A 54068-nucleotide genomic window follows, 5' to 3' on the forward strand; every position below is an offset into this window, starting at 1 on the left:
GTCGCGACGGTAGGTCACGATGCCTTCGTCCTTCAGCTTCGCAAGATGCTGCGACATCGAAGTCTGGGCAATGCCCGTCTCCTCGATCAATCGGGTCACGGAGCGCTCGCCCCGCATCAGCGCGCACAGGATCAGCAGACGTTGCGGGTTGGCGAGCCCTTTCAGGAAACCTGCGACATCTTGCGCCACGCCCGGCATGTGATCGGCAATTGCCATCTCGTCCTCTTCTTGATTTACGTTTTTCTGATATCATCAAAATATGAATTGAAAAACCGCAAAACATCGAAAGGAACGGGCATGGCAAAGGATTTCAAACAGATCACCCGCGATATCAGCGCCTACACGGCGGAAATGCGCAAGCTGACGCCGGATGCGGTGAACGGCTTTTACGCGCTTGCCAAGGGTGCGACGGCAGATGGTGCGTTGTCGAAGAAAACGAAGGAGCTGCTTGCGCTTGCCATCGGCATTACCCAGCGCTGCGACGGCTGCATCGGCTTTCATGTGAAGGCCCTGAAGGATCTGGGCGCCACCCGCGAGGAGATTGCCGAGGTCGCCGCGCTCTCGACCTATATGGGCGGCGGCCCGGCCATGATGTATGCGGCCGATGCGCTGCGCGCCTGGGATCAGTTCAACGAGGCCTGAGCGGTTCCCCGCGCGGTGACTGACGGGTCAAAATCCCGCCAGCCGCACCATCAGATAGCCGAACCCGGAGATGAACAGCCAGCCGAAGGCACCGAGCGCCAGCGGGCGCAAACCTTCGGCAGCGAGCTGCTTCATGTGCGTTTGCAGGCCCATGGCGGCGAGACCGCAGGAAAGCAGGAAGGTGCCGAGCAGGCCGGCATCCTGAACGAGTGCCGGCGGCAGCGCGACGCTGCTGTTCAGCCCGACCATGGCGAGGAACCCGAGAACGAACCAGGGGAAGGGCGTGGCCCCGGTCTTTGCCGAACCCGTGCTGCGCGCGCGAAACAGTGTCAGTGCCAGCGTGAGCACCAGCGGCGCCAGGAGCATGACGCGGGCAAGCTTGGCAATCGTGCCATACTGGCCGGCCACATCGCCGGCCTGGAAGGTGGCGGCCACCACCTGCGCCACTTCGTGAATGGTGGCGCCCGACCACAGGCCATAGGCCACCGCATCGAGGTGCAGCGGCAGCATCAGCAGCGGGAAAAGCAGCATGGAGAACGAGCCGAAGATGGTGACGCAGGCGACCGCATAGGTCACGTCCTCGTCGCGGCCGCGCACCACCGCATTGGCGGCAATCACGGCGGAGGCGCCGCAGACGGAGGTTCCGGCGGCAATCAGCCCCGTCAGGCCGCGATCGACGCCGAGGAGGCGCCCGGCCAGCGTGACGGCTGCAAAAGTGACGGTGAGGGTGACGGTGACCACCGCGAGGCCTGGCAGGCCGAGCGAGACAAGCTGGGCGAGCGTGATCTGCAGCCCGAGCAGGATGATGCCGAGCCGCAGCAGGCGCTTCATGGAAAAGCCGATCCCGGGGCGACAGGCGACAGGCGGACGGTGCAGATTGCCGATCAGCATGCCGATGACGATGGAGAGAATGAGCGGCGACAGCGCCTGGATGCCGGTGAGCGTCCGGAACGCCATGGCGCTCGCGGCGATGCCGCCGGCAAGGGCCAGGCCGGGGAGAAGCGACAGGAGAGCGGTGACGGTAGACCCGGACGCGCCGGCGGCAGACTGGTTCTGCAAGGGTTTCGTGAGGTGCAACATGACGCGCGTCCTGACTGAAATGCGATGAAGGCACAGTGCACCGCTTCTTTTCATCGTTCCAACAAATCGATATGATCGTTCCAATCGAATAAGGCGATCAATTGCGATGACGCCGGAACAGTTGCGGATCTTTCTGGCGGTGGCGGCCAAAAGCCATGTGACGCGGGCGGCGCACGAGCTGCACCTGACGCAGTCCTCGGTCAGTGCCGCGATTGCGGCGCTTGAAGAGCGGCACGGGGTCAAACTGTTCAACCGGGTGGGCCGCGGCATCGAATTGACGGAAGCGGGGCGCCTGTTTCGCCCGCATGCGGAGGTCGTGCTGGAAAAGGCAGCGGCGGCCACGCGGCTGCTGAAGGATCTCTCCGGGGCGCCGGCGGGGCACCTCACCCTTCACGCCAGCCAGACGGTGGCGAGCTACTGGCTGCCGCAGCGGCTGATCGCCTATCGCGAGCGCCACCCCCAAGTCGATCTCACCATGCATGTGGGCAATACGCGGGCTGCCGCCGATGCGGTGCTGTCAGGCCAGGCGGATTTGGCCGTGGTGGAGGGGCGGGTCTCCGAGCCTTCGCTCTCCGTGTCGCGTGTCGGCGAGGACCGGCTGGTGCTGGTGGTCGGCCGCCGCCATCCCTGGCGTCCCGGCCAGGGCATTGCGCCCGCCGACCTGCTCGAGACCAACTGGATCCACCGCGAAGAAGGCTCCGGCACGCGGGCGGCGCTGGAAGAGGAGCTTCTTCGGCTCGGCATTTCACCCGCGGCACTTTCGGTGGTGCTGGAACTGCCCTCGAACGAGGCGGTGATCGCCGCCGTGGAGGCCGGCACCGGTGCCGCGGTGCTGTCGCTGCGCGCTGTGGAAGCGCATCTTTCGCAAGGGCGTCTGGTCATGCCGGATTTTCCCATGCCGACGCGACCCTTCTTTCTGCTGATGCACCGCGAACGGCATGTGACGCGGGCGATGAAGGCGATGGTGGAGGTTTTGGGGGAGGGATAGCGCTCTTAGCTCTCTCCGGGTCCGCATCCGCGCTCTGTCCGCAATCCGACGCCTCTTGCCCTCGGCGAACGGCGCTGGTGTCGAAGCTTTCAATTCGCGCGAAAGGTGCTATCTACCGGAGGATGAACATTCAGCTGAAACAGACGGGTGCCTGATGGCCTGGACAGCGGCCATCGCCTTCCTCGTAATAGGTCTGGTGTTCCTGATCAATCGCCGGATCGGATACGCAGTTGCCGCGCTTTGCGCCGTTGTGGCAGCCATCGTGCTTGTCCCCACCCTCTTCGACCGCGGCCAGAGGGGCAGCCGGACTGAGGCGATCTTTGCCAGTGCCACGCTCGACGCGCAGGCCTGCCCGGATCCAAGCAGGCCCATCCTCATCGAATTGAAGAATGGCGGTGAGCGCGGCGTGCGGCGCCTGTCGTTCACGCTTCTCGGCAGGGTCAAGGGGCAGGCGTCCGTCTCGTATCGGGCCTTCCTGCACGAGGATCGGCAGCTTCCCGCCGGCCAGACGGCGCGTATCTGCCACGGGCTTCTGCCACACGGCTTTGCGCCGCCGCGGCCGCAGACGATCATTCCGGGAAACTACGACTGGACCGTGGATCTCTCGCTGGTGGATTTCGCGGGCTTTTGAGGCCGGCGGTCGGGGAAGGGCCGCCGACGAGGATCGCCGCGCCTTTCTCCATCTACATCCGTCGGGCTTCCAGCCGCTTGCGGTCCCGCTCCAGATGCTGCACGCCAAGCTCCGTCAGGCGCATCTGGCGCTTCTGAAACTCGCCGCGCACCTGGATCAAACCCTGTTCCTCGGCTTCGCCCAGGGTTTTGAGACTGGTGCCCTTGGGTGGAGTTTGCCAGCCGGCGCCGACTGCGCTGTGCAGCAGGACCATGATTTTGATCATTGTTTCTCCGGGATGAACAAAGAAGACGGTGCGGCAGCGTGTCCGCTGCGGAATCCGCCGTTGTTAGCCGATCTTGCGCCGTCTGTAACGGGGCCATGCTTCTGCTTTCGCTGACTTGCGGCATTGATGTCGACGCTGGGTCGATAAAGTGTCGAGCAGCTCGTTACGGTTCCTGAGGCTGCCAAGCGCCAGTTCTCCGATGACGAACGGATGGCACAGCAGTTGATCCTCCTCGATGATCTGCCGCAACTCATCATCCGGCGATCGGAAGTGATCGATCCAGATCGAGGTATCGACCAAAATCATTTTGCGACGTCACTTCGGCGCCTCGGCGCAGCCTCCGCATCCGGCATGGAGCCACCCAGCGCAATAAACCGTCTTCCGGATTCGACACGAACCAATGTCTCAAGCGCCTGTCGCACCAGCGCTGCCGTCTCTTTCGTGCCGGTCAAGGCGCGGGCGCGTTCGAGAAGCTGGTCATCGAGGTTGATGGTGGATCGCACGAGCTTGCTCCGTTTCGGCTTGGAATTTTAGCACCAATTGGTGCCAAATGCTACGCCTGTGGAATGTGGCTGGGAGCAGAGCAAGGGCCGGCCTGACCGCGCCGCCGAACCATATATGAGGGTGATCGAGCGCAAGAGTGGCAGACGCCTGTCGGCCGATTGCGGTCATTGGCGGCATAGTCCGAGGACCAACTTTGCGCATCCGTTACAGACGCTCCATTACCGTTCTTTTCCATCTGTAAGCGGAGATTATTCCCGGGAGTACGGAAAATGTATTTAACGAAAATCTGCGTCAAGCAAACCTGACGTGGTGGTCACCCCCGCCCGCGCTCACGCTACGGGCTATACCATCTGGCCGCAGCCTCAAACGGAAGAGATGTGAGAAAGGGGCTGCTGGTAAGAGCACCTATGCTGTCATTGCTCTCCAGTTATCCTTTAATAGGTCGTCACACGTTGTGTTGTGGAGGTAGCTGTCAGTCACCCGCGATTTCCCGTGATGCCAAAGGGATTCCTTGATGTCCTTAAGAGCTACCGCCGCATTTTGCGGTGACATGCCGAGTGTGGTTCCATAGACCAGCTTTTCAGGGCCGTCGTCTTCGATCTTGAGCAGTTCCATATTCATGGCGCCGTAGGCAAAGCCTAGATAAACCACCTGTTCGGCTTCTGATATGATGTTCCGCATGCGTGCAAGCATGGCGCGGTCATCCGACCGCTCGGTAAAGGTACGGAGCTGGTTCGCGATGGCGGGCAGGTTGCTGCCGTCAGCATCGTCACCGAAGGCGACGCCGCCACTGGGGTTGCCTTGCCAGGGCAGGCGGCCGACCTGCCCGTAAGGATGGATTATCTTTAAGTCCTGCATAAGCAGCTGAATTTCTTGAAGAGGCATTCGCATATACGTCGAAAGCCAATTAGATATGTAGTGTTCGAGGCACCGATCATAGTTGAAGGTGATGAAGCTCACGTTGTCGAAAACATACTCGATATCTAACCTCTGAAGCTGCTCGGTGAGCATCTGACAAAAAGTGTTCTGCCAGACCGATGGCATGTCCTTGAAGTTGAGATTCTTGACGCTGCGAGGGTCGCCGTAGATTATGCTTTCCTGTTCCGCTGCAAGTATGCTTGAGGCAATGCCCAGCTTCCCAGCAAGTATAATGTGCGGGTCATCGGCGTGGGTATGCAGGTAATTATCGATTGAAATGGCTTGCGACATGGCTGTTGCAACTTCGCGTCCGGCTCTCGCCAGTACCGAAATATCGCTGTTGCCGTTCAAGTCCTGCGAAATCCGCGCCATTGCCTCGGCAATCCCAGAGTCGCCCGACACAAGCTGCTGTCCGTGCTTGAACGATAAGCTAAGCCGCTTCGCAATTTCATACTTTAATCCGTCACCCACCGGCAAACCAAGGTTATAGCTGCCGCCAGCTCCTACGATGAAAACCGTCTTCCGATTGAACATTCTTCGCTCCACAATCTGACGAATTCGTAGCATGGGCAAAGCGAGTCGCACAGCAAACTGAACAGAATCGACGACGTATTGAATGACTCGTGGCGGCCGATCCGGGCCATCCGGTATCAGTCGGGTTCCAGCCACGCATGCAATTTTGATAAATGTCTCCTTCTGGCGAAAAGCCGCCCCAGCCGACCACACGCGTTCAAACAGGCAGGGCGCCGCAGCGCCCCGCCCATTCCCATCATCGTCTCACTCCGCCGCCTGAACCGCCATCGGGTTGTTCGGGTGCGTGGTCCAGTTGGCATAGGTCGGCTCCACCACCTTGCCGGTGCGCTGGTCGAGCGTGCCCGGTTCCAGCCCCACCATGGTGATGCAGTGTTCGACCGGGCAGACGTTGACGCAGAGGTTGCAGCCGACGCATTCGTCTTCCATCACCTCGAAATGGCGAACCCCATTGACCGTGCTGGTGATCGCCTGGTGCGAGGTGTCCTCGCAGGCAATGTGGCAGCGGCCGCATTTGATGCAGGCGTCCTGGTCGATATGGGCTTTCGCCACATAATTGAGGTTCAGGTACTTCCAGTCGGTGACGTTCGGCACGGCGCGGCCGCAGATGTCGTCGAGCGAGCGGTGGCCTTTCTCGTCCATCCAGTCGGAGAGGCCGGAGATCATTTCCTGGACGATCTTGAAGCCGTAGGTCATGGCAGCGGTGCAGACCTGGACGTTTCCGGCGCCGAGTACCAGAAATTCGGCCGCATCGCGCCAGGTGGTCACACCGCCGATGCCGGAGATCGGCAGGCCTGAGGTTTCCGGATCGCGGGCGATTTCGGAGACCATGTTGAGGGCGATGGGTTTCACCGCCGGGCCGCAATAGCCGCCATGGCTGCCCTTGCCGCCGACGCTCGGGACCGGGGCAAAATTATCGAGATCGACCGAGGTGATGGAGTTGATCGTATTGATCAGCGAGACGGCATCGGTGCCGCCGCGTTTGGCGGCACGGGCGGGGTTGCGGATATCGGTGATGTTCGGCGTCAGTTTGGTGATCACCGGCATGCGGGTGTACTGCTTGCACCAGCGCACCACCATTTCGATATATTCCGGCACCTGGCCGACGGCTGAGCCCATGCCGCGCTCGCTCATGCCGTGCGGACAGCCGAAGTTGAGCTCGATGCCATCCGCCCCGGTTTCCTCCACCAGCGGCAGGATGGCCTTCCACTCTTCTTCCACGCAGGGCACCATGATCGAGGCGACCAGCGCGCGGTCCGGCCAGTTCATCTTCACCTGCTTCATTTCCTGCAGGTTCACCTGAAGCGGGCGGTCGGTGATGAGTTCGATATTGTTGAGGCCCAGCAGGCGGCGGTCGGCGCCCCAGATCGCGCCGTAGCGCGGACCGTTGACATTGACGACCGGCGGGCCTTCGGAACCCAGCGTCTTCCAAACGACGCCGCCCCAGCCGGCCTTGAAGGCTCGCTCGACATTGTAAGCCTTGTCGGTCGGCGGGGCAGAGGCCAGCCAGAACGGGTTGGGCGACTTGATGCCGACGAAATTGTTTCTGATATCAGCCATGGTTCATCCTCCCCTCGTTCAAGCGACAGCCACAGCCGGTTTTCCGGCGGAAGCAAAGGCGGAATGGATGGCGTCGGCGGCATCGCGGCCATGGGCGACGGCCTGCACGGTCAGGTCCTCGCCGCGGTTGGTGCAATCCCCCCCGGCATAGACGCCTGCGATGGAGGTCTGACAGTGCTCGTCGATGACGATGCGGCCGCGATCCATGGCAAGGCTGCCTAAGCCGCTGGCTTGGAAGGACTGGCCGATCGCCTTCATCACCTGGTCGCAGGCAATCGCGCCCGTCTCTCCGGTGCCGGTCAGGTGGCCGTCGCGCAGGGCGGTATATTCGAGTTCAATGCCGGCGACGGCTCCATCGCGGCCCAGAATGCGCTTCGGCGCCAGCCAGTGGCGGATCAATACGCCCTTGGAGGCGGCGAGATCCTGCTCGTAGTCCGAGGCGTTCATCTGGTCCTTGCCGCGGCGATAGCAGATGGTGACCTCTTCGGCGCCCAAAAGCTTGGCCTGCACCGCCGCGTCGATCGCGGTCATGCCGCCGCCGAGCACGACGACACGGCGGCCGATCGGCACATTCGCCTTGTCGTCCGCCTGACGCAGGGCGGCGATGAAATCGACCGCATCCTCGACGCCGGAGAGATCCTCGCCCTCGATGCCGAGACCGTTGACGCCGGCAAGCCCGATGCCGAGGAAGACCGCATCATATTGCGCCGTCAGGTCCGGGAGTGAAAAATCGCGACCGAGCGCCATGCCGTTGCGGATCTCGATGCCGCCGATGGCGAGCAGGTAGTCCACCTCCTTCTGGGCAAAGTTGTCGGTCGCCTTGTAGGTGGCGATGCCATATTCGTTAAGGCCGCCGGCCTTTTCGCGGGCATCGAAGATGACCACCGTGTGGCCGTTCATCGCGAGCCGATGGGCGCATGCGAGGCCCGCTGGACCGGCGCCCACCACGGCAATGACCTTGCCGGTCTCGGCTGCACGGTTAAAAAACTGGCGGCCCTGGTCCATGGCGATATCGGTCGCATACCGCTGCAGCCGGCCGATCTCCACCGGCTTGTCCTCCGCCGTGTTGCGCACGCAGGCTTCCTCGCACAGCGTTTCGGTGGGACAGACGCGGGCGCACATGCCGCCGAGCGCGTTCTGGGAAAAGATGGTGCGGGCCGCACCCAGCGGGTTGGCCGTCGAGATCTGCCGGATGAACAGCGGAATATCGATGGCGGTGGGACAGGCCGTCATGCACGGCGCGTCATGACAGAAATAACACCTGTCGGAGGCCACCAGCGCTTCATGCCTGTCGAAGCGCGGATGAAGGTCGGAAAAATTCGTCTCGTATTCCGCGGGTGCCAGACGGCCTCCCGCGATACCGCTTCCCAGTCTATCCATGTTGCATCCCTCTTTTATCATGGAATTCTTACGCAACTGAGGAAGCGTAACACGGGACAAATTTTTATCAATCGGTCAAATTTTGGAATTGCGCTTGGTCAATATGCCTTGCTTGCGCGGGGCTTGCAGCCCTGTCCGGCTGGAGAAATCACGGGTTGCGACGCAGCGCGGCGCTGGCTTATGCCTAACGGAACGTTAACGGCTTGTCGGAGCTTGGCTTTGACCGGAACACAGAAATCGCGGCACTACCTGGCGGAGCACTACCAGTCGCTTGGCCGGATCGATCTCAATTATCGCAACGCCAACCTTCTGGTCAGGGCAATCTATCCGACATCGGTAATGAAGAGTTTTGCCACGATGCAGGTCCGGATCGTCAAGATCTCGACGGAGGGCGCGCTGCTGCACGGTGACCTGCTGCATCACCTGCCGGAGCAGTTTTATCTGTGCCTGGGCGAGCAGGAGATCTTCATTACCTCGGCGAAACGCCATCTGGAGGATGATCGGATGGCGATCGTTTTTGCCCAGCCGGAAAGTCGGGCCTTCGTGCAGGCGCTGTCGCTCATCACCCAGCCGGTCGCCACGCTGCAGCGCTTGCGCGGGGCTGCTGGTCCGACCATCGAAGCGCGCATCACCGCCCGCCATCCCGCCTGAGGCCGTCTGCGCTCCGCCAGGGCGATTAAATATGATCGGAATCATCAAGTTTAATCTTTACTATGATTGTCATGTTATCTATGGTCCGGCTCGCACCGACCCGCAAGGGCAGACTCGCGAACGAGGGAAAACGAGCCGTGGCCAAGAAGGACAAGCGCAAGACATCCAGCAAGCCGGTACAGGCGGACAAGGTCGAGAGGGCCGAGGAGAGCAGGGGTGTCCGCAGCTTTCTCTATGTCGGCGGGCGTGATTGCCAGGTGGCGCACCTGCGCGAAATCGCCAGCAATTTCGGCGCGGAACTGATCCATCACGACGGTGGTTTGAGAGAGGCGGTCTCGCGCATCGATACGCTGCTGCCGTCGGTCGACTGTGTCTTCTGCCCCATCGACTGTATCAGCCACGATGCTTGTCTGAGGGTGAAGACCGGCTGCAAGAAGTTCTCCAAGGCCTTCATCCCCTTGCGCAACGGATCGAAATCCAGCCTGGAGCGGGCGCTCCAGACGATGCATGAACGGAACGCTGAACGATGAGCGATGACCGCCACGACGCGACCCTTTTGATCGGTCTGCACAAGCTTGCCCAGCAGAATGGCGAAGGACTTGTGCCGGAACTCTACGACCTCCTGACCCGCCGTCCCGATGAACTGCCGGAAGGAAACGGAATCGTGCGCTTTCCGATCGGCCGCACGCGCCTGCCGGCGGTGGCCGGTGTAGGAGCGGGGGAGGGTCCGCGGGCAGACGTGATCCCGCTTCGCCGGGCCTGAACGTCTCAGGCTGAGTGAGCCGTCTCATTTCGGAACATTCTGATAAACGAAGATAGGCTTCCACCGAGTCTCTTTGCCGCTCCTTAACCGAATGGTTAAACCGGAATTGAACGACGGTCTCCCTGGCCGCATAGTCATGTCCAGCGGAGACAAAATACATGCGGCGGACCTTTGCATTTCTCATCGCGGCAGCACTTGCCGGACCGGCTGGCGCGGTCGATGGCGGTCGAAAACCGCTCGTCGATTTCGCGGCCTATTCCCTTTTCATCGTGGCGAACGACAACTGCGGTGACCTGCATTTTGATGCGGAAAAACTGAGGCTCGGTATGGATCGCTTCGCCAGCACCATGAACTGGGGCGAAAAGAAGCGGCGTCTGCAGGCCCGCGCCATGGTGAGCGACAACCAGAAGAAATTCGAGGCGGACTCCAAGAGCTTCTGCTCTTCCGTCCAGAAGATCGTCGGCTCCTATGACAAGGACGGCATCCGCTACTGATGGATTGTCGGCAATCCGCCAGCGGGCAAGCGGCGTAAGGGGAGGGTAGCCTTCCTCCTCTGCCGCGAGTGACCCATGCCAACCTGCCGCCATCTCATCCTCCTTCTCGGCGACCAGCTGAGCCCGACGCTTTCGAGCCTGAGTGGTGCCGATCCGGCCCGTGACGTGATCCTGATGGCGGAGGTGATGGCGGAAGCGACCTATGTGCGCCATCACAAGCTGAAGATCGCCTTCATCTTCTCCGCCATGCGGCATTTTGCCGAAGAGCTGCGCGAACAAGGTTTTACCGTCCGCTATACGCGTCTCGACGAGGCCGGAAACACCGGCTCGCTCAGAGGCGAGTTGCGCCGGGCCGCCGAGGCGCTGCGGCCGGAAGCCGTCATCGTGACGGAGCCCGGCGAATGGCGGGTGCTGGACGACATGAAGGGGTGGCGGCAGCTTCTGGCCTGTCCGGTGGAGATCCGGCCGGATACGCGCTTTCTCTGTTCGCACCGGGAGTTTCGCGCCTGGGCGGAGGGGCGCAGGGACCTGACGATGGAGTTCTTCTATCGCGAGATGCGCCGCAAGACCGGTCTTCTGATGGAGGGCGACCAGCCGATGGGCGGCCGCTGGAATTTCGATACGGAGAACCGCAAGCCGGCTGCGCCGGATCTTTTGAGACCAAAGCGGAAAAACGTTACGCCGGATGCCATCACGCGCGAGGTGCTGGCGCTGGTGGAGGACCGGTTTTCCGATCATATCGGTCGGCTCGACCGCTTCGGTTTCGCGGTGACCCGCCGGCAGGCCGAAGAGCTGCAGGATGCTTTCATCGCCAACCACCTGGCGCAGTTCGGCGAGACGCAGGATGCGATGCTCTCTGGCGATCCCTTTCTCAACCACGCGCTGTTGTCCTTCTACATCAACATCGGCTTCCTGGATCCGCTCGCCGTCTGCCGGGCGGCGGAGCGCGCCTATCTGGAGGGCGAGGCGCCCATCAATGCCGTAGAAGGGTTCATCCGCCAGATCATCGGCTGGCGCGAATATGTGCGCGGCGTCTACTGGCTGAAAATGCCGGACTATGTGGCCAGCAATTTTTTCGACGCCCACCGTCCGTTGCCGGATTTCTTCTGGACGGGAGAGACCGACATGGCCTGCCTGTCCACCGTGATCGGCGAGACGATCGACCATGCCTATGCCCACCATATCCAGCGGTTGATGGTGACCGGCAATTTTGCGCTGATAGCCGGGCTGCATCCGCATCAGGTGCATGAATGGTACCTGGAGGTTTATGCGGATGCCTATGAATGGGTGGAGCTGCCGAATGTGATCGGCATGAGCCTGTTTGCCGATGGCGGCCTTCTGGGCACCAAACCCTATGCAGCGAGCGGCAACTACATCTCGAAGATGTCGGATTATTGCAGCGGGTGCCGTTACGACGTGAAGAAGAAGACGGGCGAGGGCGCCTGTCCCTTCAACGCGCTCTACTGGGATTTCCTCGATCGCAACGGTGACAAGCTGTCCGGCAATCGGCGGCTGGCGCAGCCCTATGCGACCTGGCGGCGGATGAGCGAGGCCCAGCGGCAGGATTACCGCGCCACGGCGGCCCGTTTTCTGGAAAAACTCGATGCCGGCGAGCGGGTGTGAGGAAAACCGGTCGCGGCATCCTTGCGTAAATCCTTGCAGAGCAACGGAGGAGCAGCCCATGAGCCTGATGACATCCCTGCCTGCGGGCTACCGCGCCCTGGTGATCGGTGCAAGCGGCGGCATCGGCGAGGCCATGGCCGCGGTGATCGCGGCTGACGACACGTGCGGCGAGCTTCTGCGCCTGTCGCGCAGTGCCGATGGTCTGGATGTGACCAATGAAGAGAGCGTTTCAGCCGCCGCCAGCGCCATCGCCGGCGAATTCCATCTGATCTTCTGTGCCACCGGCGGGCTGACCATCGACGGTATCGGCCCGGAAAAATCGCTGCGGCAGATTTCCGGCGAGGTGATGATGAAACAGTTCGCGCTGAATGCCGTCGGCACCGCACTGGTGACCAAGTATTTTGCCACCAAACTCGCAAAGCGCGAGCGAGCCCTGATGGCCTTCCTGTCGGCCCGCGTCGGCTCGATCGGCGACAATCACCTTGGCGGCTGGATCTCCTACCGCGCGTCGAAGGCGGCGCTGAACCAGATCGTCCGCACCGCCTCGATCGAACTTGCCCGCAGCCATCCGGAGAGCGTGCTTCTCTCGCTGCATCCGGGCACGGTCGCCACCACGCTTTCGGAGAAATATTCCGGCAATCACGAGCGCACCGAACCGGAGGTCAGCGCCCGCAACATGCTCTCCGTTCTCGACCGGGCGAGCCCCGCCGAGACCGGCCGCTTCTATGCCTATGACGGTCAGCCGATCGAGTGGTGAGTGTTAGACGAGGATGATCTTCGCCCCATAGGCGATGCAGACCAGCGCCGTCACCCGCGTGCGCAGCCGCCAGTACCAGGGCTTTTCGAGATGGGCGGTGGCGAGCCGGTAATCTGAGGCGAGGAGGGCGACGAAGATGGCGAGCTGGATGGCGAGCGCCCCGCGTCCCGGCTCGATCAGCAAAGTTCCCCAGGCGGCGAGCGCCAGCACGTTGCTGGCGATCAGGTGGCCGATTGCCGCGGTGTCGCGGCCCTGGACGATGCCCCACAACGTTCCCGCCATGAAGGCGGCGATCACGGCGCCGTAGGTGAGGAAGCCGTGCAGCGCATCGACGGGTGCCAGGACGGGCAAGGTCGGCGGCAGCAGCAGGAAGAACGGCAGTGCCCCGGCATAGGTCAGGGCTTGCGTCAGCGGGCGGAAGGACGGGGTCATGCGCGTGCCTCGGCAAGGTGTGTGTGCAGGGTATCCGCCAGGGCGATGCCGCTCAAGAATGCCGCTTCGACCCGGTTGCCGAGACACCAGTCGCCGCAGGCCGCGATCTGCCGTTCGCTGTCGAGGAGGAATGGCTGTCCCAGCGGCCGTGCCACATTGGCATACCGCCAGCGATGCAGATCGATCGACAGGGCATCCTGCCAGCCGATCATCGGGTAAAGGCTCTGGCAGGCCTCCAGCATCAGGTCGCGCACGGCTTCCGGCGGCGCGTCCAGATGGCGGTCGGACCAGCCGTTATCGGCATGCACCACCAGCGCCGGTGCCGGGTTGCGATCCGGCTTACTGTTGTTGGCGGCGATCCAACTGAGGACCGGGTGACGGATCCGGCTTGCCGCGAAGGGAAGAGCGGCTTCGTCCGGCAGGCGGATCATCAGCGTGAAACAGCTGTTCATGTCCACCCTGGCGAGGGCCTGGCGTACGCTTGGAGCAAACGGCAGGAGCTTTGCCGTCTGTGGTGCCGGGGCCGAGGAGACGATCCAGTCGAACGGGCCAAAGGGCCCCGTCTCGGTCATCAGATACCAGGCACCGGCCTCTCCCTCGACGGATTGCACCGGCATGCTGCACAAAACCGCAAGCCCATCGGCCTGCGCACGCACCGGCGCCGTCATGCCGGGAACGCCAACGAACCGCGGTGAGCGGTCGTCGAGGCTCTGGACGGTGCCGTCTGCCTCGGTCTGCATCAGGTCTGCATCCCAGGTCTCGATCACGCCCCGTTCGAGCGCCTCTTCCAGCGCTGCGTGGAACCGCGGATCGCGGATGGTGAAATACTGCGCGCCGTGATCGAAGTGTCCGTCTGGCCGCCTGCGGGTCGCCATGCGCCCGCCAAGACCGCGGCTCTTTTCGAAGATGGTCACATCGGCACGGTCGGCCAGGCTTCGTGCCAGGCTGACGCCTGCAATGCCGGCGCCAATGACGGCAATCTTCGGCTGTCCCATCAACGTCTCCCTTTCGATCTGCGGCAGCGCTCCGAACAATATTTGACCTGCTCCCAATCGCGCGCCCATTTTCTGCGCCAGCTGAACGGGCGGCCGCAGGCTGGGCAGGTCTTGGTCGGCAACTGGGTTTTGGGCGTCTGCCTGGGCATCTGACGCTCCTGACTTCACACGATTGCGATTTACGCACGGACGCAGCCGACAGATCAGCAATTTGATATGTGACAAGAAATCAGAACGAATTTTAACCAATGGTTAACCATGCTTCGTTCAGATGGGGCATCTCGATTTGCTTATGAAAAGCAGCAGCTTACCCTAAAATTTGGATTGTTATGACCAGCATTGTAACAAATGTCGGCGCACTTTCTGCGCTTGCGACCCTGCGGACGATTTCCGGTTCCATGCAGCAGGTTCAATCCGAGGTCGCGACGGGCGCCCGCATTTCCACCGCTGCGGACAATGCCGCCTACTGGTCAATTTCGACCACCATGACGTCGGACAAGAAAGCGATTTCCGCGGTAGCCGACGCGCTGAACCTCGCCGATGCGATGGTGAACGTAGCTTATGAAGGCTTGAACGCTGCGGTGGACGTTCTCGCAGAATTCAAGGCCAAACTTATTGCCGGCAGGGAGCCTGGGGTCGATACCGGCAAGGTCCAGAAGGAACTGGACCAGTTGCAGGACCAGATGATGTCGATTGCCACGTCTGCCAGTTTCAATGGCCAGAACTGGCTTAACACCAACGTCAACGACATCTTCGATCCTGCGCAAAACACTACGTCGATGGTTGCTTCCTTTTCCCGCGGCGCAAGCGGCGTTTCACTGGGAACCATGGAGCATAGACTGGCGGAAACTTCGCTCTTCAATTCGACCGGAGGGGGGCTGTTGCAGGCCGATCCGCGCGATCCGAAGACGTTGGGCGGCATTCGGTATGAATATTTGGACACGGACCGACATCTGGTGCGAAGCACAAGCAATTACTCGGGATCTGGCGCTCCATCCTTCGTCTTTAACTTTACAGGACCACTGCAGTTTGGCGCCGGCGATTCTATCACGTTTGATGTCACTGTGGACAAAGACAATCCGGCCGATGGCCTGCCCAACCCACAGGATCCCGGTCTGACGACATCTATTACCATCGACCGTTCGACAATCGATACAGTGCTCGGTGCCGGTGCTAACGGCCGAGTTTCAACCTACGTTGACTACGAGCGTGTGCTGTTTCATGCGCTGTCCGCGACCGGCAGTGGAGCTTATGCAACGACCTATACCGACTGGCGACACCAGCCGATCATTGACAGGATTGGAATCGGTTCAAACGAGACCTCCGGTCTCAACGGCTCCTATATTGGCATCTCGAACTTCACCAGCACGGTCGGTTCCGGCGGACTGAGCAATAAGGAGCAGTTTTCGTCCCGCGGTCAGGACCATACCCTCTATTTCAAACCGTTCAGAATTTTTGATGGCGTAGAGGTCAGCTTCGATTTCGATATCAACCGGGCTGCACCCCAAAGCTATAGCTTCGACCGCGACTACATCAACACGACCCTGGGTGAAACAGACGGCAGCGTGGATACTGCGGTCGAGATGCAAACGCTGCTTCAGTCCATGCTGTCGGCAGACTGGCCGGACCTCATCATCGACGTGCCCACGGCAGACACCATAACGCTGGAAACGGATGTCAATGCAGACCGGTTGGCGGGGGCCAAGACCTCGATCGGATTCACTGGAATTTCCGTTAATATCGAGCCGATCCCGACGCTCAACTTCATGGATATCGACATTGCCGTCAGACCGGATCTGATCGAGACCTATATCAACTATGTTGATGTTGTCTCCGAACGCGTGATCGACGGCGCGTCGACGCTCGGCGCGCTGCAAAACCGCATCGGCCTGCAAGGGGATTTTGCCGAGAGCCTGATGGACAGCATCGACACAGGTATCGGTAAACTGGTGGATGCCGACATGAACGAGGCTTCTACACGGTTGAAGGCGTTGCAGACGCAGGAACAGCTCGCGACCCAGGCGCTATCGATCGCCAATTCCGCCAACCAGAACATCCTGCAACTGCTGCAATAAGGCACAGGCGATCCGTGATCACGGGGCATCGCAGCCGGCCGCTGGTCAGCGCGATGCCACCGCATTCTGCGGCTTGGCGAAGATCCGCATGGTGCGACGCTTCATGCCGTTGACGTTGCGGCCCACCGCCGTCGCCGTTTCCAAGACGGGTGTCCCGCGCCGGGCAAGCTCTGCCCGGAAGGCGGCGCTGTCTTCATCCGCCACCACGGCGACGGCGCAGTCGGCTTCCTGGAAGAGCACGGCCGCCTGTTGCGCATCGACCAGCCGGGTGCGCGTTCCGAGCCAAAAGACGATGCTGGGTTCGCCATAGCCGGAGACGATCATTTGCGGGTTGCTGCAGGTTCGGGCCGAGGCGACCGCTTCGGCAATCCGGTCGGACAGCCAGAATTCGCGTGCCTGCGGCAGAAGGGCGGCATAGGCCATCGTATAGGCAAGGCCCGCGGTCACCGTCATGGCGGCAAGTCCCGGCATCAACCGGTCGGCGAGGAACAGCCGCCAGGCCGCGAGGCCGGCCACCGCGACGAGGAGGCCAAGCGCTACGCCCGCAACACTCACATGCCCTTGAAAATGATAGAGCGCGACATTGAGGCCGATGCCGAGGATGAGCCCGCCCGCCGCCATGCCAAAATAGGTGAAGCGGAACCACCCGGTGTCCCGGCGAAGCCCGCCTTGCGTCAACGCTACGGCGGTCAGCACCGCGAGCGCCGGCATCATCGGCAGCACGTAGTTCGGCAGCTTGGTCGCCGTCAGCTCAAAGACGAGCCAGGCGGGCACCGCCCAGAAGAACAGGAATTGCACGGCCTTGTCGCGCCGGTTCTTCCAGGCAAAGACGAAGGCGAGCGAGGCAAAGACCGAAAGCGGCCAGAAGGTGCCGAGCGCCACGGCGAGATAGGTGCCGGGCGGCGCGCCATGGCTTTCCTGCGCCGTGGCGATCTTGCCCAGCACATCGCGGCCGAGCGACTCGCGGAAGAAATCGCCGCCGGAAATCATGCCGATGGCGATCAGCCAGGGCAGAACCACCGCCGCCATGGCGATGATGCCCTTGACCGGCGACAGCGACCGTAACAGCGAGAAGGAGCGTTCGGTGAGCGTCAGCCCAAGCCCGGTCAGGCCGATGATCAGCGGCGCCATCGGCCCCTTGATCAGGATGCCGAGGCCAAGCGACAGCCAGAAGAGCGCATTGCGCCAGAAGACCTGGCGCCGTTCGGGGTCGAGACAGGCATGGAGGAGGGCGAACTGACAGGCGAGGATGGTGGCGCAGAGCATCGCATCGGTCTTGGCGATGCGCGCCTCCAGCGCCAGTTCCACGGTGGTGACCGCCAGCAGCCCGGCGATCAGCCCTGCCTTCGGTCCGGAGATGCGGTTCGCCATGCCGTAGGTGAAGAGGCCGACGAGGACGGCGCCGATCAGCGACGGCAGGCGGTAGACCCAGAGCGGACTCTTTTCGCCATAACCGCTCGCCAGTCCCGTCAGGCCCTGCAGCCAATAGATGCCGACCGGTTTTTTGTAGCGCGGATTGTCCTGAAAGCGGATATCGACCCAGTTGTGGCTCTCCAGCATCTGCCGGCTCGCCTGCACGTAGAGCGCCTCGTCGCGATCGGTCAGCGGCAGCAGGCCGAGGCCGGGAAGCAGCACGAAGAGCGACACGAGGACGAGGATGACAAGGTTCAGCCCATGCCGCCTTCTCCCTGCGACCGAAGGATATGCTCCACCCGGAGCCGCCGCGTTTACGTCTGCGGACTGTCTTTCGCCCATGCTGCTGCCCATCATCTGACCGTCCGGCAAGAGCGGCTCACAGACCTCTGCCGCGGCGCACAAAACGCCGAGGTGCGCGCGAAGTCAATGCGGCTTTGCGGGTTGGGACGCACGGTGTAAGTTGTGGGGGAAGACAATTGTTATTCATAGCATTACTAACGAATTTCTGTGTGTTGTCGGACATGAAATCCATTAAAAATTGTAATCTATTGACGTAGTTCAGTATTGCGTTGCTGTTGCTATGCTGTGTCATCGGCAAATATCTGGATTAATTGCTTTTTGTTCTTGTTTTAGGATTGAGGTAGTTATTGAAATTGCAATCATGCTGGTATGGGAAAACGCTGCGCAGAGTTCGTCATAAAGTTCTGCCGGTATGTGTGGGCTCTCTGGTCCAATAGCTAATTGGATAGAAAGAGAGCCGTCATCATTCACGACGCTTGTGGAGTGATTTAAAGCATGATGAATGTGCATTCCAGACAAGTGCACCATGCCCGAGGTGCGTTCATAAACCTTCTTGATCCAGTCATGCTCGACGTTCAAGGCGTTAAGTAGGACTGCATCCCGAAGTCTGTCGCCGCTTTTTGGGCGAATCCGATCGTACCTTTCTCCACCTAGAAGCTTCATGGCACCGTCATGAGGGTCAGCCATAAGGCGGAGACCGTAGACGCGCATTGATGTGTCGATCTGCATTCTAACAATAGCGCTGGCTACAGGATAATTGCGAGCGGTTATCATTGCCTGAAATCCAGCGGCGTTGGATTCAACGCGCTGGAGCGCAGCCAACAGGAACAGGGTCACCGAACTGAAGTTCTTATATCCCTGCAAAAGGTCCATCGTATATTTCTTGTTCTCATGGATAGCCGTTTGCAAATCATTCAAACTGTATGGGTAATCCAAGGTTCCACCCCTCTTGCTGACTGCAACAAAAAGAAAGTAAGCGCGCAGCTCGGCGCTGCTGCAGCCCGTCATTCATTTCTTCGAGCGGCTTCAATTTCGCTTGGCAATCAACGAAAGGCGCTTCAACTAATTTGCAGCATGTTACGGCGTGAAAAGTACTTGAAAAATGGCGCACCCGACAGGATTCGAACCTGTGACCTTTGGAATCGGAATCCAACACTCTATCCAGCTGAGCTACGGGTGCGTGCCTGTTTGGGAATCGGTGCGAAGCGCGCCGTTCCTGCCGGTGGAGGGTTCATAACAAAGGACGGCGCCGGCATCAATCGGGAAACGTCAGAAAATGCAAACGTGCTGCACGAGGCGGTGGAGCGGTGGTGGCGATCAGCGGAAGAACGTCAGCCGCTGGGCGCGGTCGACCAGCATGTTGGCGATCGTCATGCGGATCGTTGCCTCGCGGCGGAATTCGGGATGGACGCGGTCCGGATGGTTGAGCTTGGCAAAGCTGCGGCGCTTTTCCGCCAGCACCTCCGAGGTGTCGGTGATCAACAGCGCCAGATCCTCCTCGACCTCCGCCTCGCTGAGGCGCGACAGGTAGGCGGGTTTTTCGGGCGGGGCATCCGGCTTTGGCGCCGGCACGGTCTCGGCCGGGCGATCGGCCAGAAGAGCCAGATAGGCGTGGCTTGCGCGCGCCGGCGCTTCCGCCGTCTCGATGGGGGCGGCGAAGCTGGCGTTCAGGCCGGATATGCGAAAGACCGGCTCTTCGGCAACGGGTTGCTCCTCCGGTGCCTCGTGGTGGAGCCGGGTCAGGATGGATTGAAAGACCGATTTGCCAAACAGCATGGGTTCTCCCCTGGTGGCGGGGAGATAAGCACGCAAAGATGGCGCAAAGCTTGCGGTTACGTGAGGCCAGCCGCGAAAAGGGGAAGTCCTCCGATGGTCACCCCTGGCTCTGGCTTTGCCCGGTCTGATCCTGGCTCTGCCCTTCGGTCGAGACGCGGAGCGCCACCTTGAGGTTTTCGCCAGCAGAGCCGATGCGCATGCCGGAGACGGGGGCGGCATCTCGGTAGCAGAGGCCGGTTGCGATGCGCACATAACGCTCATCCGGGCAGATCTTGTTGGCGGCGTCGAAGCCGACCCAGCCAAGGCCCGGCACATGCACCTCTGCCCAGGCATGGGTTGCCACCTGTTCCACCTGGCCCTCCATCAGCAGATAGCCGGAGACATAACGGGCCGGCAGGCCGAGAAAACGGGCCGCAGAGACAAGGATATGGGCGTGGTCCTGGCAGACGCCGCTTCTGGCTTCGAGCGCCTGTTCCGCGGTGGTTTCTGAATCGGTGGTGCCGGGCAGATAGGCGACGGCTTCGTGGATCGCCTCCATCAGCGCATGCATCTGCGCCAGTTCGCTATCTCCCTTGACGCTGCGGGCCAGGTCCTTGATCAGTTTTCCGGCCTTGGTCAGCGGTGTGTCGCGCAGATAGAGCCAGAGCGGAACAAACCCCTGGTGCGGGCCCACCACGCCTGCCTTGTCCTGGGTCTCGACCTCGCCGGAGGCGGTGATGCGGATCAGGTGTTCGCCGCCTTCGACGGAAACGAGGTTGACCTGGTTGCCGAACTGGTCGGCATAGCCTGCCTCGATCGTGGCGCCATCGACCACAAGATCCCAATGGATCACGGTTTGGTTCGTGCCGCTCTGCGGCCGCAGCCTCAGGCGCTGCAGCGCATAGGCCACCGGCTCGTCGTAGAGATATTCGGTCGTATGAGAAATCTTCAATCGCATTGCGGCTGGTCCGTCCCCCGGTCCGCTTCAGTGGTAGAAGCGGTAGCCTTCTGAAATTTCGGCGCTGAGTTGGTTGTTGCGGCTGATGAAATCCTCCAGGAACTCATGCAGGCCCTGGTCCATCACATCGGTGATCGAACCGCGGGTCAGCATGGTCTTGATCGATGCCGCCGTCTCATGCGCCGTGTGGTGCTGGCCGTATTCCCGTTCCAGATAGCCCAGATTGCTGACGATCTTTTCGTAGCAATAGGCGAGCGAGCGCGGCATGCGCACGTTGAGGATCAGGAAGTCGGCGATGTTCGACGGCCGGTATTCGGCATCATAGACCCAGCCGTAGGAGCGATGGGCGGAGACCGAGCGCAGGATCGATTCCCACTGGAAATTGTCGAGCGAGGAGCCCACCTGGCTGACGGCCGGCAGCAGCACGTAATATTTCACGTCGAGAATGCGGCTGGTGTTGTCGGCCCGCTCGATGAAGGTGCCGATGCGCGAGAAATTATACTGGTCGTTGCGCAACATGGAGCCATGGAAGGCGCCGCGGATGAGCCCGGCGCGTCGCTTGATCGTATCGATCACCTGCGGCAGGTCGGCGGCCTTCACCTTGCGGCCGAGCAGCTGTTTGAGCTCGATCCAGCACTCGTTCGTCGCCTCCCAGGTCTCGCGCGTCAAGGCCGTGCGCACCATGCGGGCATTGTTGCGGCCCGATTCGATGCAAGACATGACGCTCGACGGATTGGCGAGGTCGCGCAGCAGGTAATCGATGGCGTTTGCCGCCGTCACCGTGTCATGCACCTCGCCGAAGGCCTCGCGCACACCCGCACTCTGCAAAACGCCATCCCAATCCTCGTCCGTCGAGCCGGATCGGGTCAGGGAGACCCTGAGGCCGGCATCCACAAGGCGGGCGATGTTTTCGGCGCGCTCGATGTAACGGAACATCCAGTAGAGGCCGTTTGCGGTTCTTCCCAACATTGTCTTACGCCCTCAATCTTCCAGTACCCAGGTGTCCTTGGTGCCGCCGCCCTGGCTGGAATTGACCACCAGCGAGCCCTGCTTCAGCGCCACGCGGGTGAGCCCGCCCGGAATGATCTTCACCTTGTCGGACACCAGAACGTAGGGCCTCAGATCCACGTGGCGTGGCGCGATGCCCTTGTTGACGAGGATCGGCACGGTGGAAAGTGACAGCGTCGGCTGGGCGATGTAATTGCCGGGCTTTGCCTTCAGCTTGTCGGCAAAATCGGCGCGTTCCTTCTTGGAGGCGGTGGGGCCGACCAGCATGCCGTACCCGCCGGAACCGTGCACTTCCTTGACCACCAGTTCTTCCAGGTGCTCCAGCACGTATTTCAGGCTGTCGGCCTCGGAACAGCGCCAGGTCGGCACGTTTTCCAGAAGCGGCTTGCGACCGGTGTAGAATTCGACGATCTCCGGCATGTAGGAATAGATCGCCTTGTCATCGGAAATGCCGGTGCCGGGCGCATTGGCAATCGTGATGTTGCCGGAGCGGTAGACATCCATGATGCCCGGCACGCCAAGCGCCGAATCCGGGCGGAAGGTCAGCGGATCGAGGAAATCGTCATCGACGCGACGGTAGAGCACATCGATCGCCTCGTAACCGCGGGTGGTGCGCATCTTCACCTTGCCGTCGATGACGCGCAGGTCCGAGCCTTCGACCAGCTCGACGCCCATGGTATCGGCGAGGAAGGAGTGTTCGTAATAGGCGGAGTTGTAGATGCCGGGCGTCAGCACCGCAACGCGCGGTTTGCCCTTGCAGCCGGGCGGTGCGAGCGAGGCCAGCGACTGGCGCAGCAGATACGGATAATCCTCCACCCGCTGCACCTTGTTCAGGGTGAAGAGTTCCGGGAACATCTGCATCATGGTTTCCCGGTTCTCCAGCATGTAGGAGACGCCGGAGGGGGTGCGGGCATTGTCTTCCAGCACATAGAACTGGTCTTCGCCGGTGCGCACGATATCGGTGCCGACGATATGGGTGTAGACACCGCCCGGCGGCTTGAAGCCGATCATCTCCGGCAGGAAGGCGACGTTCTTCTCGATCAGCGCGCGCGGAATGCGCCCGGCGCGGATGATTTCCTGCTTGTGGTAGATGTCGTCCAGGAAGGCGTTGAGCGCCAAGACGCGCTGTTCGATGCCCTGCGCGAGCTTGCGCCATTCGCGGGCGGATATGATGCGGGGGATGATGTCGAAGGGGATCAGTTTTTCGGAGGAATCGGCGTGTCCGTAGACTGCGAAGGTGATGCCGGTCTTGCGGAAAATGTTCTCGGCGTCCCGGGATTTCTGGATGAGATGCGCAGGATCCTGGGCGTCGTACCACTCTTGGTAGGTCTGGTAGGGCGGTCGCGAACGGTTGTCCGCAGTCAACATTTCATCAAATGCCAATGGTGTATTCCCCGTTTTTGGTCATAAGAGTACAAGGTTTGCGCCTTTGCAAGCACCCTTGCGCAAGGAAGCGGCAATTTAATTATCGTCACCGGAGACGACCTCGACAGCCTTACGGAGGACCGCACAAAGCTTGTGCAAATGCTCGCGGGACGCGTTCTTTCACTCCCTTTCCTTTTCAGGCTCTTGGCTGTCAGATTTTCTGTCCAAAGGGTTCAGTTTTTATCCTTTGACTGAAATTCAGCCAGGCTTTACCGCTCGCCTGCACGCTTCGTTGGCATTTTCATCAAGGCTCTTATTGGTCATGTTGTTCCGTCTGGCTCCGGTCGTCTTCGTGTTTTTGTGGTCGACCGGCTGGATCGTTGCCAAGATTGCCGCCACCCATGCCGATCCCTTGACCTTTCTCGCCATGCGCCACGCTTTGGCGGCCCTGGCCTTTGCGGGTATCGCTACGCTGGTTAGGGCGCCGTGGCCCTCCTCGCGGCTTGCCGCGGCGCATGGGTTCCTCTCCGGCGTGCTGCTGCACGGGCTTTATCTGGCCGGCCTGTGGTGGGCGATCGGGCAGGGCGTGCCGGCGGGTCTGTCCGGCATCATCGCCGGTCTGCAGCCGCTGCTGACTGGTCTGTTCGCTCTGGCCCTTCTAGGGGAGCGCCTGGGGCGCGCGCAGATCGCCGGCCTCGTGCTCGGCTTTTCCGGCATCATGATTGCCGTCTCGCCGCAATTTGCCGGCCTGTTCTCCACGGGGCTCTCGGGGCTTGCCTTTCCGGTGCTCGTCAATCTGGTCGCGATGCTCTCTGTCACGCTCGGGACGCTCTACCAGAAGCGGTTTCTCGGCGCCGGCGATTTGAGAACGATTGCGGTGTGGCAATATCTCGGTGCGGTCGCGGTCACCCTGCCGCTCGCCTTTTTGCTGGAGGACCTGCATTTCGACTGGACCTATGGGGCCATCGGCGCCATGGCCTGGTCCGTGTTCGGCCTGTCGATGGGCGCGGTGGGGCTGTTGCTCTATCTCATCCGCCGCGGCCAGGTCTCCCGCGCCGCCTCGCTCATCTACATGGTCCCGCCGCTGGTGGCGGTGGAGGCGACCGTCATTTTCGGCGAGCCGCTGAGTGTGCCGATGATCATCGGAACGGTGATCGTGGTGATGGGGGTTTATCTGGTGAACCGGCGGTGATTCCCGCTTCATCCCGGACTATCCCCGGCAGAGAATATGCCAGGCGGCGTATGGAGAACACCTGATCCGATGGTATACTTGCTGAATTACCCAAATAGGGTAAAATAGCGCATGGAAAAGCGGGTTGCCCATTATGATCTGACTGCCATCATTGCGTTGGTCCGCCGCCGCCGCGCGTCGGCCTTTACAAAGACAGCTCTTGATGGCGGCCGGCGCATGGGACTGACGCTTTTAGATATGGTGGATGTTGTTTGCGCACTCACCCCGAAGTTGCTCTACAAATCGATGACGACTTATGCCGACGGGCAGGTCTAGCAGGATGTATACCATGCGCCGACCCCCGCCGGAAAAGCCTATATCAAGGTGACTCTCCGGGAGGATGGCGCACTGGTGATCCAGTTCAAGGAGTTGTGACGATGAAACGGGTGTGTGTGAACTGCGAAGATCACAATGCCATGCAGGCCTTTTCCGGTGAAACGCATACTGTCGAATTTCGCGGTGCAAGTGCGGTGGTGGAAAAACTGTCCGGCTTCCGTTGCCTAGCCTGCGGCGAGGTGGAATTCGACGAGGAAAGCGCCGAGCGATACGCAGAAGCCGGAGATGCACTCGTCAGGGCCGCGCGAGCGGAGGCCGGTTCAGAGCTCCGGCGCATTCGCAGGAAACTGGGCCTGAACCAGGTCGAAGCCTCTCGGTTGACGGGAGGCGGTCACAACGCCTTTTCCCGCTATGAGACCGGCAAGGTCACCCCAACGCCTGCGGTCATCAATCTCTTCCGCCTGCTCGACCGCCATCCGGAAGAAGTTGACCGCCTCAAACGTGCATAAAAGGACACGCTGAGCGAACCTTCTTCGTTTGTTGCAAAAAAAACACCCGCCTGCGTTGCCACAGGCGGGTGTTGAAAATCACGCGATGTACGCTGGATCAGGCGCGGTCGCGGCGGCGCTGGCCGCCGTTTTCGCTGCCGCCGAACTTTACCGGGCCGCCATTGGCGGGCTTGGCGCCGCCGCGGTTGCCAGAGGGCTTCGGGCCATTACGATGGTTACGCTTCGCACCGGTTGCCTCATGCGGGGCATGCGGAGCGTGGCGGTTTTCGCCACCATTGCCGCGCTTGCGGGCATCGCCCGGCTTGCCGCCGAACGGCTTCTTGCGCTGCTGGCCGAAATCCGACGTTGTATCCATGTCGCCGTCGAAGGCCGGGGCCTCGTCGCGCGGGCGGTCGAAACGCGGAGCAGTGTTGCGGCGGGCATTGCGGCCATCGCCACGGCCACCGTTGCGACCGGCGCCATCACCGCGGGCACCGTTTTCACGCGGCTGACCATTGCCACGGCCCTGGCCGCCGCGCGCCTTCTGCGGCCGCTCTGGGCTGCGCAGTTCCGACGGGCGTTCGCCGGAGGCGACCGTGATCTCGATGTTCATCAGGCGTTCGATGTCGCGCAGCAGGCGGGTTTCGTCCGGGGCGCAGAAGGCGATCGCGATGCCATCGCGGCCGGCGCGTGCCGTGCGGCCGATGCGGTGGACATAGGCGTCCGCCACTTCCGGCAGGTCATAGTTGAAGACGTGGGTGACGCCCGGAATGTCGATGCCGCGCGCGGCCACATCGGTTGCCACCAGAACGCGGATCTCGCCGTCCCGGAAGGCCTTCAATGCGCGCTCGCGCTGGCCCTGGCTCTTGTTGCCGTGGATGGAGGCAACCTTGAACTCGACCTGTTCCAGATGCTTGGAGAGCTTCTCGGCACTGTGCTTGGTGCGCAGGAACACCATGGCGCGGCCATCCGGATTGGCGCGCAGCGATTCCTTCAGAAGCACGGTCTTGTCGTTCTTGCCGGCAACGAAATGCACATACTGTTCGACCTTGTCGGCAGCCTTGCCGGGCGGGGTGACTTCCACCTTCACCGGATCGGTGAGGAAGTCCTTGGCGAGTTCTGCAATCGCCTTCGGCATGGTGGCGGAGAACAGCAGCGTCTGGCGGTTCTTCGGAACCATCTTCGAAATCTTGCGCAGGTCATGCACAAAGCCGAGGTCGAGCATCTGGTCGGCTTCGTCGAGGACGAGGTACCGCACGGTGGTGAGACCGATCGCCTTGCGGCTGATGAGGTCGAGCAGGCGGCCCGGCGTTGCCACCAGGATGTCGGTGCCCTTTTCCAGCATCTGCTGCTGCTTGTTGATCGAGGCGCCGCCGACGACAGAATTGATCTTCAGCGGCGTGCCGCGCACATAGCTCTTCAGGTTGACGGCGATCTGGTTCACCAGTTCGCGGGTCGGTGCGAGGATCAGCGTGCGGGTGGTGCGGTTGTCCGGGCGCTTCGGGTCCTTCAGCAGCATCTCGATCAGCGGCAGGCCGAAGGCGGCCGTCTTGCCGGTGCCGGTCTGGGCAAGGCCCACCAGGTCGCGGCTCTGGAGGAGAAGCGGAATGGCCTCGGCCTGAATCGGCGTCGGTGTATCGTAGCCGAGCGTTGCAAGCGTGGATACGATCTGCTTGGACAGGCCAAGCTCTTGGAAATTCGTCAAGTCGAATACCTTTCGGGGGCGCCAAAAGAGGTCGCCCGGACGGCACCATGCCGTTCGGTCTGCCTTTGGCGTCAAGAACCCCGCGTGAAATGGGAACTTGTCAGTGGGAAATTGCTTTCCGGCGCGGGCCCATCTTCGGGCACCAGCTTTGTGCGCCTTGTTCCTTCTTCGCGAACCATTTTCGTCGCAGGGCCAGCTCACGCGGCGGCCGGAAGGTGAAAGCTGGACTGCATGTGCTGCTTTGCACACAAAAAGTCAAGAGCCCGCGTCGAAATCGCCGCGGGCTCCTGTTCTCGTCCTTGTTCAGTAGGCCGGGCAGACCTTCACGCGAAAGGCGTCGCCCCAGTCGTTCTCGCGCCATTCGTAATGGCAGCGGGGGCGCTGCGGCGGGGCTTCCTGGTAATAGGTCTGGTGATAGACCACGGGCGGTGGTGGCGGTGGGTCGATATAGACGCGTTCGTGATAGACGGGACCGCGCGGCTGATTTGCGATCGCCCCGCCGACGATGCCGCCGACGGCACCGGCGGCGACACCCGCCCAGAAGTCATCGCGGGCTTCGGCGGCAGGGGCCGTTGCCGCAAGCGCGCCGGCCAAGGTCAGCGAAACAAGACCGGCGGTAAGGCATGTTCTTATAACGGTCATGGCATTCATCCTTTCACCCTTCAATGCTGATGGGTACAGCTTGACGATCAACCTGGAAGCTGGCGAAAAGATGGAAAAATCAGTGGGATAAGTCTGAACATCCGTTCATCTGACAGCAGCTTTCGGCTGAACCTTGCCGGGTGCCTCACGTTCAAAAGTGGTATCGCGGCGAAAATCTGCCGGATCTGTGGCGCGGGTGAGGCGGACCCGACGCGGTTGGTCCAGCGCCGCCGGGATCGCGGCCGCCAAAAGCTGTTTGATGCAGCGCAATGGCTCGTTAACCACATTCATGCCATTCCCTTGATAACCTGGAACCATACGAATCACTCCGGTGGTGGGCGATTCGTCGGGGAATAATTTGACCAACGACGGCGAACTACTGCAGCGCGCCTGCGAGCGCATCAACGATCTCAACGTGCCAGCCTTCATCAAGGATGGAGCGTTGCGCTATGTTGCCGTCAACGATGCCTTTGCCCGGCTGCACGGTGCAGAGCGGCACCAGTTCGTCGGCCGCCTTTCGCAGGAATTCGGCCTGCGCATCGAGGATGAAGACTGCCATGAACGCCAGCGGCGGACGCTGGTCTTCGGCAGCGACGAGATCGCGTCGGTGCGCGACCGCTCCGGGCGCATCCTGCACGACATCCGCATCGAGCGCTTCATTTCGGAAGACGACAAGGCCTACCTGTTCGCGGTGTTCGAAGAGGGGGAAGCGAAGGTCGCTCCTGTGACGGCTCGGGCGGAAGGCGGGCTCCGGGAGTTTTCGGATGCGGGTGTGAACCTCGACATGCTGGGCTCGGCTCTGGATCTTCTGGATGCCGGGATCGGCATTTTCAGCGAGACGAACCAGCTTCTTTATTTCAACGACGAACTGGCCAATTATTTTCGTTCCCTCGGGTTCGAGCTTCGCACGGGAAATGATCTTCGCGAGGTGGTCGAAGGGATTTACGACCATCACAATGGACGCGAGCCGAAACCGCAGGACGCCTGCGATTCACGCCGTGACTGGATCGATGGTCGGATGGAAATCCTGTCGCGACGGAATTGGCAGGCGACCGAACCGCTGCCGGACGGGCGCTGGCTGCGAAGCGTCAACAAGCGGCTGGACAATGGCTGGCTGATCATCCTTCGCCTCGACGTGACCGAATTCAAGGTGCAGGAGATGCGTCTCGGCAAGAAGATCGAGGAGGCGGAGATCTACCGCGCCGCTTTCGAGGACTTGCCGGTCGCGGTGTTCCTGCGCGACAGCCAGCGGCGGCTGGTCTATGCCAATGCCGCCTACGAGGGGATGCTCGGCGATCAGCGGGACCGCTTCATCGGCCAGACGGAAGAGGAAATGTTCCCCGGTCGTGCCGAAATCTTTCGGGCGGAGAACGACAGGATTCTCAACGAAGGCGGGTCGCTCGAGAAGAGCGAGGACGTTCCTTTTCGGGATGGCCGATCGATTTCCGCCATCACGCGGCTGGGACGGATTTCATCTCCTGCCGGTGAACCCTATATCGTCGGGTCGATCACCGATGTGACGCTGGTCCGTGATGCCCAGAAGGAGGCAGAGCGACTACATTCCGAGCTTCAATCGATCCTGGACGCGCTGCCGGTCGGGGTCGCGATCTTCGATCGCGATCTGTGCATCGAATACGCCAATCCCATGCTGAACGAGTTCTGGCGGCTGGAGCACGAGAACTATCGCGATTGGAGTGGCGAAACCTATCGGTCGTTCCTCAAATTCAACTTTGATCGCGGCGCCTATGTTCATGAGGGCGTGGATTTCGAAACCCTCTACGAACGGCGTGTGGCGATGTGGCGCGACACGGGTCCGTTCAAGGCGTTCGAACTGTCCAACATCGACGGTCGCTGCATACTCGTCGATCGCTCGCATGTCGCTGATGGGAAGATCCTGATCAGTTGTGTCGATATCACCGGCATCCGGAAGCATCAGCGGGAGGTACAAGAGGCGCGTGAGGCCCTCGACCGCCATGCCCTGATGATGCATGAGGCCACCAGCGCGATGTCGCAGGGGCTCTTGGTGCTGCGCAATGATGCTGTTTTCTTCGCCAATGATGCGCTGATCGACATGCTGGAGGTTCCGGCGGAAAAATTCGAGCAGGGCAAGGACTGGCTCGAAGCCTTCGACTATCAGGCGGAGCGCGGCGATTTTGGGGCTGAGGAAAACGCACAGAGCATTCGGTCGCGATTGCTCGGCCAAGGCCAGCAACGCGTCCCCTTGAAGCTTTCGATTTGCATTGGCGGGCGCCGGTGGGTGGATATCGAAAGCAAGCTGAGCGGAAGCAGCAATATTCTCGTCGTTTTTACCGATGTGACCGAAGTCCGGCAGCGCGAGCGCGAGCTTGAGGGGCTGTTGATGCGTGCCGAGGCGGCGGATCGGGCGAAATCCGAATTCCTGGCCAATATGAGCCATGAGATCCGCACACCGATGAACGGCGTGCTCGGCATGGCCGAACTTCTGTCGAAATCCAACCTCGACACGCGCCAGAAGACGTTCACCGACATCATCATGAAGTCCGGCAATGCGCTTCTGACGATCATCAACGACATCCTGGACTTCTCCAAGATCGATGCCGGCCAGATGGCGCTTCGCCAGGCGCCGTTCGACCCGGTGGATGCGATCGAGGACGTGGCATCGCTGCTCTCCTCTTCCGCCGCGGAAAAGGATATCGAACTCATCGTGCGCGGGGCCGATGTGCATCATACCGTCATGGGCGATGCCGGCCGCTTCCGCCAGATCATCACCAACCTGGTGGGCAATTCGATCAAGTTCACAGAACGCGGCCATGTTTTCATCGACATCCAGTCCGTCGTCAGGGAAGAGGCCGAGGTGGCCTTGACGATCCGGATCGAGGATACCGGCATCGGCATTCCGCAGGACCAGCTTCAAAAGATCTTCGAGAAGTTTTCGCAGGTCGATGGTTCATCGACGCGCCGCCACGAGGGAACCGGGCTCGGCCTTGCCATCACGTCCGGCCTTGTCGAGCTGTTCGGCGGAAAAATGGCGGTGGAAAGCGAACTCGGCAAGGGATCGGTCTTCACGGTCTCCGTCATCCTGCCGATCGCGCGGCAACGCGTGTCGAACGATCAGATCGCTCACAGCGTGCAGGGTGCCCGCGTGCTCGTCATCGACGATAATGCCGTCAACCGCCGGATCCTGACCGAGCAGTTGCGTCTCTGGGGCTTCGATTGCGTCGCCGTCGATAACGGGCGGGACGGAATTGCCGTGCTGCGTGCCGCGGTCGAGATGGGTGCCCGCGTCGATGCGCTGATCCTTGACTATCAGATGCCGGGGATGAACGGCTTTGCCGTGGCCCGTCTGATCCGCGAGGACCGGAAGCTCGCCGATCTCCCCATCATCTTTCTCACCTCGATGGACAGTGCCAGCAGCGACGCCGCACTCGACACGTTGAACATCCAGGCGCATCTGATGAAACCGGCGCGCTCGCATCTCCTGCGCACGACGGTGGTCGAGGTGATCCGCTCCGGCCGCGCGCAGCAGCGCGAGGCGACGCGCCCTTCCTTGCTCCCGGCGAACGCCGTGGTGCAAGAGAACGAGGCTCTGAACGCTTCGCCTGATGCGCTGGAGGTCACCAGTGGCCTCGATGTGCTGGTTGCCGAAGACAATGAGGTGAACCAGATCGTCTTCACCCAAATCCTGCAGGGCATGGGGGTGGATTTCAAGCTTGTCGGCAATGGTGCGGAAGCCGTGGAGGCCTGGCGCCGGGAGCGACCCAACCTCATCCTGATGGATGTCTCGATGCCGGTGATGAACGGCCACCAGGCGGCACGGCGCATTCGCGAGATCGAGGCTCAAGAAGGCGGGCACGTTCCGATCGTCGGCATCACGGCACATGCGCTGGAAAGCGACCGCGACCTCTGCCTCGCCGCCGGCATGGACGACTATCTTTCGAAGCCGATCAGCCCCGAGCTTCTGGAAGCCAAGATTGCCGAATGGCGCAGTGTGCCGCGTGCCGCCGGTGCCTCACGCCCGTAGGGCGGATTTTGTCCCGCACAGCATCTCGCGTTTGCCGGCAAAGCCCGGCCGCCGCTCGACGGTGAAGCCCGCGGCCTGCAGGTTTCGTCGGACGAAGCCGGCGGCGGCATAGGTCGCAAAACTGCCTCCCTCCTTCGTCTTGTCGAAGACGGACTGCATCAGGTCGAGCGACCACATGTCCGGATTGCGCGACGGCGCAAAGCCATCGAGATACCAGGCGTCGAAGGCGGGATCGGCTGCCGGCACCGTGTCTTCCGCCTTGCCGCAGACCACGGTCAGACGCATGGTCTCCGACAGGGCAAGATCGATGATCCCGCCCGGTGCTTCTGGCCAGGCGGCCACGAGTGACTGGCGCTCCCGGTCGATCTCCGGCCAGTGCGACAGTGCCTTTTCGATCTCTGCCGCCGTCATCGGATAGAGTTCGAAGGAGGTCATGTGCAGGATCGCCTTGCCGCGGTCCGCGCCCTGCCACTGGCGCCAGGTTTCGCAGGCATTGAGCCCCGTGCCGAAGCCCAGTTCGCCGATCCGAAACGTGCCCTCGGATGGCCAGCGTTCCGGCAGTCCATTGCCGGCCAGAAACACGTGGCCGCATTCGAGGCGCCCATCGGTCTGGCAATAAAAGTGGTCGCCAAACTGGGTCGAATAGGGCATATCGCCCTCGCGCCATTCCAGCGCCTGTCCTTCCATCGTCGCGTCGGGATCTGTCATGGGCGAATTCTCCTTGGGGCAAGCCGATAGTCCCCCAAAGGCCTCCGGTCAATTGCAGGACCTGCCCGGCTCGATCGATCTTCTGATCATCGGCGGGGGGGTGATGGGCCTGTGGGCGGCGGTGAAGGCCGAGCGGCTGGGCATCCGGACCCTGCTTCTCGATGCGGTGCGCCCGGCCTCCGGCGCGAGCGGCGGCCTGCTCGGCGCGCTGATGGCGCATATGCCGGACCAGTGGAACGACAAAAAGCAGTTCCAGTTGGAGGCGCTGGTGGACCTCGAATCGGAGGTGGCGGCGCTGGAGGCGGAGACCGGTCTTTCCTGCGGTTATCGCCGCTCCGGACGTCTCATCCCCCTGCCGAAACCGCATCTGCGGCCGCTCGCTGAACGCCGTGCCCCGGCAGCGGACGAGAACTGGCGGATGAGAGATCGCCGCTTTTCCTGGACGGTGCGCGATACGTCGCCCGATCCGGCCTGGTTGTCTCTCGACGCCTGTGCCTTCGGCCTCGTCGAGGATACGCTTGCCGCGCGGATTTCGCCCCGCGGACTGACGGCGGCGCTGGTGGCTGCCATCGATGCGGGCCGACATGTCCGGCGGCTGGACGGGCTTGTCGTCCGCAGGCTTCTGCCGCGCGAGGCCGAGCTGGCCGATGGCCGCCGCATCGCCTTCGGCCATGCGATCGTGGCCGCCGGCACCGGCTCCTTCGAGCTTCTGGCCCAGCTTGGGGCGCCGTTGCCGCGGCCGCTCGGATCGGGCGTGAAGGGCCAGGCTGCCTTGCTGGAAGCCGAGATCGACCCTGCCCAGCCGGTGATTTTCCTGAACGGGCTTTATGTCGTGCCGCATGAGGATGGCCGGATCGCGATCGGCAGCACCAGCGAGGATCTATTCGATGATCCGCACAGCACGGACCAGCAACTGGAGGCGCTTCTTCGCCGCGCGATGACGCTTTCACCAAAACTTCAAGGTGCACGGGTGGTTGAGCGCTGGGCCGGCGTGCGCCCCAAGGCGATCGACCGGGAACCGATGCTCGGCCCGCATCCGGATGCTCCGCAAGTCCTTGCTCTGACAGGCGGTTTCAAGGTCAGCTTCGGCATTGCCCACAGGCTGGCGGATGCCGTGCTTTCGCCGCTTGGCGGTCCCGGTGCGGTCGTGCCGGACGGCTTTCATTTGTCGCATCACCTTCAGGTTGCGAAAGGCTCCGTTTGACCACGCATCCGTGTCGTCAATCTGTCACGCAAATCACCTAGATCCTCGCCCAACCCGAAGAATGGGGGCCTGGGGCAGGGCGACAGGGAGGTGACGGATGCGCTACGCCATCAATTTTACGCCGCCAGCGAGCGATCCGCTGACGATTGCCGCCTCGCAGTGGCTGGGGCGCAATGCGTTTTCCGGCGAAGCCATGGAATCGCCTGCCATCCGCGGCCTTGATCTGCACGAGATCGCCTTCAATACCGCCGTCCCGCGGCGTTACGGTTTTCACGGCACGCTGAAGCCGCCGTTTCGGCTGGCGGATGGGATCGCCGAGCCGCTGCTGCTGCGCAACCTGATGCATTTCGCCGGTCAGTACGAGCGTTTCTGCCTGCCGAGGCTGGAACTGGCACGGCTCAGCAATCGCTTTGCGCTGATGCCGAGCGAACCGAGCGAGCCGCTGCATCATCTGGCGAGCGCGGTCGTGCAGCATTTCGATGCCTTTCGCGCACCGCTTTCCGATGCGGAACTGGAGCGTGCCGACACCGGCCACCTCTCGGCCTCGCAATTCGCCAACCTGCATCGCTGGGGCCATCCGCATGTGATGGACGAATTCCGCTTCCACATGACGCTGACCGGTGCGGTGGCGCCGCAGTGGATTGACCGCTTCGAAGAGGTGCTGCGCCGGTATTTCGAGCCGCATCTCGAGCGGCCGCTGGAGGTGGCGAACCTTGCGCTGTTCGTCGAGACGGAGCCCGGAGCACCCTTCCTCGTGCATTCGCTGCATCCGCTCGGCAGCGTTGCCTCCCGCCGCATCGCCTGAACCAAGACTGTTTGCAGCGCATCATTGCGTCTCGACATCCGACGCCAGAATGCTACCGTCAGGTCACTGTTTCAGAAGGTGATTTTCGATGGTGGCAGAACCCTATCCGCGCAATCTCATTGGTTATGGCCGCAACATCCCGGACCCGAAATGGCCGGGTGGGGCGCATGTGGCCGTGCAGTTCGTCATCAATTACGAGGAAGGCGGCGAAAGCTGTATTCTCGATGGCGATCCGGCTTCGGAAAACCTGTTGTCGGAAATCGTCGGTGCTAGCCCCTGGCCGGGCCAGCGCAATCTCAACATGGAGAGCATCTACGAATACGGCTCGCGTGCCGGCTTCTGGCGCCTGCACCGGCTGTTCACGGGCTTGAACGTGCCCTGCACCGTCTATGGCGTGACGCTCGCCATGCTGCGCAATCCGGATGCGGTTGCCGCGATGAACGAGGCGGGCTGGGAAATCGCCAGCCACGGTTATCGCTGGCACGAATATAAGGATTATCCGGAAGCGCTCGAGCGCCAGCACATTCTCGATGCCGTGCGCCTGCACACGGAAGTGGCCGGCGAGCGGCCTTACGGCATGTACCAGGGCAAGCCCTCCATGAACACGCTGCGACTGGTGCAGGAAGAGGGCGGTTTCCTCTATTCCTCCGACAGTTACGCCGATGATCTGCCCTTCTGGGTCAAGGGCGTCGATGGCAAGCCCTTTCTGATCATCCCCTACACGCTGGATGCCAACGACATGCGGTTTGCGACGCCGCAGGGTTTCAACTCCGGCGACCAGTTCTATACTTACCTGAAGGACACGTTTGACGCGCTCTATCAGGAAGGCCAGGAAGGCGCGCCAAAGATGATGTCTGTCGGCCTGCACTGCCGCCTTGTCGGGCGGCCCGGCCGCATCGCCGCGCTGAAGCGCTTCATGGAATATGTGCTCGGGCACGAGAAGGTGTGGATCCCGAAACGCATCGAGATCGCCCATCACTGGCACGAGCACCACAGACCGGACAGTCTCTGATCATGAACAGAACCGAATTCGTTGACCGCTTCGGCGGTGTTTTCGAGCACTCGCCTTTCATCGCCGAGCGCGCCTATGACGATGATCTGGTGCGGGGCGACAACCTGACCGTGGACCGCGTGCATGCGGGCCTCGTTGCCGTCTTTCGTGTCGCAAGCGAGGAGGAGCGGCTCGGCGTGCTGCGCGCCCATCCGGATCTGGCCGGAAAGCTCGCCATCGCCGGCGAGTTGACGGAGGACAGCCGCAAGGAGCAGGCGGGCGCCGGGCTCGATCGGCTGAGCGCGGACGAGCACGCCCGCTTCACCGAACTCAACACTGCCTATGTGGAAAAATTCGGCTTTCCGTTCATCATTGCGGTGAAGGGCCTGACGAAGGACGACATTCTCGCGGCCTTCGAAAAGCGCATCCACAACAGCCGTGAAGACGAGTTTGCGACCGCCTGCGGGCAGGTGGAGCGGATCGCGCTTCTGCGGCTTGAAAGCCTGCTGCCGTCGGCGTGAGAATGAGGTAGGTTATGCCGACAGGAGTTCATCATGCGACCGTCTGAAGTGCTGAACGAGAATAGGCAGGCCATTCGCGCGCTCGCGGTTCGTCATCGCGTGGCCAATCCGCGTGTTTTCGGCTCCGTCGCCCGCGGTGAGGATCGCGAGGACAGCGACCTCGACATTCTCGTTGACACACTGGAGGAGACGACCCTCTTCGATCTCGGCGGTTTGCAGCATGATCTGGAAACCCTGCTGCAGCGGCGTATCGATCTCGCCACCAGCAAGGGGCTGCGACCGAAAGTCAGAGACCGCGTTCTGGCCGAGGCCGTTGCGATATGAGCCGCGATCTGGACCGTCTGCTGGATTCGATTGACCATTTGATGGAGATTTGCACCGAGACGGGCGCATTCATCGAGGGAATGACGGCGGAGGGTTTTCGTGCCGATCGCCTTCGCCAGCGTGCAGTCAGCATGGACCTTGTGATCATCGGCGAAATTGCCGCCGACATCCTGAAGCGCAACCCCGATTTTGCAGCGGACCATCCGGAGATCGGATGGACGGTACTCGTCGATCTTCGCAATCACATTCAGCGGGACCATTCGAGCGTCGATCCGGCGGCGCTATGGGCTGCGGCCATTGGTGCCGTGCCCCAACTTCTCTCCCAGTTGCGCGCTCTGCGCCACTTCAATGCCCAAGGTGAATAATCAAGACATGCCCAAGACACTTGCCATCCGCCCGCTGACGCGCGACGCCTTTCTGCCCTTCGGCCAGGTGATCGAAGCCGATCCCGCCACCATGAAACTCATCAATGGCGGCAATACCGAGCGGTTTCATGCGCTGGCGGAAGCGGAAGCAGCGGGCGAGGGCGCCCGCGTCATCCTCAACATCTTTCGCGGCAAGCCGCGCGCCTTTCCCTATGCGTTGACCATGATGGAGCGCCATCCCTTCGGCAGCCAGAGCTTTTCGCCGCTCAACGGACGACCCTATCTCGTCGTTGTATCGGAGGATAAAAATGGCCGTCCGGGTGAGCCGCAGGTGTTTCTGGCGCAGGGCGACCAGGGGGTGAACTACCGCGCCAATGTCTGGCATCATCCGCTGATGACGATCGACGCAGTTTCGGATTTTCTGGTTGTCGATCGCGACGGGCCGGGCAACAATCTGGAAGAATTCTACTTTGATGAACCCTTCATCATCACCGCACCCATTCTCAGCGAGTAGACCATGACCGGACTCACCACCCATGTTCTCGACACCGCGCTTGGCAAACCCGCCGAAGGGCTCGCGATCGATCTCTATCACCTGGAGGGTGATGCCCGTACGCTCCTGAAGACGGTGACCACCAATGCCGATGGCCGCGTTGACGGCGGGCCGATCCTGATCGGCGAGAGTTTTCGAAAGGGAACGTATGAGCTGGTCTTTCACGCCGGGGATTACCTGCGTCGCAGCGGCGCAACCCTTGCCGAACCCGCCTTCCTCGACGTCATTCCGATCCGGTTTGGTATTGCCGATGAGACCGGCCATTATCATGTGCCGCTGTTGATCTCGCCCTACGGTTATTCCACCTATCGCGGCAGCTGAGATGCGCCTGGCCGCCATCGCCGACGTTCACGGAAACTGCGCGGCGCTGGAGGCGGTTCTGGCGGATATCGCGGCGCAGGATATTACGACGGACGCGATCGTCAATCTCGGCGACTGCCTGTCGGGGCCGCTGGAAGCCGGTCGGACGGCGGATCTGCTGCTGTCACTCGATCTGGTGACGGTGCGTGGCAACCATGATCGATACCTGATCGAGCACGCCGAAAACGCCATGCACTCTTGGGAGGCGGATGCCTTCCAGCAACTGACGCCCAGACATCTCGACTGGCTGCGCAGCCTGCCGTTCTCGCGTGTGTGGCAGGACGCGGTGTTTCTCTGCCACGCGACGCCGAAGGACGATCAGACCTACTGGATGGAGGAGGTCAAGCCGGATGGTTCGGTCTGCCTGAAGCCGCTGGCCGAGATCGAGCATCTCGCCGAGGGGATTTCGCAGGCGCTTATTCTCTGCGGTCATTCGCATCTTCCGCGTGCCGTGCGCCTGTCGGACGGACGCCTGATCGTCAATCCCGGCAGCGTCGGCTGCCCGGCCTATGATGACGATACGCCCCATTATCACCGCGTCGAAGCCGGCACGCCGATGGCCTCCTATGCAATCTGCGAGCGCCACGCCGGCACCTGGTCCGTCACCTTCCGGCTGGTGCCGTACGACCACATGAGCCAGTCACGACTTGCGGCCAGGAACGGTCGCCCCGCCTGGGAGGCGGGGCTGGCGACGGGGTGGCTGGGGTAGTGCGGGCCAGAAACGCGTTGCACGACCCCTCATCCGCCCTTCGGGCACCTTCTCCCCGAGGGGAGAAGGGTGAGAGGCCGCGCCGTTCGCGGATCGCCTCTCCCTCAAGGGAGAGGGTGGCCGAGCAAAGCGGAGGCCGGGTGAGGGCGCGCTCGCCCCGAACAGCGATGGCTTCAATACGGGCAATGCGCAATCACGCTCCGGTCCACCGCCTGGATGTCCCGCTTGCCGCAGAGCGCCATGGTGATGTCCATCTCCTTGGCGATGATGGAGAGGGCCGTTTCGACGCCTTGCTTGCCCATGGCACCGAGGCCGTACAGGAAGGGGCGGCCGATATAGGTGCCCTTGGCGCCGAGCGCGACGGCTTTCAGCACGTCCTGGCCGGAGCGGATGCCGCTGTCGAGATGCACCTCGATGCGGTCGCCGACGGCGTCGATGATCTTCGGCAGCATGCTGATCGAGGAGGGGGCGCCGTCGAGCTGGCGGCCGCCATGGTTCGAGACGATGATGGCATCGGCGCCCGTATCGGCGGCGGCGCGCGCGTCTTCCTCGTCCAGGATGCCCTTGATGATCAGCTTGCCGTTCCAGCGCTCCTTGATCCAGGCGATGTCCGACCAGGAGAGGCGCGGGTCGAACTGTTCCGCCGTCCAGACGCTGAGCGAGGAAAGGTCGGAGACATTCTTCGCGTGGCCGACGATATTGCCAAACCCGTGGCGTTTGGTGCGCGCCATGTCGAGGCACCATTGCGGGCGGGTTGCCATCTGCCAGATATGTTTCGGCGTGAATTTTGGCGGCGCGGAGAGGCCGTTGCGCAGGTCCTTGTGGCGCTGGCCCAGGATCTGCAGGTCGGCGGTGACGACGAGTGCCGAGCAGCCGGCGCGCTTGGCCCGGTCGATCAGGTTCTCGATGAATTCACGGTCCTTCATCACGTAGAGCTGGAACCAGAAGGGTTTGGAGGTGACCGAAGCGACATCCTCGATTGAGCAGATGCTCATGGTCGACAGCGTGAAGGGTACACCGAAGTCTTCTGCCGCCTTGGCGGCCAGCATTTCGCCATCGGCATGCTGCATGCCGGTGAGGCCGGTTGGCGCCAGCGCCACGGGCATCGAAACCGGCTGGCCGATCATCTCGCTTTTCAGCGACCGGTTCGTCATGTCCACCAGCACGCGCTGGCGCAGCTTGATCGCCTCGAAATCGGATTCGTTCGCCCGGTAGGTGCCTTCGGTCCAGGAGCCGCTGTCGGCATAATCGAAGAACATTTTCGGCACCCGGCGGCGCGCAAGGGCTTTCAGATCGGCAATCGTCAGTGGCTTGGACATGGGGTGGGCTTTCCTCCGAAACACGTCCGAGACAACTAGCATATGGAGAGCGGGAGGAAAGCGCTTTTCACCCTGATTCCGTCTCCTGTGGGGCTCTGTCACAGGATGAAATAGCATGATATAAAGTCCTAAATTCAGCGCCGATGAAAGACCTGACAATGCAGCGTGTCGAGGCAGAAATCGCCGTTAGCGTCTCCGATCTGAAAAAGAACCCCACCGCCATTGTTGAAGGCGCCAATGGCCAGGCCGTCGCCGTGCTCAACCATAACCGTGTGATGGCTTACATGGTGCCCGCCAGCACCTATGAAGCCATAATAGACGCGCTGGACGAGCAAGCGCTTGTCGATCTGGTGCAGAAGCGGGCAGGAGAACGCGGAATCCCGGTTTCACTGAATAACCTGTAGGGCACTCCGAAATTTATAAGACAAGCCGGAAGCGGTCGTGACTGTAAATCAGGCAGCTTCATCAATGGTGGTCTGGTAATCCTGCAGGCTTTGAAGAGTTCGGATCGTTTCCATGGCTTTCTCCCGGGAGGTGAACGACGAAGAATAAAACATAATTTCACCACTCGGGGCGATCAGCCGAAACATGTACTGCCCGTTCCTGTCTTTTAAGAGTACAAACCGATAACTGTCATTGGCGGTCTGCGCGCTCACCTGACTGCCGTTCTGGTCCGCCAGAAATTGCCGGATGCTCTCTTCATCGGGCGTTCCCATCGGGAAATGCTTGTCCTCATAGGCAACAATGCGATCGACGAGGCTGTCCAATCGTTCTCCGTCCGGCGTGCCGGGCGCTGCGCCCCAGAGTATTTTCAGGTCGCGCAGCGCCTTCTCGTAGTCTTGCTCGGACTGAATTGTCTGGAGTTCATCCATGCTGCACCTTCGTCACATCAATCCGATCATAGTCCCTGTGTGACCCAATCCACTTTATCCAAACGAGGCCGTTCTCATAGTCAATGGCAGCCACGAGTCGGTAGTGGTTGCCCTTGATGTTGAACACCACGCGCTCGGCGTTCACGATACTTGCCGCCGCGAACGTCTTCTTTACCTCTGCAGATGTCTGCCATTCGGCCTTAAGCGTCAGATGATACCAGACATCCAACGCTTCAGCCACGCTATCCTGTTCCTTGCGGCTCGCAAGGTTTTCGACGAAATGGCGAAGCGTTGAGCGCGCTATGATCCTCATGTCGCGATCGTAACAGTGCGCAGGGAAAACTCAACCCAGGGCTGATTTAACCGCCACGCCCGCCACATAGGTCTCCACCACGCTGCGGTCGTCGCCCAGCGTCTGCAGCAGGAAGAGTTCCTCGGCAAGCGTGCTCACCGTTTCCATGCGCAGCCGCATCGCCGGTGTCGCGCTCGCGTTCAGCAACACCAGATCCGCATCGGTACCTTCCTCCAGCGTGCCGATGCGATCGACCAGCGACAGCGCCTCGGCATTGCCGCGGGTCATGCGGTAAAAACTGTCGAGCGGGTTGAGGCGCTCGCCGAGCAGCTGCTGGATCTTGTAGGCCTCGTCCAGCGTCTTCAGCATGGAATAGCTGGATCCGCCGCCGATATCGGTGGCGACGCCGATGCGCACCGGCTTCTCGCGACGCGCCAGCGCCTTCAGCGGGAAGAGGCCCGAGCCGAGGAAGAGGTTGGAGGTCGGGCAATGCACCGCGATAGAGCCCGTCTCCGACAGCACGTCCGCCTCGCGTTCGGAGAGATGGATCGCGTGACCGAGCAGCGTCTTTTTGCCCAGCAGACCGTAGCGGGCATAGATATCGGTGTAATCGGCGGCCTCGGGATAAAGCTCGCAGGTGTAGCGGATTTCCTCGTGGTTTTCCGACAGATGCGTCTGGATGTGCAGGTCGGGATATTCCTGCGCCAAGGCCTGCGCGGCACGCATCTGTTCAGGTGTCGAGGTAATCGCGAAGCGCGGCGTGATGGCGACGTGGTTACGCCCCTTGCCGTGCCATTGTTCGATGACGGCGCGGGTTTCGTCATAGCCCAGCTGCGGCGTGTCGAGCAGGCCCTGCGGCGCGTTGCGGTCCATCATCACCTTGCCGCCGACCATCAGCATGTTGCGGCGCATGGCCTCTGCAAAGAAGGCATCGGCGGAGGCCTTGTGGACGGAGCAATAGGCGACGGCCGTCGTCGTGCCCTGGCGCAGGAACTCGTCGTAGAAATGCGTGGCGATGCGCGTTGCATGCCCGCTTTCGACAAAGCGGCATTCCTCCGGGAATGTGTAGGTGTTCAGCCATTCCAGCAGGTTGGCAGCATAGGAGGCGATCACCTGCATCTGCGGGAAATGTACATGCGTATCGATGAAACCCGGCAGGATGAGATGCGGGCGGTGGTCGATTTCCTGCACATCCGCCGGAGCGGCGGCCTTCACCGCGGCATAGGCGCCGGCTTTCAGGATGCGGCCCTCCGCAATCAGAAGCCCGCCATCTTCCTCGTAGGAATAGCTTGCGGTGTCGGCGAGGCTTTCCGGCGCGCGGTGAAAGGAAAGAAGGCGGCCGCGAAGAAGTGTGGTCATGTTATCGTGTTGCTCCGGCGCTGTTGGTCGCGCTTTCGTACCAGGCCGTCAGAAGCTTGCGCTCCTCCGGCGTGATGGCGGTGATGTTGCCGGGCGGCATGGCATGGCTGCGCCCGGCCTGGATATAGATCTCATGGGCGTGTTTGGCGATCTCCGCATCCGTTTCCAGCTTCACGCTCTTTGGCGGAAAGGTGATGCCTTCCCACACGGGTTCTTTCGCATGGCACATGGAACAGCGCCCCTGCACCACGTCGCGGGCGTCGGCGAAATGCACGTCTGCGGCAAATTTCTGCTGCACGGGGGAGAGCGCGGTGTCCGTCTCGCCGGTCAGCACCTTCGGAACGGTGGATAGCCACATGATGAGGATGAACAGGATCGCCGTCACCAGCCAGGTCCAGGTGGGCTGTCCCTTGCGGGCATGCGTGGTGTTGAACCAGTGGCGGATGGTGACGCCCATCAGGAAGACCAGCGCCGCAATCACCCAGTTGAACTGAGTGCCGAAGGCCAGCGGATAATGGTTCGACAGCATGAAGAAGATGACCGGCAGCGTCAGATAATTGTTGTGCAGAGAGCGCTGCTTGGCGATGCGACCGTATTTCGGGTCCGGCGTACGCCCGGCGATCAGATCGGCCACGACGATCTTCTGGTTCGGGATGATGATGAAGAAGACGTTGGCCGACATGATGGTGGCGGTGAAGGCGCCAAGATGCAGGAAGGCGGCGCGGCCGGTGAAGACCTGCGTGTAGCCCCAGGCCATGGCGACCAGCACGACATAGAGCAGCGCCATCAGCCCCCAGGTGTTTTCGCCGATCGGTGACTTGCAGAGCTGGTCGTAGAGGATCCAGCCGACCGCCAGCGAGGCGAGCGACAGACAGATGGCCTGCCAGGGCTGAAGTGGCAGCACGGAGTGATCGATCAAAAAGAGATCGGCGCCGCCATAATAGACGATGGCGAGCATCAGGAAGCCGGACATCCAGGTGGCATAGCTTTCCCACTTGAACCAGGTCAGGTGCTCCGGCATCTGGGCGGGCGCCACGAGATATTTCTGGATGTGGTAGAAGCCGCCGCCGTGGACCTGCCATTCCTCGCCGTAAGCGCCGGGCGGCAGATGCGGCCGTTTGACCAGTCCCAGATCCAGCGCGATGAAATAGAAGGACGAGCCGATCCAGGCGATCGCGGTGATCACGTGCAGCCAGCGCACGGCAAAGTTCAGCCATTCCCAGGCTATGGCATATTCATACATGCGGCAGATCCCTTCGCATTCCCCGACTGCGCACATTGCGAGAAAATTCGAACCTTGCATAGGCGGAAAGCATGCACCGCAACATGCCAATCGATGCCATTTTGGCAGCGCAGACCGAGTGTGAAGCTGGCTCCAGGCTGTGCCGGGCTATCAATTGTGCATCGCAAAATCTTGTGGATTCGCCGACTCATCACTCTGCGCTAATATGACATTTGCAAGACAGCCGGTGAAAGGCGGGTATTGCGGGTTCACCGGTGGTGATGCACTCATCAACGGAGAATAAGCTCATGCGAAGCATTCTGGCGCTTGTGATGATTGCGTATGCGTCTGCGTCCCCGTCCAGCCTCAGCGCACACGAGGCCCATTCCGGTTGGAAATACGAAGCTTACTGCTGTAACGGCAACGAGCATACCGGCGACTGTCAGATGATCTCGACGAAGAATGTCCGGATCACTCCGAATGGCTACGAGATTTCGCTCAGAGCCGGAGAACATCGGCTGGTGACGAAAAGCCATGCCTTCCGCGTGCCGCAAAGCGAAGCGCGGCGTAGCCAGGACGAGGAATATCACCTCTGCCTCTATCCGAACGAGGATACGTTGCGCTGCTTTTATGCGCCCGACATGAGCTACTGAGCGGCACCAGACGGTGTGAGGATCTGGGGCGGAAGGGTCTCCAGCAGCCACTGGCGGAAGGTCTGCACCTTCGCCGACTTGCGACGGCTTTTCGGAGAGATCAGCCAATAGCTCAGGTCGTCCTTCTTGAAGACATCGAAAGGCATGATCAGGCGGCCGGCCTCCAGTTCCTCGCGGTGAAGAAACGGGCTCAGCAGAGCCACACCGTGACCGGCAATGGCGGCGCTGCCTTCGAGATCCAGTGCACCGTCGGCGTCGATCGTGATCGTGCCAGGCAGCGGAGAAACGAGGCCGTTCGACTGAAACCAGGTTCCCCACCACTTGCTGCTGGCACCGATCAGCGGCAGTTTCAGAAGATCCGCCGGCATCGTCACGCCGCCGATTGTCTTCGCCAAGGCCGGGCTCAGCATCGGTGCGTATTTGAGGCGGAACAGTTCGTGCGCCTCCACATCCGCCGACGGTTGGTCACCGCGCCAGATGGCGATGTCGGCATTGTCGCTGCGGAAATCCACCGGCTTCTCGATGCGCAGGATGCGGACCGCCAGACCCGGATGCTGCAGTTGAAAGGCGCCGATATGGCGGGCCAGCCAATGGCTGGCAAAGGTCGGCGTCGAGCGGATTTCCAGAATGTCGCCCGCCTGCTGCCTGGCATCCGCCACCGCGTCCGCCATCAGGCCAAGCGCTTCCGCAACCTTCGGCAGCATGCGCTCGCCGGTCTGGCTCAGCACCGCGCGCCGTGCCTGGCGCAGGAACAGCAGTTCACCCACATGCTCCTCCAGCAGCTTGACCTGATAGCTGACGGCCGTCTGGGTCATGCCCAGGTCCTCGCCGGCCTTGGTAAAACTCCCGAGCCTGGCAACCGCCTCGAAGACGCGCAGCGCATTCAGCGGCAGTTGGCGGGACAGCTTCATCGATAAGCTCTCTTTCTGGATGGCTCGGCGGATTGAATTGGTATCTCGCCGGAAACAGGCGCATTTGTCGATCCGGAAGCGATAAAAAAATCAAGAGATGACGGAGGCCATCATGGCGGTCTGGACCACTGGTTCTGCCCGGAGCAAAGGCGCGTTCTGGAGCTGGCTGAAGCGGCGACTGCCGTTCGGCAGCCGATCAGAGGCTATGCCACTCGACGAAATCCCGAATGCGCTGTGCCGGGACGTGGCGGCGCCGGAGGTTTTCTCGGTGACGCCGCGGGAGGAGGTGTGGGCGCGCATTGCCGCTGGAAAACTGCCGCGGCTGTGATGCGCGTGCCCGTCTATACACTGCCGCCGTCCGGGCCCTTGTCGAAGCTTGGCAGGGTCTTTTGCAGAAAGGCCCGGAAGGCGCGCACCTTTGCGGTCTGCCGGCGGGCTTCCGGATAGACCAGCCAGTAATGCGAACCGTCCTCGCAGGTGAGGTCGAAAGGCTGGATCAGGCGGCCCATCGCCACGTCGTCCTGGTAGAAATCGGGCCTCAGGATGGCGACCCCATGGCCGGCGATTGCGGTTGCCGCCTCCACCGCCTGCGAGCCGAGCCGGCTTCTCGAGGCGCTTTCCAGGACGACGTCCGGGTAACCCGCCGCGATGAACCAGAGGCGCCACCAGGGATCGCTGGGATCGATGATCTTCAGCCGCAGCAGGTCACGCGGCGTCTGGACGCCACCGATGCTGTCGGCCAGCTTCGGGCTCAGCATCGGCGTGAAGTGGTTGCGCATGAGAAAGTGGGCGCGCAGGCCCGGCCATTGCCCCCTGCCGACACGAATCGCAAGGTCGGCTTCCGTCTTGCTGAAGTCGATCACCTCCTGCGAGGTTTCGAGCCGAACGGCAATCGTTGGGTTGTCGAGCTGGAAGATGCCCAGATGCCGGGCCAGCCAGTGGCTGGCGAAGGTGTGCGTGGCATGGATGGTGAGCGTGCCCTCCGCGGTGCCCTGCATCTCGTTCACCGCCTCTTCCAGCATGTCAAACCCCTGCGTGACCTTCGGTGCCAGGCGCGCGCCGGCTTCCGTCAGCAGAATTTTGCGCGGCTGGCGCAGGAACAGCGTTTCCTTCAGCGTCTCCTCCAGCAGCTTGACCTGATAGCTGACGGCAGTCTGCGTCAGGCCCAGTTCCTCGCCAGCCTTGGTGAAACTCAGATGCCGCGCCACGGCTTCAAAGACGCGAAGCGCATTCAGGGGAAATTGCCTCGACAGTTTCATGCATCAGTCCTCTTGATCCATGCAGACGAAGCTTCGATTGGATTGGCGCGCCCGCATTCGGCATCCTGTCACTAGATACCAGCTCAGACGGTGATGCAAGATGCAACGAATACAGGTAATTATCCCCATCAGACTGTTCCGCGACCTGTTCGTCACGCTGCTCAGGCAGCGTCAGCCGTCCGGCAATCCCCAGACGGGACGGACCAACAGGCTTCATGCCGAAGAGATGTCCAACTCTCTGCGGCAGGATCTCGGTCTGACCGATCTCCACCCGAAGCGCGGTCGCTTCGTGAGCCAGCCGACGGCCTTCGATGCCGCCCGTGACGCGTTCCTGCGGCGACCGCTCTAAGGACGGCCTGCCAGGGCGGTGAGGAGTTCGGCGGTCACCAGGGCTGCGATCACCGCCGGGCGTTTGTCGCGCACCTCGGTACCACCGATCGGCAGCACGAGACGGTCTGCGGTGACCGTGCCGCCGGCTTCCCGGTCCAGCCAGTGCTTGAAGGTCGCGCGTTTGGTGGCCGACCCGATCAGGCCGACATAGGCGAGATCGCCGCGTGCCAGCGCTTGCCTGGCGATCAGGAAATCCAGCGCGTGATCATGGGTGAGGATCACGACGGCGCTGCCTCCGGGCAAATCCGGGATGAGGGCTTCCGGCATCGCCGCCAGACGTCTCTCCACCGTATCGGGCAGGCCGTCGAGCGCCTCGGCCCTGGTTTCCACCACCGTGACCCGCAAGGGAAGGGGCGCCAGCGCCGTTGCCAGCGCTTGTCCCACATGCCCGGCGCCAAACAGCATGACTCGCGGATAGGCGTCTTCCTCGGCGGCAAGGCGTGACTCAAGGTCGGCGATCAGACGTGGGGTGAGCCTCTCGAAGGCGAGTTGCGTGCGCCCGCCGCAGCACTGGCCGATCTCCGGACCCAGCGGAATGTCCATCCGAGAGACGCCCTTGCCGGAAAGCAGGGCCCGGGCATTGTCGATCCCCATGAATTCCAGCTGCCCGCCACCGATGGTGCCGAAGATCTCCGTGGCGGACACCAGCATGAGCGCCCCCTTTTCCCGCGGCGTCGAACCTTTGGCCTGCGCGACAGTGACGAGGACGGCGTCGGGATTTCGGGTGAGGAAGGCGGCGAGGGCGGTCATGATGGCCGACCTCTATTTTGGGGTGCGCTTTCACGCGTTTCGCAAGCGTTGGGCGGGTGTGCCCAACTGCCAGACGGAATTGAAAAAATTCTCATCACAGGGCCTTCAGCCGCTCCACCGCCATCAGCACGCGCTCGGGCGTTGCAGGCGCATCGAGCCTCGGGCAGACGGTGTAGTCGGCAATCGAGGCGACCGCCATCGAGAGCGCTTCGAGCACCGAAATGCCCAGCATGAAGGGCGGTTCGCCGACGGCCTTGGAGCGGCCGATCGTCTGTTCGCGGTTTTCCGACCAATCCGCCAGCTTGACGTTGAAGATCTTGGGCCGGTCGGAGGCGAGCGGGATCTTGTAGGTGGAGGGGGCATGCGTGCGAAGCCGCCCCTTGGCATCCCACCACAGCTCCTCGGTCGTCAGCCAGCCCATGCCCTGCACGAAGGCGCCTTCCACCTGGCCGATGTCGATCACCGGGTTCAGCGACTTGCCCACATCGTGGAGGATATCGGTGCGGTCCACCAGATATTCGCCCGTCAGCGTGTCGATCGAGACTTCCGAGCAGGCGGCGCCATAGGCGAAGTAGAAGAAGGGGCGGCCCTTGCCGGCAGCGCGGTCCCAATGGATTTTTGGCGTCTTGTAGAAGCCGGCGGCGGAGAGCTGCACGCGGTCGAAATAGGCGGCCTTCACCAGCGCGTCGAAGCTCACCGTCTCGGTGCCGATGCGCACGCGGTTTGGCAGGAATTCGACATCCTCGGCTTTCGCCTGCCATTTGCGGCAGGCAAAATCGATCAGCCGATCCTTGATCTGGCGCGCCGCATCATAGGCTGCCATGCCGTTCAAATCCGAACCGGAGGAGGCCGCGGTGGCGGATGTGTTCGGCACCTTGCCGGTGGTGGTGGCGGTGATCTTCACCCGCTCGATATCGACGTTGAAGGTATCGGCCACCACCTGCGCCACTTTCGTGTAAAGGCCCTGGCCCATTTCGGTGCCGCCATGGTTCAGGTGGATCGACCCGTCCGAATAGACATGCACCAGCGCACCGGCCTGGTTGAAGGCGGTCATGGTGAAGGAAATGCCGAATTTTACCGGCGTCAAAGCGATGCCCTTGCGGATGACCGGGCTGTTCTCGTTGAACTCGATGATGGCCTGGCGGCGCGCCCGGTAGTCGCTGGAGGTCTCCAGCTCTTCCACCAGCCGCAGCAGAATATTGTCTTCCACCTCCTGGTGGTAGGGCGTCAGTGTCCGCCCGGAGCCGGGCTCGCCATAGAAATTCAGCTTACGCACATCGAGCGGATCCTTGCCGACCGCATAGGCGATTTCCTCGATGAAACGCTCACCGCCCACCATGCCCTGCGGGCCGCCGAAACCGCGAAAGGCGGTGTTGGAGCAGGTATGGGTTTTCAGCGGCTTCGAGGTAAGGTGCACATGCGGATAGAAATAGCTGGAATCCGCATGGAAGAGCGCACGGTCGGTCACGGGGCCGGAGAGGTCTGAGGAGAAACCGCAGCGCGCCGCAAAAGTGGCGTCCACCGCGTGGATGCGGCCCTCGTCGTCAAAACCCAGTTCGTAATCGACGCGGAAATCGTGCCGCTTGCCGGTCACCATCATGTCTTCGTCGCGGTCCGGGCGGAATTTGACGGCGCGGTTGAGCTTCTTGGCGGCGACGGCCGCGAGGCAGGCAAAATGCGCGCCTTGCGTTTCCTTGCCGCCGAAACCGCCGCCCATGCGGCGTGTGTTGACGGTTACCGCGTGGCTCGCGCAATTCAGAACATGCGCCACCATGTGCTGCACCTCCGTCGGGTGCTGCGTGGAGGACCAGACGGTCACGTCCTCGTCCTCGCCCGGAATGGCGAAGGCGATCTGGCTTTCCAGATAGAAATGCTCCTGGCCGCCGATGTAAAAGCGGCCGTTCAGGCGGCGCGGCGCCTTGGCCATCTCGGTGTCCGGTTCGCCGCGCTTCAGCGTCATCGGGGTGATGACCAGCGGCGCGTTGTTCTCCAGCGCGGCGTCGATATCCGTCCAGTGCGGCAGGTCGCGATACTCGATCTTCGCCAGACGCGCGGCCCGGCGCGCCTGGTCGCGGGTCTCGCCGATGACCACGAAGATCGGCTGGCCGTGGAACTCGACCTTGCTGGTGGCGAGCAGCGGCTCGTCATGGCTGCCATTGGAGGAGACGTCGTTGACGCCCGGAATATCGTCCGCCGTCAGCACCATGACGACGCCGGGGGCAGACTTCACTGCCGAGAGGTCGATCGACAGGATGTCTGCATGGGCGCGGTCCGCCATGCCGAGCGCGGCATGCAGCGTGCCTGCGGGTTCGGGAATGTCGTCGATATATTCGGCGCTTCCGGTGACATGCTTGTGGGCGGAATCATGCCGCAGCGAGGCGTGCATCGGGCCGTTGATGGTGTCCTTGGTGTCGAAGGTGGTGGTATCCATCAGCGGGCTCCTTCGATGACGATGCGTTTAGCAATTGGCTGGTGGCGATGACTCCGTCCGGCCCGAAAAAGACCCCCTCTGGCTGCCGCCATCTCCCCCACAAGGGGGGAGAGGACTCGCGGCAATGCTGTCGCCCAATGTGAATGCTGAGGGTGCGGCGGATTAAGCCCCTCCCCCTTGTGGGGAGGGGTTGGGGAGGGGTCTTTTCTCTTCAGACTTTTAGTGCGGCTTGCCATCCCTCACGCCTCCTCGGGCTCGAACCGCGCCAGTTCCTGTGGCTGGCCGGCAGTTTCCAGGAAGAAGCGGGTGAGCAGGTTCTTGGCAGTCAGCGCGCGGTATTCGGCGGTCGCGCGCCAATCGGAGAGCGGCTGGTAATCCTCGTCGAAGGCGTCGCGGACGGAGGCAACCGTGTTCCAGCTCCAGGGACGGCCGGTGAGGGCTGCCTCCACGGCCTTGGCCCGCTTCGGGGTGGCTGCCATGCCGCCAAACGCGATGCGACAGGTTTCGACGCAGCCTTCCGCATCGAGCGCCAGATAAAAGGCGCCGAGAAGGGCGGAAATATCCTCGTCGCGGCGTTTGGAAATCTTGTAGACGGCGAAATAGGCATCCTCCGGCGCATCCGGCACCGTGAGCTTCTCGACGAATTCGCCCGGATTGCGGTCCTGCTTGCCGTAGGCGATGAAATAATCTTCGAGCGCCATGGTCCGGCTTCCCGCGGCGGAGCGCAGGGTCAGTTCCGCGCCAAGCGCGATCAGCGCCGGCGGCGTGTCGCCGATCGGCGAGCCATTGGCGATGTTGCCGCCGATCGTGCCCATGTTGCGCACCTGCTGGCCGCCGATGCGGTCGATCAGGCGGCCGAGCGCCGGGTGGCGGCCTTCGAGAACACTAAGCGCCTGCGCATAGGTGACGCCGGCGCCGATCACGATCCCCGTCTCGTCTTCCGTGATCGTCTGCAGATCGGTCAGGTGATTGATGAAGACGACCGGGTTCAGCGGCCGCATCTGTTTCGTCACCCAGAGCCCGACATCGGTTGCGCCCGCGACGATGGTGGCGGAAGGCTCTGCGGCGAGCACTTCGGCCAGCGCATCGAGGGTGCCTGGAATGATCGCCCGGTCATTGCTCTTGGTCACGGTGATGGTGTCGGAGGCGGCGCGGATGGTCCAGAGCTTGGCCATGATCTCGGCGCGGTCGCGTTCGATCGGGTCGAAGAGGGCGCTCGGGCGCTCGGTTGCCACCTGTTCCGCCGACTTGATGATCGGCTCATACCCGGTGCAGCGACAGAGATTGCCCTGCAGCGCGATCTCGATTTCCGCGCGGCTCGGATTGTCGTTCGCCATCCACAATCCGTAGAGCGACATGACGAAACCCGGCGTGCAGAAGCCGCATTGCGAGCCGTGACAATCGACCATCGCCTGCTGCACCGGATGCAATTTGCTGTCTTTGGCCGCCAGGTGTTCCACCGTCACCACATGGGTGCCGTGCAACGAGCCGACGAAGCGGATGCAGGCATTGACCGCCTCATAACGCAAGGCGCCACCGATCAGTCGGCCGACAAGCACCGTGCAGGCGCCGCAATCCCCTTCGGCGCAGCCTTCCTTGCTGCCGGTCAGCCGCCGCCTCAGCCTCAGATAATCCAGGAGCGTTTCCGTGGGCGCAAAGTCGCCGAGAGAAACCTCTTCGCCATTGAGGATAAAGCGGATGGCTGACGTCATGCGTGTTCCCTTGCCAAGGTTATTGAGCGGTCCAGCCGCCGTCGATGGAGATGTGTGTGCCGGTGATCTGTCGTGCTGCGTCGCTGGCGAGGAAAAGTGCCGTTGAAGCCACTTCCTCGATGGAGACGAATTCCTTCGTCGCCTGCAGGCGGAGCATGACGTCCGTCTTGACCGCCTCTTCCGAGATACCACGTTCGCGCGCCGTGTCGGGGATCTGTTTCTCCACGAGGGGCGTCAGCACGTAGCCGGGGCAGATGGCGTTCACTGTAATGCCGAATTCGGCCAATTCCAGTGCGGCGGTTTTGGTCAATCCCAAAACGCCGTGCTTAGCAGCGACATAAGCCGATTTGAACGGCGATGCAACCAGTCCATGCGCGGAGGCAACATTGATGATGCGGCCTTTGCCGGCCTTCTTCATCAGCGGAATGGTGTTGCGCATGGTGTGGAAGGCAGACGAGAGCAGGATCGCGATCAGCTGATCCCACTTCTCGATCGGGAAATCCTCGATCTTCGCCACATGCTGGATGCCGGCATTGTTGACCAGCACGTCGATGGTGCCGAAGCTTTTTTCCGCAAGGCCGATCAGGTCGGCAATCTCGTCGGGCTTCGTCATGTCGGCGCCGTGATAGAGCACCGTGCCTTCGCCCAGCCGGTCAAGCTCGGCACGGGCCGCCTCGATCTCGTCGGCCTTGCCGAAGCCGTTGATCACCACATTGGCGCCATCGGCGGCAAAGGCCCGGGCAATGCCGAGCCCGATGCCGCTGGTGGAGCCGGTGACGACGACGGTTCTTGCCATGTTTTTCCTCCCCTTCGTGTGGCTGCATGCTGCAGCGCTTCAGGGAGGTTATGCGCAAATGGGCAGGGCTGGCAATCGGCTTGTCATGCCCTGCGGGAGTGCCCCGTCAGCGGCAGTTGCGCACAGCCTGCAAGGCCGCCGTCACCCCCTTCAGGGAATAGGTGTAGCTGGTATTGGTGCCGCGGGCGGAGGTCGCCTTCAGCGTCATGTCCGAACCGCCGCGCATGGCCGCAACCAGGGCCGGTTCGCGGGCCGGATCACGCACCCAGGCGGTCTTGTCCTTCGGCACCAGGGTGAAAGTCTCGCTGCCGATGGTGAGCGTGATGCGGCTATCGGTCTTCAGGTCATAGGCCATGATGGCCTGCGGCATATAGGAGGAGGCGCCGGCCTGAGGGGCGACGAGAAAGAAGTTGTCGCCGTGGTTCACGCTCGCCGGGAGCGCGGTCGTCGGCACGGAGAGCGCATAGCAACTCTTGTTGCTGCCGCTGCCATAGGAATAAACGCCCCATGCTTCGAACTGTTTGACGCGGGTGGGCTGTGCACTGGCGCTGAGCGCAGTCAACAGAACGGCGGAAACGGCTAGGGCGCATGCCTTGGCGGACATCGAACTCTCCTGATCATGGCAGATGGATACATCCCGCACGCGAAACGAGAGCGGGTGTGACAGCGCGTGATTGTTCGGCAGGAGAGTTACCGAATGGTTAATGGTGGGATCAACCCTTCCCGAGAGTGGCTCACAAAGGGTTGATCTGGCGTGTATCCCGGCGGGAAGTGGGATATCAGCGCATCTCAGGGGCGTGCGGGGATTTCCACGCCGCGCTGCACGGCGGGCCGCACCATCATGCGGTCGAACCAGGCGGATAGGTTGCGTCGCGTGTCATATTCCACCAGATCGCGGGCTTCGTAAAAGCCGATCAGCGAGCGAATCCAACCGACAATGGCGAAGTCGGCGATCGTCACGTCACCGCCCATCATGAAGTCGCGGCCCGCCAGGCGCTGGTCGAGAACGCCGAGCAGACGCTTCGTCTCGGCGAGGTAACGGTCACGCGGGCGCTTGTCCTCGATCTCCTTGCCGGCAAACTTGTGGAAAAAGCCGAACTGGCCGAACATCGGGCCGATGCCGCCCATCTGGAACATCACCCACTGGATCGTCTCAAAACGGGCGCCGGCGTCTTTCGGCAGGAACTGGCCGGTCTTTTCGGCGAGATAGATCAGGATCGCGCCGGATTCGAACAGTGCCAGCGGTTTGCCGTCCGGACCGTTCGGGTCGAGGATGGCCGGGATCTTGCCGTTCGGGTTCAGCGACAGGAATTCCTCGCCCCAGGTCTCGTTCTGGCCGATATTGATGAAATGCGGCTCATAGGCGAGGCCGGTCTCCTCCAGCATGATCGACACCTTCACGCCGTTTGGCGTTGGCGTCGAATAGAGCTGCAGGATGTCCGGATTGGCTGCCGGCCAGCGGCTGGTGATGGGGAAGGCGGAAAGATCGGCCATGGTATCCTCACGTGGCAAATGAAGGCCGGACTATAGCGCGCGACGGGCGTTGCGCCAGGGGCAGGCAAGCAGCAGGGGAGGGGCCTGTTTTAGCCTGCAAGCCTGCGGCTTGCCGGTGTCGGAAGCGTGAATCTTTTGAAGGAGATGACGGCGGTCTTTCGCGCACTGGTTCCGTTGGCGCTTGAATTTCCTGGTGTTTTTGGGCAGAAGATCCGATAACCTGAAGCGCTGCGTGAGCGGAAACGGACAAGTCATTGCAGTCGGATTCATATTAGCATCGCGGCTTCATCCAGTTTTTCGAACGGGGTCTTCGAAACTTTCCTGTTTCATCGAGAAGCCTCGGTCCCTATCTAGCGTCCAAGAACAGAAGGGAATGACCGTCATGGAACTCGGCCTTTATACGTTTGCGGATGTCGATCCGAACATTGCCAGCGGCAGCCGCGGCCAGGATGCCGCCACCCGGCTGAAACATCTCATCGAGGAGATCGAGCTTGCCGACCAGGTGGGGCTTGATGTCTTCGGACTTGGCGAGCATCACCGGCCGGATTATGCCGTCTCCTCGCCCTCCACCGTACTGGCGGCCGCTGCTGTGAAGACGAAGAACATCCGTCTGAGCAGCGCCGTTTCGGTCTTGA

General features: G+C 61.8%; 60 protein-coding genes, 1 tRNA gene and 2 pseudogenes (2 of these 63 running past the window's edge). 28 read left to right on the forward strand and 35 right to left on the reverse strand.

The features are described from left to right. Positions 1 to 216, reverse strand: the 5' portion of a protein-coding gene (locus tag G6N78_RS10605) for an ArsR/SmtB family transcription factor (protein ID WP_234905779.1). Its footprint begins 87 nt before the window's first position; the window shows 216 of its 303 coding nt (coding positions 1-216); it begins with the start codon at positions 214 to 216; its stop codon lies off the left edge, out of view. An 81-nt stretch (positions 217 to 297) separates the two neighbouring features. Here G6N78_RS10605 and G6N78_RS10610 point away from each other — a divergent pair, with 81 nt between their 5' ends. Further along, on the forward strand, positions 298 to 642 hold the full coding sequence (locus G6N78_RS10610) for a carboxymuconolactone decarboxylase family protein (protein ID WP_165218173.1): 345 nt from the start codon (positions 298 to 300) through the stop codon (positions 640 to 642). Positions 643 to 669: 27 nt separating this feature from the next. Here the strand turns inward: G6N78_RS10610 and G6N78_RS10615 are convergent, their stop codons facing one another. Beyond that, positions 670 to 1722 (reverse strand): YeiH family protein, encoded by a 1053-nt coding sequence (locus G6N78_RS10615; protein ID WP_165218175.1) that lies wholly within the window; start codon positions 1720 to 1722, stop codon positions 670 to 672. Between the two features lie 106 nt (positions 1723 to 1828). Between G6N78_RS10615 and G6N78_RS10620 the strand changes: the two genes are divergently transcribed. Together G6N78_RS10620 and G6N78_RS10625 are read left to right on the forward strand one after the other, a co-directional pair. Continuing rightward, positions 1829 to 2710: a LysR family transcriptional regulator gene (locus tag G6N78_RS10620; protein WP_165218177.1), complete on the forward strand. Its 882-nt coding sequence runs from the start codon at positions 1829 to 1831 to the stop codon at positions 2708 to 2710. Positions 2711 to 2864: 154 nt separating this feature from the next. After that, on the forward strand, positions 2865 to 3341 hold the full coding sequence (locus G6N78_RS10625; protein WP_165218179.1) for a hypothetical protein: 477 nt from the start codon (positions 2865 to 2867) through the stop codon (positions 3339 to 3341). A 52-nt stretch (positions 3342 to 3393) separates the two neighbouring features. On the opposite strand, the gene G6N78_RS10630 is transcribed toward G6N78_RS10625, so the two are convergent. The 6 genes and pseudogenes from G6N78_RS10630 to G6N78_RS10655 form a co-directional block, all read right to left on the reverse strand. After that, complete coding sequence (locus tag G6N78_RS10630; RefSeq protein WP_370691402.1) at positions 3394 to 3606, reverse strand: hypothetical protein; 213 nt, start codon at positions 3604 to 3606, stop codon at positions 3394 to 3396. Positions 3607 to 3738: 132 nt separating this feature from the next. Beyond that, a pseudogene (locus tag G6N78_RS10635) lies at positions 3739 to 3912 on the reverse strand (type II toxin-antitoxin system VapC family toxin); the annotation flags it as partial. Beyond that, on the reverse strand, positions 3909 to 4109 hold the full coding sequence (locus G6N78_RS10640; RefSeq protein ID WP_165218181.1) for a type II toxin-antitoxin system VapB family antitoxin: 201 nt from the start codon (positions 4107 to 4109) through the stop codon (positions 3909 to 3911). The pseudogene G6N78_RS10635 and the gene G6N78_RS10640, both read right to left, overlap by 4 nt. Before the next feature lie 406 nt (positions 4110 to 4515). After that, positions 4516 to 5562: a hypothetical protein gene (locus G6N78_RS10645; RefSeq protein ID WP_165218183.1), complete on the reverse strand. Its 1047-nt coding sequence runs from the start codon at positions 5560 to 5562 to the stop codon at positions 4516 to 4518. A gap of 243 nt (positions 5563 to 5805) precedes the next feature. Next, positions 5806 to 7119, reverse strand: coding sequence for an NAD-dependent dihydropyrimidine dehydrogenase subunit PreA (gene preA / locus G6N78_RS10650; RefSeq protein ID WP_165218185.1), 1314 nt, complete (start codon positions 7117 to 7119; stop codon positions 5806 to 5808). Between the two features lie 18 nt (positions 7120 to 7137). Next, positions 7138 to 8499, reverse strand: a complete 1362-nt coding sequence (locus G6N78_RS10655) for an NAD(P)-dependent oxidoreductase (protein ID WP_165218187.1) — start codon at positions 8497 to 8499, stop codon at positions 7138 to 7140. A gap of 219 nt (positions 8500 to 8718) precedes the next feature. Between G6N78_RS10655 and G6N78_RS10660 the strand changes: the two genes are divergently transcribed. From G6N78_RS10660 to G6N78_RS10685, 6 genes are all read left to right on the forward strand, one after another. Next, positions 8719 to 9150, forward strand: a complete 432-nt coding sequence (locus G6N78_RS10660; RefSeq protein WP_165218189.1) for a hypothetical protein — start codon at positions 8719 to 8721, stop codon at positions 9148 to 9150. A 137-nt stretch (positions 9151 to 9287) separates the two neighbouring features. After that, positions 9288 to 9680, forward strand: coding sequence for a DUF2325 domain-containing protein (locus G6N78_RS10665; protein ID WP_165218191.1), 393 nt, complete (start codon positions 9288 to 9290; stop codon positions 9678 to 9680). Then, complete coding sequence (locus G6N78_RS10670; RefSeq protein WP_165218201.1) at positions 9677 to 9913, forward strand: hypothetical protein; 237 nt, start codon at positions 9677 to 9679, stop codon at positions 9911 to 9913. Before G6N78_RS10665 ends, G6N78_RS10670 begins: the two co-directional genes overlap by 4 nt. A gap of 158 nt (positions 9914 to 10071) precedes the next feature. After that, positions 10072 to 10407 carry a hypothetical protein gene (locus tag G6N78_RS10675; protein WP_165218203.1) on the forward strand — a complete coding sequence of 112 codons (336 nt, stop codon included), beginning with the start codon at positions 10072 to 10074 and terminating at the stop codon, positions 10405 to 10407. Positions 10408 to 10482: 75 nt separating this feature from the next. Next, complete coding sequence (locus G6N78_RS10680; RefSeq protein WP_165218205.1) at positions 10483 to 12030, forward strand: cryptochrome/photolyase family protein; 1548 nt, start codon at positions 10483 to 10485, stop codon at positions 12028 to 12030. Between the two features lie 67 nt (positions 12031 to 12097). Continuing rightward, positions 12098 to 12787: an SDR family NAD(P)-dependent oxidoreductase gene (locus G6N78_RS10685; RefSeq protein WP_206531647.1), complete on the forward strand. Its 690-nt coding sequence runs from the start codon at positions 12098 to 12100 to the stop codon at positions 12785 to 12787. A gap of 3 nt (positions 12788 to 12790) precedes the next feature. On the opposite strand, the gene G6N78_RS10690 is transcribed toward G6N78_RS10685, so the two are convergent. From G6N78_RS10690 to G6N78_RS10700, 3 genes are read right to left on the reverse strand one after another with little or no spacing between them, the layout of a single operon-like run. Next, entirely contained in the window at positions 12791 to 13219 is a 429-nt protein-coding gene (locus G6N78_RS10690) for a DUF3429 domain-containing protein (protein ID WP_165218207.1), read from the reverse strand. Continuing rightward, positions 13216 to 14214: an NAD(P)/FAD-dependent oxidoreductase gene (locus G6N78_RS10695; RefSeq protein ID WP_165218209.1), complete on the reverse strand. Its 999-nt coding sequence runs from the start codon at positions 14212 to 14214 to the stop codon at positions 13216 to 13218. Before G6N78_RS10695 ends, G6N78_RS10690 begins: the two co-directional genes overlap by 4 nt. After that, positions 14214 to 14363, reverse strand: coding sequence for a DUF2256 domain-containing protein (locus G6N78_RS10700; RefSeq protein WP_165218211.1), 150 nt, complete (start codon positions 14361 to 14363; stop codon positions 14214 to 14216). The genes G6N78_RS10695 and G6N78_RS10700 overlap by 1 nt, the downstream gene beginning before the upstream one ends. A gap of 180 nt (positions 14364 to 14543) precedes the next feature. Between G6N78_RS10700 and G6N78_RS10705 the strand changes: the two genes are divergently transcribed. After that, positions 14544 to 16289 carry a flagellin N-terminal helical domain-containing protein gene (locus G6N78_RS10705; protein ID WP_165218213.1) on the forward strand — a complete coding sequence of 582 codons (1746 nt, stop codon included), beginning with the start codon at positions 14544 to 14546 and terminating at the stop codon, positions 16287 to 16289. A 45-nt stretch (positions 16290 to 16334) separates the two neighbouring features. Here the strand turns inward: G6N78_RS10705 and G6N78_RS10710 are convergent, their stop codons facing one another. The 7 genes from G6N78_RS10710 to G6N78_RS10740 form a co-directional block, all read right to left on the reverse strand. Further along, positions 16335 to 18059: an ArnT family glycosyltransferase gene (locus G6N78_RS10710; protein ID WP_165218215.1), complete on the reverse strand. Its 1725-nt coding sequence runs from the start codon at positions 18057 to 18059 to the stop codon at positions 16335 to 16337. Between the two features lie 234 nt (positions 18060 to 18293). Continuing rightward, positions 18294 to 19013: a hypothetical protein gene (locus tag G6N78_RS10715; protein ID WP_165218217.1), complete on the reverse strand. Its 720-nt coding sequence runs from the start codon at positions 19011 to 19013 to the stop codon at positions 18294 to 18296. A gap of 95 nt (positions 19014 to 19108) precedes the next feature. Beyond that, positions 19109 to 19185 (reverse strand) — tRNA-Arg (locus G6N78_RS10720). A 137-nt stretch (positions 19186 to 19322) separates the two neighbouring features. Next, positions 19323 to 19781, reverse strand: a complete 459-nt coding sequence (locus G6N78_RS10725; RefSeq protein ID WP_165218219.1) for a hypothetical protein — start codon at positions 19779 to 19781, stop codon at positions 19323 to 19325. A gap of 97 nt (positions 19782 to 19878) precedes the next feature. Continuing rightward, entirely contained in the window at positions 19879 to 20718 is an 840-nt protein-coding gene (locus tag G6N78_RS10730) for a transglutaminase family protein (RefSeq protein WP_165218221.1), read from the reverse strand. Between the two features lie 27 nt (positions 20719 to 20745). Continuing rightward, positions 20746 to 21687, reverse strand: coding sequence for an alpha-E domain-containing protein (locus G6N78_RS10735; protein ID WP_165218223.1), 942 nt, complete (start codon positions 21685 to 21687; stop codon positions 20746 to 20748). Positions 21688 to 21699: 12 nt separating this feature from the next. Then, the gene (locus G6N78_RS10740; protein ID WP_165218225.1) at positions 21700 to 23109 is read right to left on the reverse strand and encodes a circularly permuted type 2 ATP-grasp protein; all 1410 of its coding nucleotides are present in this window, start codon (positions 23107 to 23109) and stop codon (positions 21700 to 21702) included. Between the two features lie 304 nt (positions 23110 to 23413). Between G6N78_RS10740 and G6N78_RS10745 the strand changes: the two genes are divergently transcribed. The 3 genes and pseudogenes from G6N78_RS10745 to G6N78_RS10755 all read left to right on the forward strand — a co-directional run bounded on the left by G6N78_RS10745 (position 23414) and on the right by G6N78_RS10755 (position 25107). Then, positions 23414 to 24283: a DMT family transporter gene (locus G6N78_RS10745; RefSeq protein WP_165218227.1), complete on the forward strand. Its 870-nt coding sequence runs from the start codon at positions 23414 to 23416 to the stop codon at positions 24281 to 24283. A 111-nt stretch (positions 24284 to 24394) separates the two neighbouring features. Next, a pseudogene (locus tag G6N78_RS10750) lies at positions 24395 to 24697 on the forward strand (type II toxin-antitoxin system MqsR family toxin). A 2-nt stretch (positions 24698 to 24699) separates the two neighbouring features. Continuing rightward, complete coding sequence (locus tag G6N78_RS10755; protein WP_165218229.1) at positions 24700 to 25107, forward strand: type II toxin-antitoxin system MqsA family antitoxin; 408 nt, start codon at positions 24700 to 24702, stop codon at positions 25105 to 25107. 97 nt (positions 25108 to 25204) lie between these two features. On the opposite strand, the gene G6N78_RS10760 is transcribed toward G6N78_RS10755, so the two are convergent. The 3 genes from G6N78_RS10760 to G6N78_RS10770 form a co-directional block, all read right to left on the reverse strand. Beyond that, positions 25205 to 26791 (reverse strand): DEAD/DEAH box helicase, encoded by a 1587-nt coding sequence (locus G6N78_RS10760; protein ID WP_165218231.1) that lies wholly within the window; start codon positions 26789 to 26791, stop codon positions 25205 to 25207. Positions 26792 to 27094: 303 nt separating this feature from the next. Beyond that, complete coding sequence (locus tag G6N78_RS10765) at positions 27095 to 27433, reverse strand: hypothetical protein (protein ID WP_165218233.1); 339 nt, start codon at positions 27431 to 27433, stop codon at positions 27095 to 27097. Positions 27434 to 27538: 105 nt separating this feature from the next. Further along, a complete protein-coding gene (locus tag G6N78_RS10770) occupies positions 27539 to 27751 on the reverse strand; it encodes a hypothetical protein (protein ID WP_165218235.1) in 213 nt (70 codons plus the stop codon). Between the two features lie 40 nt (positions 27752 to 27791). On the opposite strand from G6N78_RS10770, the gene G6N78_RS10775 reads away from it, so the two are divergent. Then, entirely contained in the window at positions 27792 to 31433 is a 3642-nt protein-coding gene (locus G6N78_RS10775) for a response regulator (RefSeq protein ID WP_165218237.1), read from the forward strand. On the opposite strand, the gene mnmC2 is transcribed toward G6N78_RS10775, so the two are convergent. Next, positions 31422 to 32141 carry a tRNA (5-methylaminomethyl-2-thiouridine)(34)-methyltransferase MnmC2 gene (gene mnmC2 / locus G6N78_RS10780; RefSeq protein ID WP_165218239.1) on the reverse strand — a complete coding sequence of 240 codons (720 nt, stop codon included), beginning with the start codon at positions 32139 to 32141 and terminating at the stop codon, positions 31422 to 31424. The genes G6N78_RS10775 and mnmC2 overlap by 12 nt on opposite strands. Before the next feature lie 13 nt (positions 32142 to 32154). Here mnmC2 and G6N78_RS10785 point away from each other — a divergent pair, with 13 nt between their 5' ends. From G6N78_RS10785 to G6N78_RS10825, 9 genes are all read left to right on the forward strand, one after another. Further along, complete coding sequence (locus tag G6N78_RS10785) at positions 32155 to 33345, forward strand: NAD(P)/FAD-dependent oxidoreductase (protein WP_370691519.1); 1191 nt, start codon at positions 32155 to 32157, stop codon at positions 33343 to 33345. 97 nt (positions 33346 to 33442) lie between these two features. Then, complete coding sequence (locus tag G6N78_RS10790) at positions 33443 to 34150, forward strand: DUF1045 domain-containing protein (protein WP_165218243.1); 708 nt, start codon at positions 33443 to 33445, stop codon at positions 34148 to 34150. 88 nt (positions 34151 to 34238) lie between these two features. Next, positions 34239 to 35162, forward strand: a complete 924-nt coding sequence (puuE, locus tag G6N78_RS10795; RefSeq protein ID WP_165218245.1) for an allantoinase PuuE — start codon at positions 34239 to 34241, stop codon at positions 35160 to 35162. After that, entirely contained in the window at positions 35162 to 35662 is a 501-nt protein-coding gene (uraD, locus tag G6N78_RS10800; protein ID WP_165221626.1) for a 2-oxo-4-hydroxy-4-carboxy-5-ureidoimidazoline decarboxylase, read from the forward strand. Before puuE ends, uraD begins: the two co-directional genes overlap by 1 nt. Before the next feature lie 33 nt (positions 35663 to 35695). Then, complete coding sequence (locus G6N78_RS10805; RefSeq protein ID WP_165218247.1) at positions 35696 to 35986, forward strand: nucleotidyltransferase family protein; 291 nt, start codon at positions 35696 to 35698, stop codon at positions 35984 to 35986. Continuing rightward, the gene (locus G6N78_RS10810; RefSeq protein WP_165218249.1) at positions 35983 to 36351 is read left to right on the forward strand and encodes a HepT-like ribonuclease domain-containing protein; all 369 of its coding nucleotides are present in this window, start codon (positions 35983 to 35985) and stop codon (positions 36349 to 36351) included. Before G6N78_RS10805 ends, G6N78_RS10810 begins: the two co-directional genes overlap by 4 nt. 7 nt (positions 36352 to 36358) lie before the next feature. Further along, a complete protein-coding gene (locus G6N78_RS10815) occupies positions 36359 to 36865 on the forward strand; it encodes an ureidoglycolate lyase (RefSeq protein ID WP_165218251.1) in 507 nt (168 codons plus the stop codon). A gap of 3 nt (positions 36866 to 36868) precedes the next feature. Next, complete coding sequence (gene uraH / locus G6N78_RS10820) at positions 36869 to 37225, forward strand: hydroxyisourate hydrolase (RefSeq protein ID WP_165218253.1); 357 nt, start codon at positions 36869 to 36871, stop codon at positions 37223 to 37225. 1 nt (position 37226) lies between these two features. Beyond that, a complete protein-coding gene (locus tag G6N78_RS10825) occupies positions 37227 to 37973 on the forward strand; it encodes a metallophosphoesterase family protein (protein ID WP_165218255.1) in 747 nt (248 codons plus the stop codon). A gap of 173 nt (positions 37974 to 38146) precedes the next feature. On the opposite strand, the gene G6N78_RS10830 is transcribed toward G6N78_RS10825, so the two are convergent. Beyond that, the gene (locus G6N78_RS10830) at positions 38147 to 39292 is read right to left on the reverse strand and encodes an alpha-hydroxy acid oxidase (protein ID WP_165218256.1); all 1146 of its coding nucleotides are present in this window, start codon (positions 39290 to 39292) and stop codon (positions 38147 to 38149) included. A gap of 143 nt (positions 39293 to 39435) precedes the next feature. Between G6N78_RS10830 and G6N78_RS10835 the strand changes: the two genes are divergently transcribed. Then, on the forward strand, positions 39436 to 39696 hold the full coding sequence (locus tag G6N78_RS10835; protein WP_234905780.1) for a type II toxin-antitoxin system Phd/YefM family antitoxin: 261 nt from the start codon (positions 39436 to 39438) through the stop codon (positions 39694 to 39696). Positions 39697 to 39744: 48 nt separating this feature from the next. Here the strand turns inward: G6N78_RS10835 and G6N78_RS10840 are convergent, their stop codons facing one another. Genes G6N78_RS10840 through puuD form a run of 4 tightly spaced genes read right to left on the reverse strand, consistent with a single transcriptional unit; the run spans position 39745 to position 43058 of the window. Next, positions 39745 to 40164, reverse strand: coding sequence for a DUF1508 domain-containing protein (locus tag G6N78_RS10840; protein WP_165218258.1), 420 nt, complete (start codon positions 40162 to 40164; stop codon positions 39745 to 39747). Beyond that, positions 40157 to 40477, reverse strand: a complete 321-nt coding sequence (locus tag G6N78_RS10845; RefSeq protein WP_165218260.1) for a type II toxin-antitoxin system HigB family toxin — start codon at positions 40475 to 40477, stop codon at positions 40157 to 40159. Before G6N78_RS10845 ends, G6N78_RS10840 begins: the two co-directional genes overlap by 8 nt. Positions 40478 to 40507: 30 nt before the next feature. After that, the gene (gene guaD, locus G6N78_RS10850) at positions 40508 to 41815 is read right to left on the reverse strand and encodes a guanine deaminase (protein WP_165218262.1); all 1308 of its coding nucleotides are present in this window, start codon (positions 41813 to 41815) and stop codon (positions 40508 to 40510) included. 1 nt (position 41816) lies between these two features. Continuing rightward, entirely contained in the window at positions 41817 to 43058 is a 1242-nt protein-coding gene (puuD, locus tag G6N78_RS10855) for a urate hydroxylase PuuD (RefSeq protein ID WP_165218264.1), read from the reverse strand. Between the two features lie 287 nt (positions 43059 to 43345). Here puuD and G6N78_RS10860 point away from each other — a divergent pair, with 287 nt between their 5' ends. Further along, positions 43346 to 43690, forward strand: coding sequence for a hypothetical protein (locus G6N78_RS10860; protein ID WP_165218266.1), 345 nt, complete (start codon positions 43346 to 43348; stop codon positions 43688 to 43690). Here G6N78_RS10860 and G6N78_RS10865 read toward each other — a convergent pair. Beyond that, positions 43684 to 44601, reverse strand: coding sequence for a LysR substrate-binding domain-containing protein (locus G6N78_RS10865; RefSeq protein ID WP_165218268.1), 918 nt, complete (start codon positions 44599 to 44601; stop codon positions 43684 to 43686). The two genes, G6N78_RS10860 and G6N78_RS10865, sit on opposite strands and share 7 nt — an antisense overlap. Positions 44602 to 44698: 97 nt before the next feature. Here G6N78_RS10865 and G6N78_RS10870 point away from each other — a divergent pair, with 97 nt between their 5' ends. Then, positions 44699 to 44929, forward strand: a complete 231-nt coding sequence (locus tag G6N78_RS10870) for a hypothetical protein (protein WP_165218270.1) — start codon at positions 44699 to 44701, stop codon at positions 44927 to 44929. A 13-nt stretch (positions 44930 to 44942) separates the two neighbouring features. Here the strand turns inward: G6N78_RS10870 and G6N78_RS10875 are convergent, their stop codons facing one another. Further along, positions 44943 to 45860: a LysR substrate-binding domain-containing protein gene (locus G6N78_RS10875; RefSeq protein ID WP_165218272.1), complete on the reverse strand. Its 918-nt coding sequence runs from the start codon at positions 45858 to 45860 to the stop codon at positions 44943 to 44945. Between the two features lie 100 nt (positions 45861 to 45960). Here G6N78_RS10875 and G6N78_RS10880 point away from each other — a divergent pair, with 100 nt between their 5' ends. After that, positions 45961 to 46209, forward strand: a complete 249-nt coding sequence (locus G6N78_RS10880) for a hypothetical protein (RefSeq protein ID WP_165218274.1) — start codon at positions 45961 to 45963, stop codon at positions 46207 to 46209. Here the strand turns inward: G6N78_RS10880 and xdhC are convergent. The 6 genes from xdhC to G6N78_RS10910 form a co-directional block, all read right to left on the reverse strand. Then, positions 46206 to 47000, reverse strand: coding sequence for a xanthine dehydrogenase accessory protein XdhC (gene xdhC, locus G6N78_RS10885; protein ID WP_165218276.1), 795 nt, complete (start codon positions 46998 to 47000; stop codon positions 46206 to 46208). The genes G6N78_RS10880 and xdhC overlap by 4 nt on opposite strands. 94 nt (positions 47001 to 47094) lie before the next feature. Next, positions 47095 to 49431 carry a xanthine dehydrogenase molybdopterin binding subunit gene (xdhB, locus tag G6N78_RS10890; protein ID WP_165218278.1) on the reverse strand — a complete coding sequence of 779 codons (2337 nt, stop codon included), beginning with the start codon at positions 49429 to 49431 and terminating at the stop codon, positions 47095 to 47097. A 239-nt stretch (positions 49432 to 49670) separates the two neighbouring features. Continuing rightward, positions 49671 to 51143 (reverse strand): xanthine dehydrogenase small subunit, encoded by a 1473-nt coding sequence (gene xdhA, locus G6N78_RS10895; RefSeq protein WP_165218280.1) that lies wholly within the window; start codon positions 51141 to 51143, stop codon positions 49671 to 49673. A gap of 19 nt (positions 51144 to 51162) precedes the next feature. Next, positions 51163 to 51939: a 3-hydroxybutyrate dehydrogenase gene (locus tag G6N78_RS10900; RefSeq protein WP_165218282.1), complete on the reverse strand. Its 777-nt coding sequence runs from the start codon at positions 51937 to 51939 to the stop codon at positions 51163 to 51165. Between the two features lie 106 nt (positions 51940 to 52045). Beyond that, positions 52046 to 52543, reverse strand: coding sequence for an invasion associated locus B family protein (locus G6N78_RS10905; protein WP_165218284.1), 498 nt, complete (start codon positions 52541 to 52543; stop codon positions 52046 to 52048). 185 nt (positions 52544 to 52728) lie between these two features. Next, entirely contained in the window at positions 52729 to 53433 is a 705-nt protein-coding gene (locus tag G6N78_RS10910; protein WP_165218286.1) for a glutathione binding-like protein, read from the reverse strand. Positions 53434 to 53815: 382 nt separating this feature from the next. Between G6N78_RS10910 and G6N78_RS10915 the strand changes: the two genes are divergently transcribed. After that, positions 53816 to 54068 carry the beginning of an LLM class flavin-dependent oxidoreductase gene (locus tag G6N78_RS10915; RefSeq protein ID WP_165221632.1) on the forward strand. Its footprint extends 812 nt past the window's final position, so 253 of the gene's 1065 nt are visible here — the first part of the coding sequence; its start codon is at positions 53816 to 53818; its stop codon lies beyond the right edge, outside the window.

The sequence above is a fragment of the Allorhizobium pseudoryzae genome (genome assembly GCF_011046245.1).
Taxonomy (GTDB): domain Bacteria; phylum Pseudomonadota; class Alphaproteobacteria; order Rhizobiales; family Rhizobiaceae; genus Neorhizobium; species Neorhizobium pseudoryzae.

Bases quoted from the DNA above. Each gene is read 5' to 3' on its own strand.
- G6N78_RS10610 (WP_165218173.1), top strand. From the start codon at position 298: ATGGCAAAGGATTTCAAACAGATCACCCGCGATATCAGCGCCTACACG.
- G6N78_RS10615 (WP_165218175.1), bottom strand. From the start codon at position 1,722: ATGTTGCACCTCACGAAACCCTTGCAGAACCAGTCTGCCGCCGGCGCG.
- G6N78_RS10620 (WP_165218177.1), top strand. From the start codon at position 1,829: ATGACGCCGGAACAGTTGCGGATCTTTCTGGCGGTGGCGGCCAAAAGC.
- G6N78_RS10625 (WP_165218179.1), top strand. From the start codon at position 2,865: ATGGCCTGGACAGCGGCCATCGCCTTCCTCGTAATAGGTCTGGTGTTC.
- G6N78_RS10630 (WP_370691402.1), bottom strand. From the start codon at position 3,606: ATGATCAAAATCATGGTCCTGCTGCACAGCGCAGTCGGCGCCGGCTGG.
- G6N78_RS10645 (WP_165218183.1), bottom strand. From the start codon at position 5,562: ATGTTCAATCGGAAGACGGTTTTCATCGTAGGAGCTGGCGGCAGCTAT.
- preA (WP_165218185.1), bottom strand. From the start codon at position 7,119: ATGGCTGATATCAGAAACAATTTCGTCGGCATCAAGTCGCCCAACCCG.
- G6N78_RS10655 (WP_165218187.1), bottom strand. From the start codon at position 8,499: ATGGATAGACTGGGAAGCGGTATCGCGGGAGGCCGTCTGGCACCCGCG.
- G6N78_RS10670 (WP_165218201.1), top strand. From the start codon at position 9,677: ATGAGCGATGACCGCCACGACGCGACCCTTTTGATCGGTCTGCACAAG.
- G6N78_RS10675 (WP_165218203.1), top strand. From the start codon at position 10,072: ATGCGGCGGACCTTTGCATTTCTCATCGCGGCAGCACTTGCCGGACCG.
- G6N78_RS10680 (WP_165218205.1), top strand. From the start codon at position 10,483: ATGCCAACCTGCCGCCATCTCATCCTCCTTCTCGGCGACCAGCTGAGC.
- G6N78_RS10685 (WP_206531647.1), top strand. From the start codon at position 12,098: ATGACATCCCTGCCTGCGGGCTACCGCGCCCTGGTGATCGGTGCAAGC.
- G6N78_RS10690 (WP_165218207.1), bottom strand. From the start codon at position 13,219: ATGACCCCGTCCTTCCGCCCGCTGACGCAAGCCCTGACCTATGCCGGG.
- G6N78_RS10695 (WP_165218209.1), bottom strand. From the start codon at position 14,214: ATGGGACAGCCGAAGATTGCCGTCATTGGCGCCGGCATTGCAGGCGTC.
- G6N78_RS10700 (WP_165218211.1), bottom strand. From the start codon at position 14,363: ATGCCCAGGCAGACGCCCAAAACCCAGTTGCCGACCAAGACCTGCCCA.
- G6N78_RS10705 (WP_165218213.1), top strand. From the start codon at position 14,544: ATGACCAGCATTGTAACAAATGTCGGCGCACTTTCTGCGCTTGCGACC.
- G6N78_RS10710 (WP_165218215.1), bottom strand. From the start codon at position 18,059: ATGATGGGCAGCAGCATGGGCGAAAGACAGTCCGCAGACGTAAACGCG.
- G6N78_RS10715 (WP_165218217.1), bottom strand. From the start codon at position 19,013: ATGACGGGCTGCAGCAGCGCCGAGCTGCGCGCTTACTTTCTTTTTGTT.
- G6N78_RS10725 (WP_165218219.1), bottom strand. From the start codon at position 19,781: ATGCTGTTTGGCAAATCGGTCTTTCAATCCATCCTGACCCGGCTCCAC.
- G6N78_RS10730 (WP_165218221.1), bottom strand. From the start codon at position 20,718: ATGCGATTGAAGATTTCTCATACGACCGAATATCTCTACGACGAGCCG.
- G6N78_RS10735 (WP_165218223.1), bottom strand. From the start codon at position 21,687: ATGTTGGGAAGAACCGCAAACGGCCTCTACTGGATGTTCCGTTACATC.
- G6N78_RS10745 (WP_165218227.1), top strand. From the start codon at position 23,414: ATGTTGTTCCGTCTGGCTCCGGTCGTCTTCGTGTTTTTGTGGTCGACC.
- G6N78_RS10755 (WP_165218229.1), top strand. From the start codon at position 24,700: ATGAAACGGGTGTGTGTGAACTGCGAAGATCACAATGCCATGCAGGCC.
- G6N78_RS10765 (WP_165218233.1), bottom strand. From the start codon at position 27,433: ATGACCGTTATAAGAACATGCCTTACCGCCGGTCTTGTTTCGCTGACC.
- G6N78_RS10770 (WP_165218235.1), bottom strand. From the start codon at position 27,751: ATGGTTCCAGGTTATCAAGGGAATGGCATGAATGTGGTTAACGAGCCA.
- mnmC2 (WP_165218239.1), bottom strand. From the start codon at position 32,141: ATGACAGATCCCGACGCGACGATGGAAGGACAGGCGCTGGAATGGCGC.
- G6N78_RS10790 (WP_165218243.1), top strand. From the start codon at position 33,443: ATGCGCTACGCCATCAATTTTACGCCGCCAGCGAGCGATCCGCTGACG.
- puuE (WP_165218245.1), top strand. From the start codon at position 34,239: ATGGTGGCAGAACCCTATCCGCGCAATCTCATTGGTTATGGCCGCAAC.
- G6N78_RS10805 (WP_165218247.1), top strand. From the start codon at position 35,696: ATGCGACCGTCTGAAGTGCTGAACGAGAATAGGCAGGCCATTCGCGCG.
- G6N78_RS10810 (WP_165218249.1), top strand. From the start codon at position 35,983: ATGAGCCGCGATCTGGACCGTCTGCTGGATTCGATTGACCATTTGATG.
- G6N78_RS10815 (WP_165218251.1), top strand. From the start codon at position 36,359: ATGCCCAAGACACTTGCCATCCGCCCGCTGACGCGCGACGCCTTTCTG.
- uraH (WP_165218253.1), top strand. From the start codon at position 36,869: ATGACCGGACTCACCACCCATGTTCTCGACACCGCGCTTGGCAAACCC.
- G6N78_RS10825 (WP_165218255.1), top strand. From the start codon at position 37,227: ATGCGCCTGGCCGCCATCGCCGACGTTCACGGAAACTGCGCGGCGCTG.
- G6N78_RS10830 (WP_165218256.1), bottom strand. From the start codon at position 39,292: ATGTCCAAGCCACTGACGATTGCCGATCTGAAAGCCCTTGCGCGCCGC.
- G6N78_RS10835 (WP_234905780.1), top strand. From the start codon at position 39,436: ATGAAAGACCTGACAATGCAGCGTGTCGAGGCAGAAATCGCCGTTAGC.
- G6N78_RS10840 (WP_165218258.1), bottom strand. From the start codon at position 40,164: ATGGATGAACTCCAGACAATTCAGTCCGAGCAAGACTACGAGAAGGCG.
- G6N78_RS10845 (WP_165218260.1), bottom strand. From the start codon at position 40,477: ATGAGGATCATAGCGCGCTCAACGCTTCGCCATTTCGTCGAAAACCTT.
- guaD (WP_165218262.1), bottom strand. From the start codon at position 41,815: ATGACCACACTTCTTCGCGGCCGCCTTCTTTCCTTTCACCGCGCGCCG.
- puuD (WP_165218264.1), bottom strand. From the start codon at position 43,058: ATGTATGAATATGCCATAGCCTGGGAATGGCTGAACTTTGCCGTGCGC.
- G6N78_RS10860 (WP_165218266.1), top strand. From the start codon at position 43,346: ATGCGAAGCATTCTGGCGCTTGTGATGATTGCGTATGCGTCTGCGTCC.
- G6N78_RS10865 (WP_165218268.1), bottom strand. From the start codon at position 44,601: ATGAAGCTGTCCCGCCAACTGCCGCTGAATGCGCTGCGCGTCTTCGAG.
- G6N78_RS10870 (WP_165218270.1), top strand. From the start codon at position 44,699: ATGACGGAGGCCATCATGGCGGTCTGGACCACTGGTTCTGCCCGGAGC.
- G6N78_RS10875 (WP_165218272.1), bottom strand. From the start codon at position 45,860: ATGAAACTGTCGAGGCAATTTCCCCTGAATGCGCTTCGCGTCTTTGAA.
- G6N78_RS10880 (WP_165218274.1), top strand. From the start codon at position 45,961: ATGCAACGAATACAGGTAATTATCCCCATCAGACTGTTCCGCGACCTG.
- xdhC (WP_165218276.1), bottom strand. From the start codon at position 47,000: ATGACCGCCCTCGCCGCCTTCCTCACCCGAAATCCCGACGCCGTCCTC.
- xdhB (WP_165218278.1), bottom strand. From the start codon at position 49,431: ATGGATACCACCACCTTCGACACCAAGGACACCATCAACGGCCCGATG.
- xdhA (WP_165218280.1), bottom strand. From the start codon at position 51,143: ATGACGTCAGCCATCCGCTTTATCCTCAATGGCGAAGAGGTTTCTCTC.
- G6N78_RS10900 (WP_165218282.1), bottom strand. From the start codon at position 51,939: ATGGCAAGAACCGTCGTCGTCACCGGCTCCACCAGCGGCATCGGGCTC.
- G6N78_RS10905 (WP_165218284.1), bottom strand. From the start codon at position 52,543: ATGTCCGCCAAGGCATGCGCCCTAGCCGTTTCCGCCGTTCTGTTGACT.
- G6N78_RS10910 (WP_165218286.1), bottom strand. From the start codon at position 53,433: ATGGCCGATCTTTCCGCCTTCCCCATCACCAGCCGCTGGCCGGCAGCC.